The sequence below is a fragment of the Streptomyces sp. NBC_00878 genome, from assembly GCF_026341515.1.
In the GTDB taxonomy this organism is placed as follows: domain Bacteria; phylum Actinomycetota; class Actinomycetes; order Streptomycetales; family Streptomycetaceae; genus Streptomyces.
On record NZ_JAPEOK010000001.1, the window covers coordinates 10,145,710 to 10,202,853 of the forward strand.

General features: G+C 70.2%; 49 protein-coding genes, 1 pseudogene and 1 riboswitch (2 of these 51 cut by a window edge). Of the genes and pseudogenes, 26 read left to right on the forward strand and 24 right to left on the reverse strand.

Features of this window, described 5'->3' with window-relative positions; genetic code table 11:
- The 3 genes from OHA11_RS44240 to OHA11_RS44250 form a co-directional block, all read left to right on the forward strand.
- Positions 1-443: the 3' portion of an ABC transporter ATP-binding protein gene (locus OHA11_RS44240; protein WP_266506720.1), read on the forward strand. Its footprint begins 421 nt before the window's first position; the window shows 443 of its 864 coding nt (coding positions 422-864); its start codon lies beyond the left edge, outside the window; its stop codon occupies positions 441-443.
- The gene (locus tag OHA11_RS44245; RefSeq protein WP_266506722.1) at positions 440-1,648 is read left to right on the forward strand and encodes an ABC transporter permease; all 1,209 of its coding nucleotides are present in this window, start codon (positions 440-442) and stop codon (positions 1,646-1,648) included. The genes OHA11_RS44240 and OHA11_RS44245 overlap by 4 nt, the downstream gene beginning before the upstream one ends.
- Positions 1,649-1,749: 101 nt before the next feature.
- Entirely contained in the window at positions 1,750-2,661 is a 912-nt protein-coding gene (locus tag OHA11_RS44250) for a S9 family peptidase (protein ID WP_266506724.1), read from the forward strand.
- A 311-nt stretch (positions 2,662-2,972) separates the two neighbouring features.
- Here OHA11_RS44250 and OHA11_RS44255 read toward each other — a convergent pair whose 3' ends face one another.
- The 3 genes from OHA11_RS44255 to OHA11_RS44265 are packed head-to-tail and all read right to left on the reverse strand — an operon-like array spanning position 2,973 to position 4,723.
- The gene (locus OHA11_RS44255; protein WP_266507864.1) at positions 2,973-3,419 is read right to left on the reverse strand and encodes a DUF6069 family protein; all 447 of its coding nucleotides are present in this window, start codon (positions 3,417-3,419) and stop codon (positions 2,973-2,975) included.
- Between the two features lie 21 nt (positions 3,420-3,440).
- The gene (locus OHA11_RS44260; RefSeq protein ID WP_266506726.1) at positions 3,441-3,719 is read right to left on the reverse strand and encodes a hypothetical protein; all 279 of its coding nucleotides are present in this window, start codon (positions 3,717-3,719) and stop codon (positions 3,441-3,443) included.
- Positions 3,720-3,724: 5 nt separating this feature from the next.
- On the reverse strand, positions 3,725-4,723 hold the full coding sequence (locus tag OHA11_RS44265) for an RNA polymerase subunit sigma-70 (RefSeq protein WP_266506728.1): 999 nt from the start codon (positions 4,721-4,723) through the stop codon (positions 3,725-3,727).
- Between the two features lie 225 nt (positions 4,724-4,948).
- Between OHA11_RS44265 and OHA11_RS44270 the strand changes: the two genes are divergently transcribed.
- Together OHA11_RS44270 and OHA11_RS44275 are read left to right on the forward strand one after the other, a co-directional pair.
- On the forward strand, positions 4,949-7,129 hold the full coding sequence (locus tag OHA11_RS44270) for a protein kinase (protein WP_266506730.1): 2,181 nt from the start codon (positions 4,949-4,951) through the stop codon (positions 7,127-7,129).
- A 141-nt stretch (positions 7,130-7,270) separates the two neighbouring features.
- Positions 7,271-9,502 (forward strand): protein kinase, encoded by a 2,232-nt coding sequence (locus OHA11_RS44275; RefSeq protein WP_266506732.1) that lies wholly within the window; start codon positions 7,271-7,273, stop codon positions 9,500-9,502.
- Positions 9,503-9,536: 34 nt separating this feature from the next.
- Here OHA11_RS44275 and OHA11_RS44280 read toward each other — a convergent pair whose 3' ends face one another.
- Together OHA11_RS44280 and OHA11_RS44285 are read right to left on the reverse strand one after the other, a co-directional pair.
- On the reverse strand, positions 9,537-10,874 hold the full coding sequence (locus OHA11_RS44280) for an AbfB domain-containing protein (RefSeq protein WP_266507865.1): 1,338 nt from the start codon (positions 10,872-10,874) through the stop codon (positions 9,537-9,539).
- A 360-nt stretch (positions 10,875-11,234) separates the two neighbouring features.
- Entirely contained in the window at positions 11,235-11,888 is a 654-nt protein-coding gene (locus tag OHA11_RS44285) for a histidine phosphatase family protein (protein ID WP_266506734.1), read from the reverse strand.
- Positions 11,889-11,998: 110 nt separating this feature from the next.
- Positions 11,999-12,136, forward strand: a riboswitch (cobalamin riboswitch).
- A gap of 61 nt (positions 12,137-12,197) precedes the next feature.
- On the opposite strand from OHA11_RS44285, the gene OHA11_RS44290 reads away from it, so the two are divergent.
- The 4 genes from OHA11_RS44290 (at position 12,198) to OHA11_RS44305 (ending at position 15,711) form a co-directional block, all read left to right on the forward strand.
- Positions 12,198-12,422 carry a CbtB-domain containing protein gene (locus tag OHA11_RS44290; protein ID WP_266506736.1) on the forward strand — a complete coding sequence of 75 codons (225 nt, stop codon included), beginning with the start codon at positions 12,198-12,200 and terminating at the stop codon, positions 12,420-12,422.
- Positions 12,423-12,451: 29 nt separating this feature from the next.
- Entirely contained in the window at positions 12,452-13,222 is a 771-nt protein-coding gene (locus tag OHA11_RS44295) for a CbtA family protein (RefSeq protein ID WP_266506738.1), read from the forward strand.
- A gap of 186 nt (positions 13,223-13,408) precedes the next feature.
- Positions 13,409-14,587: an acyl-CoA dehydrogenase family protein gene (locus tag OHA11_RS44300; protein WP_266507866.1), complete on the forward strand. Its 1,179-nt coding sequence runs from the start codon at positions 13,409-13,411 to the stop codon at positions 14,585-14,587.
- A gap of 206 nt (positions 14,588-14,793) precedes the next feature.
- Positions 14,794-15,711 carry an endo-beta-N-acetylglucosaminidase H gene (locus OHA11_RS44305; RefSeq protein ID WP_266506740.1) on the forward strand — a complete coding sequence of 306 codons (918 nt, stop codon included), beginning with the start codon at positions 14,794-14,796 and terminating at the stop codon, positions 15,709-15,711.
- A gap of 334 nt (positions 15,712-16,045) precedes the next feature.
- On the opposite strand, the gene OHA11_RS44310 is transcribed toward OHA11_RS44305, so the two are convergent.
- Both OHA11_RS44310 and OHA11_RS44315 read right to left on the reverse strand, forming a co-directional pair.
- Positions 16,046-17,455: a HAMP domain-containing sensor histidine kinase gene (locus OHA11_RS44310; RefSeq protein WP_266506742.1), complete on the reverse strand. Its 1,410-nt coding sequence runs from the start codon at positions 17,453-17,455 to the stop codon at positions 16,046-16,048.
- Positions 17,452-18,147 carry a response regulator transcription factor gene (locus OHA11_RS44315; RefSeq protein WP_266506744.1) on the reverse strand — a complete coding sequence of 232 codons (696 nt, stop codon included), beginning with the start codon at positions 18,145-18,147 and terminating at the stop codon, positions 17,452-17,454. The genes OHA11_RS44310 and OHA11_RS44315 overlap by 4 nt, the downstream gene beginning before the upstream one ends.
- A gap of 291 nt (positions 18,148-18,438) precedes the next feature.
- On the opposite strand from OHA11_RS44315, the gene OHA11_RS44320 reads away from it, so the two are divergent.
- Both OHA11_RS44320 and OHA11_RS44325 read left to right on the forward strand, forming a co-directional pair.
- A complete protein-coding gene (locus tag OHA11_RS44320) occupies positions 18,439-19,845 on the forward strand; it encodes a ferredoxin reductase family protein (RefSeq protein ID WP_266506746.1) in 1,407 nt (468 codons plus the stop codon).
- A 45-nt stretch (positions 19,846-19,890) separates the two neighbouring features.
- A complete protein-coding gene (locus tag OHA11_RS44325; RefSeq protein ID WP_266506748.1) occupies positions 19,891-20,115 on the forward strand; it encodes a hypothetical protein in 225 nt (74 codons plus the stop codon).
- A gap of 28 nt (positions 20,116-20,143) precedes the next feature.
- On the opposite strand, the gene OHA11_RS44330 is transcribed toward OHA11_RS44325, so the two are convergent.
- Positions 20,144-21,439 carry an MFS transporter gene (locus OHA11_RS44330; RefSeq protein ID WP_266506750.1) on the reverse strand — a complete coding sequence of 432 codons (1,296 nt, stop codon included), beginning with the start codon at positions 21,437-21,439 and terminating at the stop codon, positions 20,144-20,146.
- A 396-nt stretch (positions 21,440-21,835) separates the two neighbouring features.
- On the opposite strand from OHA11_RS44330, the gene OHA11_RS44335 reads away from it, so the two are divergent.
- The 3 genes from OHA11_RS44335 to OHA11_RS44345 all read left to right on the forward strand — a co-directional run bounded on the left by OHA11_RS44335 (position 21,836) and on the right by OHA11_RS44345 (position 24,065).
- Positions 21,836-22,525 carry a TetR/AcrR family transcriptional regulator gene (locus tag OHA11_RS44335; RefSeq protein WP_266506752.1) on the forward strand — a complete coding sequence of 230 codons (690 nt, stop codon included), beginning with the start codon at positions 21,836-21,838 and terminating at the stop codon, positions 22,523-22,525.
- Between the two features lie 206 nt (positions 22,526-22,731).
- Positions 22,732-23,403, forward strand: a complete 672-nt coding sequence (locus OHA11_RS44340; RefSeq protein WP_266506754.1) for a DUF998 domain-containing protein — start codon at positions 22,732-22,734, stop codon at positions 23,401-23,403.
- Entirely contained in the window at positions 23,400-24,065 is a 666-nt protein-coding gene (locus OHA11_RS44345) for a TetR/AcrR family transcriptional regulator (RefSeq protein ID WP_266506756.1), read from the forward strand. Before OHA11_RS44340 ends, OHA11_RS44345 begins: the two co-directional genes overlap by 4 nt.
- A gap of 91 nt (positions 24,066-24,156) precedes the next feature.
- Here OHA11_RS44345 and OHA11_RS44350 read toward each other — a convergent pair whose 3' ends face one another.
- A complete protein-coding gene (locus tag OHA11_RS44350) occupies positions 24,157-25,161 on the reverse strand; it encodes a LacI family DNA-binding transcriptional regulator (RefSeq protein WP_266506758.1) in 1,005 nt (334 codons plus the stop codon).
- A 63-nt stretch (positions 25,162-25,224) separates the two neighbouring features.
- Positions 25,225-26,568 (reverse strand): GH1 family beta-glucosidase, encoded by a 1,344-nt coding sequence (locus OHA11_RS44355; protein ID WP_266506760.1) that lies wholly within the window; start codon positions 26,566-26,568, stop codon positions 25,225-25,227.
- Positions 26,569-26,872: 304 nt separating this feature from the next.
- Between OHA11_RS44355 and OHA11_RS44360 the strand changes: the two genes are divergently transcribed.
- Entirely contained in the window at positions 26,873-29,086 is a 2,214-nt protein-coding gene (locus tag OHA11_RS44360; protein ID WP_266506762.1) for a glycoside hydrolase family 9 protein, read from the forward strand.
- A 110-nt stretch (positions 29,087-29,196) separates the two neighbouring features.
- Positions 29,197-30,189 carry a glycoside hydrolase family 6 protein gene (locus OHA11_RS44365; RefSeq protein WP_266506764.1) on the forward strand — a complete coding sequence of 331 codons (993 nt, stop codon included), beginning with the start codon at positions 29,197-29,199 and terminating at the stop codon, positions 30,187-30,189.
- Between the two features lie 90 nt (positions 30,190-30,279).
- Here the strand turns inward: OHA11_RS44365 and OHA11_RS44370 are convergent, their stop codons facing one another.
- Both OHA11_RS44370 and OHA11_RS44375 read right to left on the reverse strand, forming a co-directional pair.
- Positions 30,280-32,241 (reverse strand): DUF2264 domain-containing protein, encoded by a 1,962-nt coding sequence (locus OHA11_RS44370; RefSeq protein WP_266506766.1) that lies wholly within the window; start codon positions 32,239-32,241, stop codon positions 30,280-30,282.
- Complete coding sequence (locus OHA11_RS44375; RefSeq protein ID WP_266506768.1) at positions 32,238-33,272, reverse strand: LacI family DNA-binding transcriptional regulator; 1,035 nt, start codon at positions 33,270-33,272, stop codon at positions 32,238-32,240. Before OHA11_RS44375 ends, OHA11_RS44370 begins: the two co-directional genes overlap by 4 nt.
- A gap of 306 nt (positions 33,273-33,578) precedes the next feature.
- On the opposite strand from OHA11_RS44375, the gene OHA11_RS44380 reads away from it, so the two are divergent.
- From OHA11_RS44380 to OHA11_RS44390, 3 genes are read left to right on the forward strand one after another with little or no spacing between them, the layout of a single operon-like run.
- A complete protein-coding gene (locus OHA11_RS44380; RefSeq protein ID WP_266506770.1) occupies positions 33,579-35,066 on the forward strand; it encodes an ABC transporter substrate-binding protein in 1,488 nt (495 codons plus the stop codon).
- A 9-nt stretch (positions 35,067-35,075) separates the two neighbouring features.
- Positions 35,076-36,071, forward strand: coding sequence for a carbohydrate ABC transporter permease (locus OHA11_RS44385; protein ID WP_266506772.1), 996 nt, complete (start codon positions 35,076-35,078; stop codon positions 36,069-36,071).
- A gap of 10 nt (positions 36,072-36,081) precedes the next feature.
- Positions 36,082-36,933 (forward strand): carbohydrate ABC transporter permease, encoded by an 852-nt coding sequence (locus OHA11_RS44390; RefSeq protein ID WP_266506774.1) that lies wholly within the window; start codon positions 36,082-36,084, stop codon positions 36,931-36,933.
- 77 nt (positions 36,934-37,010) lie between these two features.
- On the opposite strand, the gene OHA11_RS44395 is transcribed toward OHA11_RS44390, so the two are convergent.
- Positions 37,011-38,807: a HAMP domain-containing sensor histidine kinase gene (locus tag OHA11_RS44395; protein ID WP_266506776.1), complete on the reverse strand. Its 1,797-nt coding sequence runs from the start codon at positions 38,805-38,807 to the stop codon at positions 37,011-37,013.
- A complete protein-coding gene (locus OHA11_RS44400; RefSeq protein ID WP_266506778.1) occupies positions 38,797-39,495 on the reverse strand; it encodes a response regulator transcription factor in 699 nt (232 codons plus the stop codon). Before OHA11_RS44400 ends, OHA11_RS44395 begins: the two co-directional genes overlap by 11 nt.
- Positions 39,496-39,661: 166 nt before the next feature.
- On the opposite strand from OHA11_RS44400, the gene OHA11_RS44405 reads away from it, so the two are divergent.
- From OHA11_RS44405 to OHA11_RS44420, 4 genes are read left to right on the forward strand one after another with little or no spacing between them, the layout of a single operon-like run.
- Entirely contained in the window at positions 39,662-40,330 is a 669-nt protein-coding gene (locus OHA11_RS44405; RefSeq protein WP_266506780.1) for a hypothetical protein, read from the forward strand.
- Positions 40,317-41,606, forward strand: coding sequence for a peptidoglycan-binding protein (locus OHA11_RS44410; protein ID WP_266506782.1), 1,290 nt, complete (start codon positions 40,317-40,319; stop codon positions 41,604-41,606). Before OHA11_RS44405 ends, OHA11_RS44410 begins: the two co-directional genes overlap by 14 nt.
- Positions 41,603-42,361, forward strand: a complete 759-nt coding sequence (locus OHA11_RS44415; protein WP_266506784.1) for an ABC transporter ATP-binding protein — start codon at positions 41,603-41,605, stop codon at positions 42,359-42,361. The genes OHA11_RS44410 and OHA11_RS44415 overlap by 4 nt, the downstream gene beginning before the upstream one ends.
- Positions 42,361-43,650 (forward strand): ABC transporter permease, encoded by a 1,290-nt coding sequence (locus OHA11_RS44420; protein WP_266507868.1) that lies wholly within the window; start codon positions 42,361-42,363, stop codon positions 43,648-43,650. Before OHA11_RS44415 ends, OHA11_RS44420 begins: the two co-directional genes overlap by 1 nt.
- 187 nt (positions 43,651-43,837) lie before the next feature.
- On the opposite strand, the pseudogene OHA11_RS44425 reads toward OHA11_RS44420, so the two are convergent.
- The 5 genes and pseudogenes from OHA11_RS44425 to OHA11_RS44445 all read right to left on the reverse strand — a co-directional run.
- Positions 43,838-44,074, reverse strand: a pseudogene (locus OHA11_RS44425) (ABC transporter ATP-binding protein); the annotation flags it as partial.
- Between the two features lie 25 nt (positions 44,075-44,099).
- Positions 44,100-44,771: a response regulator transcription factor gene (locus OHA11_RS44430; RefSeq protein ID WP_266506786.1), complete on the reverse strand. Its 672-nt coding sequence runs from the start codon at positions 44,769-44,771 to the stop codon at positions 44,100-44,102.
- Positions 44,768-45,961, reverse strand: coding sequence for a sensor histidine kinase (locus OHA11_RS44435; protein ID WP_266506788.1), 1,194 nt, complete (start codon positions 45,959-45,961; stop codon positions 44,768-44,770). Before OHA11_RS44435 ends, OHA11_RS44430 begins: the two co-directional genes overlap by 4 nt.
- A 135-nt stretch (positions 45,962-46,096) precedes the next feature.
- Positions 46,097-47,260 carry an ABC transporter substrate-binding protein gene (locus OHA11_RS44440; RefSeq protein ID WP_266506790.1) on the reverse strand — a complete coding sequence of 388 codons (1,164 nt, stop codon included), beginning with the start codon at positions 47,258-47,260 and terminating at the stop codon, positions 46,097-46,099.
- A gap of 141 nt (positions 47,261-47,401) precedes the next feature.
- Complete coding sequence (locus tag OHA11_RS44445) at positions 47,402-48,688, reverse strand: MFS transporter (RefSeq protein ID WP_266506792.1); 1,287 nt, start codon at positions 48,686-48,688, stop codon at positions 47,402-47,404.
- A gap of 142 nt (positions 48,689-48,830) precedes the next feature.
- Here OHA11_RS44445 and OHA11_RS44450 point away from each other — a divergent pair, with 142 nt between their 5' ends.
- Entirely contained in the window at positions 48,831-49,922 is a 1,092-nt protein-coding gene (locus OHA11_RS44450; protein WP_266506794.1) for an AraC family transcriptional regulator, read from the forward strand.
- Between the two features lie 85 nt (positions 49,923-50,007).
- On the opposite strand, the gene OHA11_RS44455 is transcribed toward OHA11_RS44450, so the two are convergent.
- From OHA11_RS44455 to OHA11_RS44465, 3 genes are read right to left on the reverse strand one after another with little or no spacing between them, the layout of a single operon-like run.
- Positions 50,008-51,450, reverse strand: coding sequence for an aldehyde dehydrogenase family protein (locus OHA11_RS44455; RefSeq protein WP_266506796.1), 1,443 nt, complete (start codon positions 51,448-51,450; stop codon positions 50,008-50,010).
- Between the two features lie 26 nt (positions 51,451-51,476).
- Positions 51,477-52,355, reverse strand: a complete 879-nt coding sequence (locus tag OHA11_RS44460; RefSeq protein ID WP_266506798.1) for an SDR family oxidoreductase — start codon at positions 52,353-52,355, stop codon at positions 51,477-51,479.
- The gene (locus OHA11_RS44465; RefSeq protein WP_266506800.1) at positions 52,352-53,725 is read right to left on the reverse strand and encodes an NAD(P)/FAD-dependent oxidoreductase; all 1,374 of its coding nucleotides are present in this window, start codon (positions 53,723-53,725) and stop codon (positions 52,352-52,354) included. Before OHA11_RS44465 ends, OHA11_RS44460 begins: the two co-directional genes overlap by 4 nt.
- Before the next feature lie 200 nt (positions 53,726-53,925).
- Here OHA11_RS44465 and OHA11_RS44470 point away from each other — a divergent pair, with 200 nt between their 5' ends.
- Complete coding sequence (locus OHA11_RS44470; protein ID WP_266506802.1) at positions 53,926-54,549, forward strand: TetR/AcrR family transcriptional regulator; 624 nt, start codon at positions 53,926-53,928, stop codon at positions 54,547-54,549.
- Between the two features lie 78 nt (positions 54,550-54,627).
- Here the strand turns inward: OHA11_RS44470 and OHA11_RS44475 are convergent, their stop codons facing one another.
- Together OHA11_RS44475 and OHA11_RS44480 are read right to left on the reverse strand one after the other, a co-directional pair.
- On the reverse strand, positions 54,628-55,161 hold the full coding sequence (locus tag OHA11_RS44475; protein ID WP_266506804.1) for an SRPBCC family protein: 534 nt from the start codon (positions 55,159-55,161) through the stop codon (positions 54,628-54,630).
- Positions 55,162-55,216: 55 nt separating this feature from the next.
- Positions 55,217-56,623, reverse strand: coding sequence for an FAD-dependent oxidoreductase (locus OHA11_RS44480; protein WP_266506806.1), 1,407 nt, complete (start codon positions 56,621-56,623; stop codon positions 55,217-55,219).
- Positions 56,624-56,834: 211 nt separating this feature from the next.
- On the opposite strand from OHA11_RS44480, the gene OHA11_RS44485 reads away from it, so the two are divergent.
- Positions 56,835-57,144, forward strand: partial view of an MMPL family transporter gene (locus OHA11_RS44485; protein ID WP_266506808.1) — the start only. The gene runs 1,973 nt beyond the window's last position; only the first 310 of its 2,283 coding nucleotides appear in the window; it begins with the start codon at positions 56,835-56,837; the stop codon falls past the right edge of the window.

The window sequence follows — 57,144 nt, forward strand, 5'->3', positions numbered from 1 at the left end:
AGAACGTGGCGACCGGTCTGCTCTACGCGGGCGTCCCGCGCCGTCGGCGCCGCCCGCTGGCGCTGGAGGCGCTCAGCAGGGTCGGCCTCGGGCACCGTGCCGGGCATCGGCCGCATGAGCTGTCCGGCGGGGAGAAGCAGCGGGTCGCCATCGCGCGGGCACTGGTGAACCGGCCCTCGCTGCTCCTCGCCGACGAACCGACGGGCGCTCTGGACACCGCCAACGGACAGGTCGTACTGGACCTGCTGACCGCCCTCAACGCGGACGGCACCACCATCGCGGTCATCACCCACGACCGGGACATCGCCGTCCTGCTGCCGCGACGGGTGGAGATCCGTGACGGCCGCATTGTCGCCGACAGCGGAACCCCCGCGCGCCCACGAGGCATCGGTGACTCCGACTCCGCCACCCTCGCCCTCCCGACGATGAGGCCCAACCCATGACGCGCCGCCGCTCCATTGCCCCGGTCCGGCTCGCCCCCGGTGACATCCTGCGACTCGGGCTGATCGGGATCCGGACCCACAAGCTGCGCGCCGCGCTCTCCGCACTCGGTATCTCCATCGGCATTGCCACGCTCGTCCTGGTCATCGGCATCCCGGCGTCCAGCCAGCGGGCCTTGATGGAGGAGCTGAGCGCGCTCGGTCCCAACCTGCTGCGCGCCGAACCGGTGCGCGACCGAGATCCGCCCGTACTACTGGAGCCCGGGGCGGTCGGCGCGGTGCGCCGCATCGGCCCGGTCACCGACGTCAGCGCGGTCGCCAACACCCACGTCCGGATCCGGCGTTCGGACCGCGTACCGGAGAGCGACGGGGCCGGACTGTCCGTCCTCGCGGCCCGCACCGACCTGCTGCCGACCGTCCACGCGCGCGTGGCGTCCGGACGGTTCCTGGACCGGGGCACCGCCCGGTTCCCGACCGTGGTGCTCGGCCACCGGGCGGCGCAGCGGCTGGGCGTCTCGGAGATACGGGCCGACCGGCCGGTCCAAGTGGCCGTCGGCGACACGTGGTTCACGGTCATCGGCATACTCGCGCCAGTCCCCCTCGCCACCGACCTGGACAGCACCGCGCTGGTCGGCTGGGACGCGGCCCGCGACCGGCTCGGCTTCGACGGCCGCCCCACGGCGATCTACGTGAAAGCGGACGAGAACCGCCTGGAGGCCGTACGGAACGTACTCGCCCCCACCCTGTACCCGCAGGCGCCCGGGCTGGTGAACGTCAGCCGCCCCTCCGACGCGCTGGCCGCCAAGCGCGCCACCGAGAGCACCTTCTCCGCGCTCTTTCTGGGGCTCGGCGCGGTGGCCCTGCTGGTCGGCGGGATCGGGGTCGCCAACACCATGGTCATCTCGGTGCTGGAACGCCGCCGGGAGATCGGGCTGCGCCAGGCCCTGGGCGCCAGCCGGGGACAGATCCGCGCCCAGTTCCTCACCGAGTCGGTGGTGCTCAGCGGGCTCGGCGGAGTCGCGGGGGGAGTGATCGGCACGACGGCGACTCTGGGATATGCCCTGTGGCGCGGCTGGCCGCCGGTGATCCCACTCGACGCGACGGGCGCCGGCTTCGGCAGCGCGCTGCTCGTCGGTATGGCGGCAGGCGTCTACCCGTCGATCCGCGCCGCCCGGCTGCCCCCAACCGAGGCGCTGGCCACACCCTGACCACGGGGCTCCGGACAGGCGGCGTCATCGCCCCTCTTTCGCCTTCATCCTGGCGCTCTGCCAAGCCATCGAACCGCCAACACTCAATAGGGAGGAACTCCTTGCGTCGGAACCATCAGCACCGTTCCCGCGTCGCATTGCTGCCCCTGGCCACGGCTTTCGCGATGCTCAGCGCTTGTTCGGCTGCCGAAAGCCGAGCCACCACGATCCCGAGCCAGTCGCCGCAAACCGCGAGCCGCGCAGTAGAGCAACAGCCGGAAGGCGGCTACACAACCTCCGGTGAGAAGCCTGCCGTCTATAAGCCTGCCGCCCCCGAGTACACCGTGCGAACTCCAGCGGGACACCTGGTCAACGACTGCGTTCCCAAGCGCCTGTGGAAAAGCGTCACCACTCTCACCACCAAGGACCAAAAGCACCTCTCCACACTGATTCTCGGCAAAGGGCCGAACGCCATCTACTTCGGGCATCAGTACGGCGGCCAGATCTGTAACCTCCTGGATCTGGCCGAAGGGTTCGTCAAGCGCGGGTACCGGGTGATCATGCCGGAATTCCGCGGCCACGTGGCCTCCGAAGAGTCGGAGACATCCAGCCCGCTGGACGCGAAGGCCGCCTTCGACAAGCTCAAGAAACTCGGCACGAAGCGCGTTTTCCTGACGGGCGCGTCCTGCGGCGGCACCACCGCCGCCACAGAAGGTGTCAAGAGCGGTATTCCCCTTGTCGGCCTGACTCTGCTGTCCTCACCGGCCCGCTGTGACGGTGACGCTGTCGCAGCGGTGAAGAAGATCAAGCAGCCTTCCCTTTTCATGGTGGCGCACGACGACATGCAAGGTTTGCACGAGCGGGATATCCGCGAAATGTTCGAGGCGTCCGCGGCACGGGACAAGCGCCTCATCGCCATTGATGGAGAAGCACATGGCACGTTGATGCTCTACGGCTCGAAGGAGGCCGACAAACTGCGCGCCAAAGTCATCGACTTCATAGCGGACACCTACGCGGCCAGCCTCGACAGGTAAGCCTCGCACGCACGGGCGCGGGCGGGTGGGTCGCCCCTACTGGAGGCAATCCCCTCGCCCTTATCGAGGCAGCCCGGGAACTGAGTACCGGTCATCTCAGTGATGAGGCGCCGCAGGAGGACCGCGGGTGCTCCGTCCTCGCGTAGATGAGTGAGGCCGCGGCGACCACTGGTTCACCGCCGGAATGCTCGCCGAGCGCTTCGGCGCCCTTGTGACGAAAAGGAACCTGTAATAGGAGGGCGGCAGCACCGGCGGCCGTGTTGGTGCGCTCGCATACGCCCTTGCGCCGCGCGTTGGTCCGTTGCGGATCGTCAATCGGTCCGGGTGCGGAGGCTCCGCGCCAGGGTCGGGATCATCACCGTCGCGGGGACGAGGTGTAGCCCGAGGAGGGCGGTGATGGTGGCGGCGGCTGCCCCGGAGAGGAGGGGCGGGACCAATGAGGTCGCGGTCAGCGACACTGCCGTCCACACGAATCGCTCGGCGGGGCGAGCGCTCCAACGAAGAAGAGCGACGGCAATGACGATGCCCACGACCGAGAAGAAGCCGGTCACCACGGCGAACCCGGCCAACGGAATCGTCTCGCCACCATCGGGGACCTCGAAGTCGACGCCAACGGCCTGGGCAAGCGCCGCGGCGAGGGTGGTGGCCACCATCGCCGCGAGCGTGGCAATGAAGCCGGTGCCGGCGAGCCCTCGGAATCGGTGGGTGTGGCTGGTCCGGCCCGATGCCGGGCCTGCGACGGCCCCGGTGTCATTCATGCTCTTCACGTGGTACCTCCATCATTCGGTAACTGGCGTACGGGGTGTTGACTTGCATGCGACGTTCCTGGCCCTGGGGGTGACGATGAGCACCCTCGCCGTGCGACGGCCGGGGTTCCGCAGGGCGCGGACGCCGGTGCCGCGGAGCCAGAACCCGGCGTCGCGTCCGAGGACCGGCCCGGGCTCGCCGTCGCGCAGCTCCAGCTGCACCCGCCCACGGGTGACGACGCCGAACGCGTCGTACCACTCCGCCGCGACCACCGCGACACGCGCGCCACCGCGCAGCGTGAGCGTCCGCACCGGGACTACTCCGTGCCGTCCGCCGACAGGCGCTCCGGCAGCCCGAGCCGCGGGAACCGGTCGTCGTGGAACGTGATGATCTCGGTGATCGCTCCGCCGGTGACGCGCAGGACGTCGATCGTCAGCGGCAGGTACGCGCCCTCCCGCTTCCGCCAGTGGTAGTAGGCAATGGCGGGCTGCCGGTTCACGGCGGTGGGGACGGCGCGCAGGCCCTTCATGCCCTCGAAGCCGCTCTCGATCCAGTAGTTCACTACCGCGTCGCGACCGACATACAGGCCCGGCGTGGGCGGCATCGAGGTGCGGACGTCGTCCCGCAGCATTGCGGCGAGCGTGTCGACGTCCGTGGCCACGCTGGCCTCGGTGTAGCGGCGCACCAGCTCGCGCGTCCCGGCGTCCTGCTCGCCGCCGGTCCAGTCCTGCCGCTCGGCGGGCAGGTGCTCCCGCATGCCCGCGCGGGCCCGCTGCAGCGCGCTGTTCACGGAGTTGACGGAGTCCCCGAGGAGCTCCGCGACCTCCTTCGCCGGCCGGCCGAGCACGTCCCGCAGGATCAGCACGGCCCGCGGGCGCGGCGCGAGGTGCTGGACCGCGACCAGGTACGCCAGCTCGATCGTCTCCCGCGCGACGGCGACGGTCTCCGGCTCGTCCGCTTCGCCCGCGGGCAGCTCGTCGAGCAGCCGGTCCGGGTAGGGCTGCAGCCACAGCACCTCGCCGCCGGTCGCGGGCTCCGGGCGGCACTTGGCGAGCAGGTCCAGGCAGGCGTTGGTGGCGATCCCGTACAGCCAGGCCCGGAACGTCGACCGCCCCTCGAAGGTCTCCCGCCGCCGCCAGGCACGGAGGAACGTCTCCTGCACGGTGTCCTCGGCGTCCTCGAACGACCCGAGCATCCGGTAGCAGTGCACGTGCAGCTCCCGCCGGTGCCGTTCCGCCAGCCCCGAGAACGTCGGCTCGTCGACCTCGCCCAGACTGCTCACGCCCAGCTCCTCCAGCCGTGTGTCCGCACTCATCACGTCATCCTTCCGCCTTGTCGTGTCCCGTCGTAGGTGTGACGGGCGCGGGCGCGAAAACTCATCACTACGGCCGGTCGGTCGGCATGGCTGAGCGTTTCTCATCCTTGGCAGGTCGGGTATCCGGATCCGTCCGTTGAGCGGTTCGGGTTCCCGGGAACCTCTGGCGCCCGTACAGGCGTCGCATGGATCATCGGCGCGCGGGGCGTACAGGCAGGGGGGCCGATGGGCCGGTTCGAGTTCGGGGAGTACCGGACGCTCGCGCTGCTCGGGGCGGGTGGCATGGGCCGTGCGTATCTGGCCCGTTCGGGGTCGGGGCGGCTCGTCGTGGTCAAGGTGATGCATGCGCACCTCGCCGCCGAGCCGCTGTTCCGGGAGCGGCTGCGGCGTGAGGTGCGGGCGGCGCGCGCCGTGACCGGCCCGTTCACGGCGGCCGTGCTCGACGCGGAGCCGCAGGCCCCGCTGCCGTGGCTGGCCATCGAGTACTGCGCGGGCCCCACCCTGTCGGAGGCCGTGGCCGGGTGCGGGCCACTGGCAGCCGGCGACCTCGCCTCGCTCGGTGCCGCTCTCGCCGAGGCGCTCAGCGCGATCCACACGGCGGGCCTGGTGCACCGCGACCTGAAGCCGGCGAATGTTCTGGTCACCGGTCAGGGCCCACGCGTCATCGACTTCGGTATCGCGAAGGCGCTCGGTGACGGACCGGCGTCAGGACCGTCGGGGGAGGACCTGACGGGGAGCGGTGAGATGCTCGGCTCTGTCGGCTTCATGGCACCCGAGCAGATCACGTACGACACCGAACCCGCGGCCCCCTGCGACGTGTTCGCGCTCGGGGCGCTGCTCGCGCTGGCGGCGACGGGCCGCAATCCGCACGGCGGGAGTACGGCCCCGCAGATCGTGTACCGGACGCTGCACGAGAAGCCGGACCTCGCCGGTGTGCCGGACGGGGAGTGGGCCGCCTTTTTGATCCGCTGTCTGTCGAAGGGGCCGGACGGACGCCCCACCGCGGCGGAGGTCCTGGACTGGTGCGCCGCCCGCGCGGCCGAACGGCCGTGGTGGGAGCGGCCGGAGGTGACCGCCCTGATCGACGGCCACGAGGAGACCGTCGCGCGCAGGATCGCCGTATCGGCCGACGCCGACGAGTTAGGCGCCACCCGCACCGACCCGCCGCCGGCCTCCGTGGGTCCGTCGCGCAGACGCGTGTTCGCGTGGGCGGGCGCCGCCGTCACGACCGCCGCAGCGGTGACGGCGACGATCGCCCTCCTGGACGACGAGCCCGGTGCGCGGCGGCAGCCGGTCACCCCGTCCTGGCGCTCCGGCACCCCGCTGTGGACCCGCGAGGTGGGCGCCCTCGAATACGGCGGCACGCTGACCCGTACGGCCGACGCCCTGTACGTGTACTTCGACGGCACAGCCCGTCGGCTCGACCCGCACACCGGCGCCGTGGCCTGGGAGTTCGAGGACGCGGCCGCCGTCCTGCCTTACGGCGACACGGTGTACGTCACCCACCGCCCGACGGATCTCGCCTCCCCCGTGATCGTGGCGATCGACGCGGCGGGCGGCGCGGAGCGGTGGCGCACAGGCGCCCTGGAATCAAACCCGTACCGCCCCTTCGGCTTCAGCTCGTTCGACGGCAGCTCGACGCTGCTCGCCGTCACGCACCGCACGGCATGCCTGGCCACGTTCGCCAAGTACGACTCGATCTGGGCACGGCGCACGAACCAGAAGCGGCGCTGGCGGGCGTACGGCTTCGACCTGCCGACGGGCGCCCCGCTGTGGTTCAGGGGCGGTACGGCGGCACAGGTGACGGCGCTGAACGCGGCGGGCGGCCGGTTCGCCCTGGCCTCGGCGACCGCGACACCCGGTCCCCTGTACGTGCTCCATGAGCGCTCGGGCGAGGAGGAGTCCAGCATCCCCGACGGCTCGGCCACACCCGAGGTACATCCGGGAGCCCGGGGAACCCGCTACTACGCGACGTCGACGTCCGTGCGCCGGGTGAACCTGGCCACGGGGAAGGCGAGGTGGACACAGCGCCTGGCGGGCGCGAGGGTGGCACCACTGGCCGGCGACGAACTCGTCGTAGCCGCCACGGCCCATGGCCTGGGCGCACTGGACGCGGCCGGCGGCGGCGAGCGCTGGTGGCGCGACGACCTCCGCGCGCTCACCACCACCGACGGCCGCCCCCTGGCGGACGGCACCGTGGTCTACGCGGCAGGCCCCCGACCGGGCGCCTCCGACACCTCCGCGGGCACGTCCGCATGGGGCATCCACGCCCTGGCGGCCGCCACGGGCAGACCGCGCTGGGCGGTCCCGGTGGACGGCCTGACCACGGAGTCGTACGGGGCGGCGGGCGACGGCCTGATCCACGTGTGCACCGGCACGACGCTGCAGACGTTCCGCGGCCCGTGAGCCAGGCTGGTCCGCGCGAGCATGCACAACGGGAGGAGTACCCGCCCACCGACGACCATCCCCGACGGCGAAGGAAAGGCTCACAGGAGGCCCGCGCATGACGAGCACCCCACTGGTGCCCGCAACAGAAAGGGTCCACCAGTGACCACCGCCCTTCACCCCGAGGACCCCAGGCAGCTGGGTCGGCACCACCTGATCGGTCGGCTCGGTGCCGGAGGCATGGGCCAGGTCTACCTCGCCCGCTCTCCGGGCGGTCGTCTCACCGCCATCAAGACGATTCACGAGCACCTGGCCGCGGACCCCCACTACAGGGAACGGTTCCGCCGCGAGGCCACCGCAGCCCGCAAGGTCACCGGCGTCTACACGGCCGCGGTCCTGGACGCCGACCCCGATGCCCGGCTTCCCTGGCTGGCCACCGTCTTTCTGCCCGGAGTGACTTTGCGCCGCGCCGTCGCCGCGACCGTCCCCCTGCCCGCACCGGCCGTACGCGCCCTCGCCGCCGCCCTCGCCGAGGCGCTGCGCGACATCCACGCGGCCGGCCTCGTCCATCGTGACCTGAAGCCGTCGAACATCCTGCTCACCCGGGATGGCCCCCGCGTCATCGACTTCGGCATCGCCCGCGCCCAGGACGACCGGGCCCTGACGGAGACCGGCGGGATGATCGGCACCCCCGGATACATGTCCCCGGAGCAGATTCTCGACGGCCCGGCGGTGACCGCGGCGACGGACATCTTCGCGCTGGGCGCGGTGCTCGCGTTCGCGGCGACGGGCCGGGACGCGTTCGGGGCGGCCTCCGTGCCCGCGCTGCTCTACCGAATCGTCCACGAGGAGCCCCAACTCGACGACGTACCCGCGGAATCGGGCTTGAAGGACCTGATCGACGCCTGCCTCGACAAGTCCCCCGGCAACCGCCCCGATGCCGCCGCGATACTCCACCGCACTGTCACACCCACCCCGTCGGCCTGGTGGCGTGACGAACCGCTGCGTTCCCTGGTGGCCGACGCCGAGCCGACGCCGCCCCCCGGCCCGGAGCCGATGCCGGCTCCCACCGCCGTCCTGCCGAGCCCGGCCCCCTCCCGGCGGGGCGAGTTGTCCCGCCGCGCCGCTCTCGCAGCCGGCAGCGCCGCCCTCGTCGGCCTGTTCGGCTATGCGGTGGCGCGGGGCGGCGGCGCCGACGCCCAGGACGACGATCCGGACGACTGGAAGGTGACCGGGGGAACGGCCGCCCCCGGCGCGATCCGCTGGCGGCTGAGCGCCGGCGCCGGCCGGGTGGACGCCCTGCTCGCCACGCCGGCCGGGCTCGTCCTGCACGGGCTCGAACGAGCATTCACCAGTACCGGGTCGACCCAACTGCGTACCGCCTCGACGGGCCGTCGGCGCTGGGCGGCGGAGACCTCTGCCGACGTCCCGGACGACTGGGGCGTCACCGACGACGGGCTGCTCCTCGCGGGCGGCATCCGCCTCACCCCCACGGCCATCAGCACCGGCAAGACCCTCCCCGGGGCGGCGGCGCCGGAGTCCACCCAGCAGTGGTATGCGCTCGCCGGCACCGTCATGGTCATCCGTGACACGGACGTGCTGCGCGCCGTCTCGCTCACCTCCGGTACCGAACTGTGGAGCCGCGAACAGCTCACCGAGTGGCGCCGACCCGCCGTCGTCGGCGACGCCCTCCTGCTCACCGACGAGCTCGCCCATCCGACCTGCGTGGACGCGAAGGAGGGCGAAGAGCTGTGGGCCTACCGGGAGTTGGGCGAGGACGACACGGTGACGGCCGTGGGCGCACTGCCGCCGGACCGGTTCGCACTGCTCACCGAGAAGGGCATGCTGCATATCGTCGACGCCCGCAGCGGAGACCGGATGGCCGCCCGCACTCTGAAAACCGGGATCGCGCGTGGTGCCACGGCTCTCGCCCGCACCGGCAGCGCAGGCCTCCTCCTGACCGGCTCCACCCTGCACGGCTTCGGCCTCGACGACGCACGCCTGAACTGGAGCACACCCGCGCTCGGCCTCGATGCCTGCTGGACCCGGCGCCCCGGCGGCGTCCACGTCCCCGTCGTCGCGGGCGGACTGCTGCTGCACTGGAAAGACGGCCGTACGCTCACCGCTCTCGATCCGCGCACCGGCCAATCCCGTGGCCGGACAAAGCAGTTCGAGGACACCGGCCCCGCCCAGTGCCCGCCCGCCGTCGCACCGGACGGCGCCACGGTGTACGCGGCAGCGGGCCGCGCCTGCGCGGCACTACGGACGACCGCGCGGGACCTGACCGAAACACACACCCGCACAGCCCCCGCTCCCGTCACCGCCCTCACGGCCGACACCCGCGGCTGGTATGCCTGCGCAGGCCGCAAGACCGTGATGGCGGTCAACGGATAACCCGTACCAGGTTCAGCCGTCGCTGGACGGAAGGTCAGAAGGGTGTCACCGCCACGAACGAACTGTCCTGGCGGAACAGGTCCGTGCCGTCCGACGGGTCGACGCGGAGTTGGTAGTTGTAGTGGCGCAGGTAGTAGCCGGGGTAGTTGTACGACTCCAGGCGCACGGAACCGCTAGCCGATCCCGTACGGGCGATGAAGGTCGCGTCTCTGGCGAACGTCGACGAGCCGTTGTTCGCGTCGAAGCGGGCCCGGAAGTCCCAGTGCCGCAGGTAGTTGCCGGCCGCGTTGCGGAACGAGTAGCCGTTGCCGTCCGCGAGACCCGCCACGATGGTGAACGTGGACGCCTGCTTCTCCGCGGCCGTGCTGGAACTGGTCAGCACGGGGAGGTTGAGCAGGGCGGACTGCTCCTGCCAGTAGCGGGTGGTGAAGTTGCCGGACCGCAAGAAGCGGGTGACTCCGGTCGGCAGGGTCACGCCGCCGGACACCGTCTCCTTGAGCACGGTGAAGTGGCGTGCCGTACCGGAGATGCCCGGCAGAGTCCTGGGTGCGCTCCAGGTGACGAAGGTGTCGTAACTGTCGCTGTAGTAGTAGCTGCCGTCGCCGTATCCGTCGAAGAAGATCCGCCACGCGCCGTTGTCGAGCTGCACCAGCGCGGTGCCCTCGCGCGTGCCGCCCCAGCCCGCCCAGTTCCCGGTCCTGCTGATCGTGTACGGGCCCGCGAGCGCGGTGCTCGTGGCGTACTCGATGTACTTCGACGTCTCGTTCTTCGTGAGGGCGTGGTACGTCGAGCCGATCTTCACGATGAACGTGTCGATGTGGTTGGCGCCGATGCCGGACAGCGCCACCGGTGAACTCCAGGCGGTGAGCGCGGAGTTGGTGGCCTTGAGCAGATACGGCGTGAAGATCCACTCGTTGCTGGTCACCGAGCAGGACACGATGACGTTCACGCTGCCGTCGCTGTCGACGAACCACTCCGGCGCCCAGGCGCGCGACAGGTTCGCGATGGGGACGGTGTAGTCGTACAGGAACGTCCAGTTGCTGCGGTCCGAACTGCGGGCGAAGCCGATGGTGGTGCTGGTGTCCTGCCAGGTGTGCGTGGTGTAGGTGATGTAGTAGTAGCCGTCGGTGTGCTTGAAAACGCTGGCGTCGCGGATGCGGCCCGCGGGCGGTGTGTACGCGGACGCCTTGAGGAGCCGGAAGTCCGTCGCGTCGTCGGACTGGTAGACGTTCACCGTGCCGTCGTTGCTGTTGAGGAACGGCACGATCGTGTAGCGGGTGGCCGATCCGGGAGGCGGCGCGGCCGCGGAGGCCGTGCCGAACAGGCCGGGCACACCGCCCATGACGAGCGCCGAGGCCGGCAGCGCGGCCATCGCCCGCAGCAGGCTTCGACGTGACGGCGCGAAGGGGTGGACGGCGCCGGTCGCGTCCGGGGAGACGACGGGTCTGTGGGAGTTGTCTGGCGTGATCATGTGCGGCTCTCCTCGTTCGGACTGTGCTGCTGGTGCTGCCGAGCGGAGTCCCAAGTGCGCACGAATTCACTGAGGTTGGGGCGTGCGCACACGCTCTGACGGGTCGACATATCGAACGTAGTTCGGCAAACCGGTCAGAACGTAGAGTGCGGCCGTGAGCACGTCAATAACTTCGACACACTCAGCCCCTTCTTGGCCGAGGCGGGGATGCGGGCTCGGGCGGAGTGGTGCCGTGCCGTCAGGCGGGCGTCCGCCGAGGCCTCACTCGCCGAGCGCCCGTCCGACCCGCACATTCCAGCGCCCGGCCCGCCCGCTGAACTCCGTCACGGTCAACGGCGGCACATCGACGCGCCAGAACGCCGATTCCGGTGCCCCGAGTGCCCGCACCACCCCGGCCCGTACGATCTCCGGCTCGACGACGGCGACGATCCGCACCGAGCCCGCTCCCGAACCCGGTGCTGAGCCCGAAGCCGAGCCTGGGCCCGAGCCGAGGGCCGGATCCGCCGCCGTCTCCAGCCACTTCGCCACTCGCTCGCACAACCCGCTCACCGACTCGCCGCCGTGCGGGGCGGACGACGGGTCCGCCAGCCAGCGCCCCACGGCCTCCGGTTCGTCGGCGCTCACCTCGGCGAGGGTCGCCCCGCGCCAGCGGCCCACGTCCAGGCCGGCCAGTTCCGGCTCGATGACGGCGGCGGCCACGGAGGCGATGGTGTCGGTGTCGAGCCCGAGCGCCGCGGCCGTCTCCCGGCAGCGAACCGTGGGTGAGACCAGAACCCGGTCGGCGGTGGGCAACGAGCCCGCGGCGGCCCCGGCGAGCCGCAGCCCGGCCGCGTCGACGGAACATCCGTCGTCGAAGCGCGCCTCCCGCAACGCCGAGTTCATCGCTGGTGAGATCAACATCACTCGGCTGGTCATCGGCCCGCCCTCGCGTTCCCCACGTGCTCAACACCCCTGTCCGTACCGGGAATTGGGGGCGTGACCAGGACACCGGCGCGCGCTCCGGGGCCCATGCGCCCTTGGCCGCGCCTCCGCTTCGCGGTACCTTCTCGTCGATATTGACGACGGTACGACGGAAGCCGGTGAGAATCCGGCACGGTCGCGCCACTGTAAGCCCCGCACCAGCCGCCTCCCGCCCGGGAGGTGAAGGTCGAGCGAAGTCAGACCCGTGGCCGTCGTCCTGTGCACCACCGAGATGGGACGCGAGTTCCCCCAGGAGGTCCTGCCATGGCGCAGTCCGCCGTCGCTCAGCCGACCGTAACCACCCCCGACGTACCCGCAAAGCTGCCGATCGGCGCCATCGCCCCCTGGGCGGTCTTCCTCGGCATCCTGATGCTGGTGCTGCTGTACTTCGTCGGCGCCGAACAGGGCGCCACCTCCGTGGTCTCCGGCGAAGGCGTGCACGAGTGGGTGCACGACGCCCGCCACCTGCTCGGCTTCCCCTGCCACTGACGGCGACAAAGAACCGACAGGACAACTCAATGAACTCCGTCACCGTCAGAAATCTCCTGGTGCGCGGCATGCTCGCGGGTCTCGCCGCGGGTGTGCTCGCCCTGGTCGTCGCCTACTTCCTGGGCGAACCGCGTGTGGACGAGGCCATCGCCTTCGAGGAAGCCCACGCCCACGGACACGGCGGGGAGGAACTCGTCACCCGTGGGATGCAGTCCACCGGCGGCCTGTCCACCGGCGTCCTCGTCTACGGGGTCGCGTTCGGCGGCATCGCCGCCCTCGCCTACTGCTTCGCCCTCGGCAGGATCGGCCGCTTCGGGCCGCGCGCCAGCGCGCTGCTGCTGGCAGCCGCCGGTCTGGTCGCGGTCTACCTGGTGCCGTTCCTCAAGTACCCGGCGAACCCGCCCGCCGTCGGCGACCCCGACACCCTCAACCAGCGCACCGCGCTGTTCCTCCTCATGATCGTGCTCAGCGTGCTGCTGGCCGTCGCCGCGGTGATCCTCGGCCAACGCCTCGCACCGCGCCTGGGCAACTGGAACGCCACCCTCGCGGCGGGCGCGTTCTTCGTCCTGGTCATCGGCCTGGCGTACGCGTTCCTGCCGTCCTTCAACGAGGCGCCGGAGGGCTTCCCCGCCACCCTGCTGTGGCAGTACCGGCTGGCGACCCTGGCCATCCAGGTGGCCCTGTGGACCGCGTACGGCCTGGTCTTCGGGCTGCTCGCGGAGCGCCTGCTGGCTCCCGAGCCGGCCGGGGCCGACAAGGAGAAGGCGCCCGAGAGCCGGGCAACTCCCGTCGCGCACTGATCCGTCGCGCACTGCCCGTTGGCACGCGAAGGGGCCCCTGGAGAACCATCCCGGGGCCCCTTCGTATGTGTGCGTGCGGCAGGTGCGTACGTCGTCGGCATTCCCTATTTCTGGAACACGTTCTACGGTGTGCGCCGTCAGGTCCGGGTGGCCGAACGCGTGGGTCAGTGGGAGCCAGGAGGCGCCGTGCATCTCGAATACACGCCGGAGCAGCAGCGGTCGCGCACCGAACTGCGCGCCTACTTCGCCGAGTTGGTCCCAAACGACATGCACGCTCGCTATGGCGCCCCGGCGGCGCAGAAGCGCTTCTACCGCGACACCATCCGCCGGCTCGGCCGCGACGGGTGGCTCGGCGTGGGCTGGCCGAAGGAGTACGGCGGACGCGGTCTGACCCCGATGGAACAGTTCATCTTCTTCGACGAGGCCGCCCAGGCCGGCGTACCGCTGCCGCTGATGGCGCTCAACACGGTCGGGCCGACCATCATGCAGTTCGGCACGGACGAGCAGAAGAGGTACTTCCTGCCGAAGATCCTCTCCGGCGAGATCGACTTCGCGATCGGCTACAGCGAGCCCGACGCGGGCACGGACCTGGCCGCCCTGAAGACGAAGGCCGTCAGGGAGGGCGACGAGTACGTCGTGAACGGCCAGAAGATCTGGACGACGAACGGCGACACGGCCGACTGGGTCTGGCTCGCCGTGCGCACCGACCCCGACGCCCCGCCGCACAAGGGCATCACCATGCTCCTCGTGCCGACCTCCGACCCCGGCTACTCCTGCACGATCATCAACACCCTCGCCTCGCACGACACCACCGCGAGCTATTACGAGGACATCCGCGTCCCCGTGTCCCGGCGGGTCGGCGAGGAGAACAAGGGCTGGCGGCTGATCACCAACCAGCTCAACCACGAGCGGGTCACCCTCGCCGCGCACGGCACCATGGCCATCCGCGCCCTGCACGACGTCCAGCGCTGGGCCATGGAGACAAAGCTCGCCGACGGCCGCCGCGTCGTCGACCTGCCCTGGGTGCGCCGCCGCCTCGCCCAGACCCACACGAAGCTCGACGCGATGAAACTCCTCAACTGGCAGATGGTGAACGCCGTCCAGGAGGGCACGCTCACCCCGCAGGACGCCTCCGCTGTCAAGGTGTACGGCTCCGAGGCCCGCCGGGACGCGTACGCCTGGCTCATGGAGGTCGTCGCCGTGCCCGGTGTCCTCAAGGAGGGCTCCGCGGGCGCGGTGCTCCACGGCGAACTGGAGCGCGGCTACCGTTCGGCCGTGATCTTCACCTTCGGCGGCGGCAACAACGAGATCCAGCGGGAGATCATCTCGTGGATCGGCCTGGGCATGCCGCGGGTGCGGCGGTAGCCGGGTGTGACGAGGATTCTTGGTTGGCGAAAAAGAGGGATGGCTGACACCGGTCAGACGTTCGATCCGCGAGGAGCGGAACCTGAGGTTGAAGAGTTCTCGCATGGTTCTGGGAATTCGGTCACGGGAACGGAAAGATCGGGGGGCTCACTCGGCGCTCGCGAACAGGTCGGGCGCCGCTCCATGCGATGGGAGACCGATCAACGATGTCCACTCCGGTGCGGAGCAGAATACTGACGGCCGCGCTCGCGCTCTCGGCCATGACGGCCCTCGCCTTAGGCGCGACCGCCACGACCGGCGCGGCAGCGGCCCCCGCTCCCGCGAAACAGGGACCAACCTCGGTGGCGTACGTCGAGGTGAACAACAACAGCATGCTGAACGTCGGCAAGTACACCCTCGCCAACGACGGCGCCAACGTCTTCGACGTCGCCGTGATCTTCGCCGCGAACATCAACTACGACACGGGCACGAAGGCGGCGACCCTGTACTTCAACGACAACGTGAAACGCGTCCTCGACAACGCCGCCACGCAGATACGGCCGTTGCAGCAGAAGGGCATCAAGGTCGTCCTCTCGGTGCTCGGCAACCACCAGGGCGCGGGCTTCGCCAACTTCCCGTCCCAACAGGCGGCTTCGACGTTCGCGAAACAACTGTCGGACACCGTGGCCAAATACGGCCTCGACGGCATCGACTTCGACGACGAGTACGCCGACTACGGCAACAACGGCACCGGCCAGCCCAACGCCAGCTCGTTCGTGTACCTGGTGTCGGCACTGCGCGCCAACATGCCGAACAAGATCATCAGCCTCTACAACATCGGCCCGGCCGCGTCGCGCCTGTCCTACGGCGGCGTCAACATCTCGTCCAAGTTCGACTACGCCTGGAACCCGTACTACGGCACCTGGCAGGTCCCCGGCATCGCACTGCCCAAGTCGAAACTGTCGCCGGCGGCCGTCCAGATCGGCGGGACCTCGCAAAGCACGGCCGCCAACCTCGCCCGCCGCACGGTCAGTGAGGGGTACGGCGTCTATCTGACGTACAACCTCGACGGCGCCAATCGCAGCGCCGATGTCTCCGCGTTCACCAGGGAGCTGTACGGCAGTGACGCCCGCTACACGCCGTAGGCCGACCACACTCCCCGGCGTCCGGTGCCCCCGCGGGGCTCGCTGCGTCCCGTAGGGCCGCGCCTCGGGCAGGCCGCGCTTTCGACAACGATGTCGGAGGCGCGGTCGCCTTCGCGGCGGGAAGCGCCGGGGAGAACTCGACGGCATCGGCGGCCAGTACGGCGACAGGCAGGACCACCACCGCGGCACGCGCCCGGTAGGCGACGCGACGCCCTTGCCGCTCGGCGTGGATCACGACTCCGCCGGGCGTATGCTCGGCCATCGCGCAAGGCGGCCCGTGCACCCCGCCCTCCCGCACGCCGCACCCCGCACGACCGACGGAACCGTGCGCAGGTCATCCCACCGGAGCCCCGGTCGGCCCGGAGTCGTCGACGTCGAGGCCGGGATCGGGCGCCGAGGGAAGGCTGACGATCGCCTGGAGTCCTCCGCTGGGGCTCTGTCCGAGGTGGAGTGTCCCGTGGTGGAGTTGGGCCTGCTGCTCGACCAGGGCGAGGCCGAGACCGGAGCCAGGGGCGTGGGTGCGTGCCCCGCGCGTGAAGCGCTCCTTCATGGCCTGGCGCTGGTCGGGCGCGATGCCGGGGCCGTCGTCGCTGACGGCGATCCGGAGCGTGGCGCCTTGGCGGGACAGCCCGATGTCGACGTTTCCCTCGGCGCGGCCGTGGAGAGCGGCGTTGTCCAGGAGGTTGTCGACGGCGAGCCGAAGCCCGGCCGGCCAACCCTGGATCGTCACCGGGGCCGCGGGTCCCAGGCGGTACGTGATGGTGGGGTGCCGTCGGGCGGCATGCTGGACGGCCTCGGCCAGCAGCGCGGTCAGGTCGACCGGAGTGCGGCCGGGAAGCGCGTGGGCGTCGCCGCGGGCCAGGGACTGGAGCCCGGTGAGGAGAGTGGTGATCCGGCGGTGTTCGGCACGCATGGCTTCCAGGGCCCGGGTGCGCTGGGGTTCGGGGAGGTCCGGGTTGCGCTGAAGGGTCTCCAGGGTCATCCCGAGTGTGGTCAGAGGGGTACGCAGTTCGTGTCCCGCGTCCGCGGTGAAGCGACGGGTGGCTTCCATGCTGGTGCGCAGTTGGTCGAGCATGGCGTTCAGGGCGTGCGAGAGGTCGGCGACCTCCCGGGGCCGGTCGACAGCGGGCAGAGCGGGCCCGGTGACATCGGCACTGATGGCCAGAGCACCCGCGCGCAACCGCTGCAGAGGGTGGAGAAGAAGCCGGGTGATGAGCCAGGTACCGATGGCGGTGACCGCGGCGGCGAGCAGTGTGACCGCGGCGACGAGGGCGATGTTGTCGGCGAGGCGGCGTTCGATCGGGTGGATGTCCTGGAGCAGTTCGACCCGGTCGCCGGTGTTGTTCAGGGGCTCGGTGAGGGAGCGCCAGGTCTGGCCGTCGCTCTGGAGGGTGGCGTAGCCGTCCCGTTCGGGCACGGGCAGGGCAGACCGCGGGGTCTCGCCGCGCTGAGCGATCACCTGTCTGCCTGAGATGACGCGGACCAGACTCTGACTGCCGGTCAGCAGGCCCCCGTAGTCGTCCTGGCCCTCATCGCCGCTGTGGTGGTCGCCCTCCTCCAGAAGTTTGTCGGCGTCCTGCTGAACCTTCTCGGCGCGGGCCGTGAGCTGGCGGTCGACGTCGGTGCGGTCGCGGTGGTCGATGCGGGTGACGATGGCCAGTCCCGCGAGCGCGACCACCACCGTCACAAGGAGCGCGACCGAGACGGTGATCCGGGCGCGCAGACCGCGCGGTACGAGCCTCACGATCCGGTCCGCAGGGCGAAGCCGATCCCGCGCACCGTCCGCAGGACGCGGGGGCTGCCGTCGGCTTCGAGCTTCTTGCGCAGATAGCCGATGAAGACGTCCACCACGTTGGTGTCCACGTCCCAGGTGTACCCCCACACCTGCTCAAGGAGCTGGGTGCGGGAGAGGACCTGCCCGGGCCGGTGCGCGAGCGCGAGCAGCAGATCGAACTCGCGGGCCGTCAGCTTCAGATCCCGCCCGGCACGGGAGGCGGTGCGGCGGGCGGGTTCGATCGTCACGTCGCCTATGACCAGGGGCCGCTCGGCGGTGGACTCGTGCAGGCGGACCATGGCGTGCAGGCGGGCGGCGAGCTCGGCGATCGAGAACGGCTTGACGACGTAGTCGTCCGCGCCCGCCGCGAGTCCGGCGACCCGGTCGTCGACCTCGTCGCGGGCGGAGAGCATGCACACCGGCAGCGTCCGGCCGTCGGCCCGCAGCCTGCGCACCACGTCGACACCGGACAGGCCCGGCATGGTCACGTCCAGCACGATCACCGACGGCAGCCGCACGGCAACCTGCTCCAGTGCCGTCTCGCCGTCCTCGGCGAGCCGCAGGGCGAAGCCCTCGAGCCCCAGCCCCAGATCCAGGGCCTGGCGCACGCCCGGGTCGTCGTCCACGACCAGCACCTCAGGGGTCCGGCCCGCTTCTGCCATCTGCTGAACCTCAGTCCTTCGCCGGCGCCCCATGCGTCAGGGGCCGTCCAAGGTCAAGGATCGGCCGCAAAGGACAAGGAAGTCTAAGAACCACGCGGCTCGCCCCCTCAGCCGGTACTCCCGCCCGATGCGTTGTCGGCGCAGGTCACCGCCGCTTCCCCGGCTCCGTGAAGTCCTCGGGCGCGGGCAGCTGACGGGCGGCTTCTTAGAGCTGCCACAAAGAGCCCGACCAGGGTGAACCCACACGCCGCGCACCGCGGCGCATCGTGACCCGTGCCGAAGGAATCCCTGATGACCCTCTCCACCGAACTGCCCCGCGGGCACCGTGAGTCGCCCGCCCGAGGCCGCAGGCGGGGCTTCACCCTGGCCGACCCGCTCGGCGCCCTGGCGATCCTGTCCGCGGTCGCGGTCCTCGCCCTGTGGGTGATGAACCAGGGCGGCCCCCTCAGCCTCACCACCACCGACCGGGCCATCGGCTCCCTCGGCCTGCTCACCGGTCTCCTGGCCTCCGACCTGATGATCCTTCAGGTCGTTCTGCTCGCCCGGATCCCCTGGGTCGAACGCTCCTGGGGCCACGACCTGCTCACCCGACGGCACCGCTGGATCGGCTTCGCCTCGTTCTGGCTGATGATCGCCCATGTCGTCCTGTTCGCCGTCGAACGCGCGGTACGTGAACCCGCCGCGGTGCTCGACGCGCTGGTGCGGGTGTTCATCACCGACTCGTGGATGCTGTTCGCCACCGTCGGCACCATCCTGCTGATCATGGTGGTGGTCACCTCGATCCGCGCCGCCCGCCGCCGACTGCGCTACGAGTCCTGGCACCTGCTGCACCTGTACTCGTACGCGGGGATCGCCGCGACCTTCCCCCATACGTTCGTCGACGGCGCCGACTTCCACGAGACCTGGATCCGCGTCTACTGGTGGTGCTTGTACGGCTTTGCGTTCGCCGTCACTCTCCTCTACCGCATCGCCCTGCCCGTCTGGCGCTCCTTCCACCACCGCCTGCGCGTCGAATCCGTCGTCACCGAGGCGCCCGGCACCGTGTCCGTCACGCTCACGGGCCACCGCCTGGACAGGATGAGGACCGCCTCCGGCCAGTTCTTCGTCTGGCGCTTCCTCGACGGCCCCGGCTGGAGCCGCGGCAACCCCTACACCCTCTCCGCCGCCCCGACCCGCGACCGACTGCGTATCACCATCAAGGCGGCCGGTGACGGCAGCGCCCGCGCGGCCCAACTCCGCCCCGGCACCAGGGCGTTGATCGAGGGCCCCTACGGAACCCTCACCGCCCGTCGGCGCACCCGGCCCCGCATGCTCCTGATCGCCGCCGGTATCGGCATCACCCCCATGCGCGCCCTGATCGAGGACACCGCCTACGCCCCCGGCGAGACCACCCTCATCTACCGCTACGGCGAAGACCAGCACGCCGTCTTCGCCGACGAACTCCGGGCGATCGCCGCCCGCCGCGGCGTCGAGCTGATCTTCCTGCCGGGGCCGCGCCGCGCCGACACCTCCTGGCAGGCCGCGGGGCCGGCCCACTTCGACGACGACACCCAAGTCCTCAGGAACCTCGTACCCGACATCGCCCGCTGCGACATCTACGTCTGCGGCCCGCCCGCCTGGATCACCGCCGTCCGTAAGGCCGCACGCGGCGCCGGCGCGCACCGCGACCAGGTCCACACCGAGGAGTTCGCCTGGTAACCGCGCACGCCACCCGCCGATCCACCCCGTCAACAGGAGACCCACATGCGACGCATCACCATCTGGATCACCGCCACCCTCGCCGTGGCCGCCTTTCTCCTCGCCTTCCAGCTCAACCTCTCCGGCACCACCGGCAAGTCCCGCGGCGACGGCGACCACACCGAACCAGGCTCCACCGCCCCCGCCGACCCCGCCCAGGACCAGGCCAAGCCCGGCGACGACACGCCTGGCGACGGCGAACACGTCGGCAAGCCCGGCGAGAACAAGTAGGAGACCAGGCCGATCCGATGGGGGAGCATCAGCCCGTCCGGCGGGTGACCACCCACACGCAGCCGAGGCTGATCAGGGTCACCCCTGTGAGATACAGGCTGATGGGTACGGTCGATCCCCAGCTCGTGTAGAGACCCGTCGCCACGGTCGGGGCGATGCCGCCGCCCAGGATCGATCCCAGCTGGTAGCCGAGCGAAGCCCCGCTGTAGCGCACTTCGGCCTTGAAGAGTTCCGAGAACAGCGCCGCTATCGGCCCGTAGACAATGCCCATGAACACAGCCGTTATGAGGAGGGAGATCAGGATCAGGGCGGAGTCGGCGGTATTGATCATGGGGAACAGCAGGATCGTGGAAACGACGAGTCCTACGGAACCCACCGTGAGTATCTTCCGTCGGCCGTGCCGGTCCGAGAGGGCGGAAGCCCAGGGGATGACCGCGAGCCACACCAGGGACGCGATGAGGGTGAAGGTGAGGATGAGATTCCTGCTCAGCCCCAGCACGGCCGTGGTGTAGGACAACAGGTAGGCCATGAAGATATAGCCGACCGCGTTGATACCGATGAAGGCCCCGGCGGACAGGAGTACTTCCTTCCAGCTCTCTCGCAACACGGTGACGAGCGGCATCCGTTGCTCGGAGTCCGACTTCTTCACCGCCTGGAATTCGGGGCTTTCGGAGATGGTGAGACGAATCACCAGTCCGGCCACGACCATGACGGCGCTCGCCAGGAACGGGATACGCCAACCCCAGGCGAGGAACGCCTCGTTGCTGAGACTGTTCGTGAGGGACAGGAATGCCAGGTTGGCGATGATGAGCCCGCCAGGCACGCCCATCTGCGGAAAGCTTCCGTAGAACGCCTTCTTGCGGTCCGGGGCATGCTCGACGGCCATGAGTACGGCCCCGCCCCATTCTCCGCCGACCCCGAGTCCCTGGATGAACCGCAGGGTCACCAGCAGAACCGGCGCCCAGACGCCGACGGTCTCGTAGGTCGGAAGCAGCCCGATCCCCACGGTGGCGATCCCCATGGTGAGCAGGGAGATCACCAGCATGGACTTACGGCCGACCCGGTCGCCGAAGTGACCCATGATGATCCCGCCGATGGGGCGGGCCGCGAATCCGACCGAATACGTGGCGAACGCCGCCAGCGTTCCCGCGGCCGGGGAGACGGAAGGGAAGAACAGCGGCCCGAACGCGAGGGCCGCGGCCATGCCGTAGATGAAGTAGTCGTACCACTCGATTGCGGTTCCGATGAAGCTGGCTGTGGCCACCCGCATCGGGCGGACCCGCTTCTGTGTGTTCGCCGCGGAGAGATTTCGATCGATGGTCACTGCTGTCTCCTGACAGGGTGGAGGATCGCGGTCGCAGCCCTCATCGAGGCATGGCGACATGCCGGAGGGAACTGCGGGACGACCGCGCTCAATTGACGTACGGATCGAGGCAGTTCTTCCTTGTCTTCCTTGCCTCGGCTCACGATGGGGCCCTGTCGGCGGGCATGGTGAGGACGGCCTTTGGACGGGCATTCGTACAGGCGGAATGAGCTCGTCGACCAAGCCGTACATCGCGTCGGCACAGGCCCCTCGGATCGCACGGCTGTTGTCGCCCCAGAGGTACCGACCGAACGATTGGTCGTTAGATGGTTGGTAAGTAAAGGCAGCCCCGCAACCCCTGTCAAGAGAGCGGAACGGTGGAAGTTGGCAGGTGATCAACGGGACTACCCTGGGGCCATGAATGACGGTTCCCGGTCCGCGAGTGCGAAGGACGGCGGCCGTCCCCTGCGGCGCGATGCCGCTCTCAACCGGGAGAGGATCCTGCGTGCCGCACGCGAGATCTTCGGCCGGCGCGGACTGGGAGTCACGCTCGACGACGTGGCCCATGAAGCCGGAGTCGGCGTCGGTACGGTGTATCGCCGCTTCCCTACCAAGGAAGCCCTCGTACGGGCATTGTTCGAGCAGGATCTCGAGCTGCGGCAGCTCTCCGCGAAGAAGGCCCTCGCGCATCCCGATCCATGGCAGGGGTTCGTCGACTTCCTGACGGATATGACCGCTGACCTGGCCGGGAATCGCGGCCTCAATGAAGTGATCATGCTGGGCAGTCACAGTTCCGGGCCCATCGAGGCGGCGCGGGGTGGGATGCTCCCCTTCCTGGAGGCCTTGATCCACCGCGCCCAGGAGAGCGGAGACCTCCGTGCGGAGGTGACCGCTTCCGACATCCCCGTCATCCAGCAGATGCTCAGTGCCGCCGCCCAGTTCACGCAGGGCAAGCGGCCCGAAATCTGGCGCCGCTACATCGAGATCCTGCTGGACGGCCTCCGGCAGCGCCCCGGCAATCGGCCGCTGACGACGGAGAGTCTGGGCAACGAGACGGTGGAGGAGCTGATGGGCCTGGCGGCCAGGCCCACCCCGGCCCAGGAGTAGCGAGCGGCGGACTCGCCATGCCCACCCACCAGGGCATTGCCATCACTCCTATGTGGAGATACTTTCTCCGCATCGGGCTCGCACGGCTGCGTCCACGACGTTCGGCGCAATCGCAGGGAGGGAGGAGTAAGTGGATAGATTCATCCACTTACTGGTACGCTGACTTCCGTCGACGTCGTCCCATGACGTCGTGAGAGGAGTTCCCGATGCCTCGCACAAAGTGGCTACCGCTGGGAGCGGTGGTCCTCGTGGTGAACGCGGTGCAATGGGTGGTCGCCGAAGCGATCACCGCGGCCGCCTGGACCAGTCCCCCCTACAGCTACGCCCGGAACTACATCAGCGACCTCGGCGTAGCCGACTGCGGCACCCGGTTCCAGGGCCGCGAACTCTGCTCCCCGGACCATGCGTTGATGAATACGTCGTTCATGCTCGAAGGGATCCTGTTCGCGACCGGTGTGCTGCTGCTGGCCGGGCTGGTCGAGGGGCGTGCGCGTCGAGTGATCATCGCCCTGGCGCTCGCCCACGGGGTGGGCATGGTGCTGATCGGCCTGTTCCACGGCACCGCGGACGGACCCGCCTTCGGAACGGCTCTCCACGTCGGCGGAGCCGGGATCGGCATCCTGTGCGCCAACACGCTGGCGATCCTGGCGGGGGCACTGCGAGGCCTCGGCCTGCCGACGGCGTACCGGATCTTCAGCGTGACGGTTGGCGCCCTGGGCCTGGTGAGCGTGGCGCTCGTGGGCGTCTCGGTGAGTACCGCCGGGGCGTTCGAGCGCGGCAGTGTCTACTCCTGGCTGCTGTGGAGCGTCGTGACCGGCGCCCTGCTCCTGGCCAGGCACCAGCACCGCCCCGCCGTGGTGGAGAATGTCTTGGCGTGACCCGGGAAACGCAACGCCCGCTGCGAGCGGACGCCGAACGAAACCGTCGGCTGATCATGGAAACGGCCGACCGGATGTTCGCGCAGCGCGGGTCCGCCGTCACCCTCAATGAGATCGCCCGCGAGGCCGGAGTCGGCGTCGCCACGGTCTATCGGCGCTTCCCCGACCTGCAGACGTTGATCGACGCCCTGTTCACCGAGCGGTTCACCACGTTCCTGGAGCTCGCGGCAGAGGCCGAGGGGCAACCGCGCCCGGGACAGGCGCTGCGCCACTACCTGCTCGCGGCGGCCCAGTGGCGGGCCGGGGACCGGGCCCTCGATGTCATCCTCGCCAACGCGAGCATGGACGCGAGGCCCATCGCCCAGATGCGCGACGACCTCGGCCGCCACGTGGACGGCCTGGTGGAAGCCGCGGTGGCCGCGGGCGCCGTCCGCGAGGACTTCGCCAGCTCCGACGTGTACGCCTTCCTGCACATGATCGGCGCCATCGCGGACCGTACCGAGGACATCGCCCCCGAGGCCTGGCGACGCTACGCAGAGGCGCTGTTGATGGGCTTCGGCCTGGAGCGGGGCCCCGCGGCGCATACGTCCGCGATGACCGACGCCCAGATTCTCCGGACCTGGCCCACGGCTCCCGCGCAGTCGCAGGGCGACGCGGGGTAGGGGCAGGAGCGGGGGCGGGGGCAAGCAAGGGTAGGCGGCAGGCGGTAAGGCCGGGCGCTAGCCGCTCCGTCGCTCGGACCAGCTGCGCGGGCTATGCGGATTCCCTGATCACCAGGTCCGTCGGCAGGATGAGGGGCGTCGGCTCTTCGCCGCCCAGCACGCGCACCAGCATGCGGGTCATCTCGCTGCCGAGGGCCACGATGGGCTGGTGGATCGTCGTCAGGGCGGGCTGGGTGTGCCGGGCGGTGAGGATGTCGTTGAACCCGACGACCGCGACGTCCTCGGGGACGGTACGGCCGCGCTCGCGCAGGACGCGCAGGGCACCGGCCGCCATGGCGTCCGAGGCGACGAACACCGCGTCCAGGTCCGGGTGTTCGTCGAGGAGGCGGGCAGTCGCCGCGGCGCCCCCCGCCTCGCTGAAGTCGGCGTGGACCACCCGGTGGTCCTTCAGTCCGGCCAGGGCGACCGCCTCGCGGAAGCCCAGATAGCGGGAGACACCCGCATGCATGTCCTGCGGGCCGGTGACGGTGGCGATGGCGCGGCGACCTGTGGAGATCAGGTACTCCACGGCCTGGCGGGCCCCGCCCCGGTTGTCGGCGTCCACGTACCAGCGCGGGGCCCGGTCCAGGGGGCGGCCTCCGTGCACGACGGGGACGCCCCCGGCCTCGGCCACCTTCGCCAGCGGGTCGTTCTCGCGCAGGGCCAGCAGCATGACGCCGTCCGCGCCCCGGGACTTGAGGATGCGGGCGAGCCGGGCCCGGCCCCGCTCGGAGGCGGCCAGGACCAGCAGCAGTTCGAGGTCCGTCTCCTCGATGACCGCGTTGACCCCGGTGATCACCTCGGCGAAGAAGAGGTTGGCGAACAGCGCGGGGTCGTCGCTGGAGATCGCCAGCACCACCGCGCCGCGCCGCTGCGAGGCGAGCGAACGGGCCGCCACGTTGGGCACGTAGCCCAGCTCCGCCACGGCACTCTCCACCGCCTGCCGCGCCTTCTTGCTGACGTGCTGACGGTTGTTGATCACCCGCGAGACGGTTCCGACGGACACCCCGGCGCGCAGCGCCACCTCGTCGAGCGTCGGTGGCCGTCTGGTCGTCATGAGTGGCTGCTCCTGTTTGTACGGATGGGGTGGGCAGTAGCAGCACTGTAAGCGCGAACAGAGTCACAGGCCGCCGCGCCGGATGACCTCCGCGTACCAGCGGGCGCTGTCCTTTGGCGTGCGGTGCTGGGTCGCGTAGTCGACGTGAACGATGCCGAAGCGGGGCGTGTAGCCGAAAGACCACTCGAAGTTGTCCAGCAACGACCACACGAAGTAGCCCTTGAGCGGCACGCCACGGTCGATCGCCTGTGCGCAGGAGCGGAGATGGCCGTTCAGGTAGGCGATCCGGTCCGCGTCATGCACCTCGCCCTGTTGCACCAGGTCGTCGAAGGCGGCGCCGTTCTCCGTGATGTACAGGGGAGGTGCGGCCGGGTAGTCGTCCCTGAGTCGCAGGAGGAGATCGAGGAGTCCCTTCTCGTCGATCTCCCAGCCCATCGCGGTCCTCGGTCGGCCGCCGTCGGCGATACGGACCAACGGCGAGCCCACATAGGCGGATTCGGTCGGCGTCGAGCCGCCGGCGACCAGCATCGGTGAGTAGTAGTTGACGCCGAGGTAGTCCATCGGAGCCCCGATCCTCTTCAGGTCACCGTCGTGGATGTGCCCGAAGCCGGTGACCTCGTGGAGGTCGTCGAGGACGTCGTCGGGGTAGGCGCCGAGCAGCAGCGGGTCCAGGAAGAGGCGGTTCTGCATGCCGTCGATGCGGCGGGCCGCATCCAGGTCGGCGGGGGTGTCGTGGAGCGGCGAGACGTGGGTGAGGTTGAGCGTGATGCCGACCTGGGCAGCGCCCCGTATCGCCTCCGAGGCCAGGCCGTGCCCGAGCAGCAGGTGGTGGGCGGCGCGTACGGCGGCGGCGGGTTCGCGGCGGCCGGGGGCGTGGCGGCCCGTGGCGTAGCCGAGGAAGGCCGAGCACCACGGCTCGTTGAGGGTGGTCCAGTGGGCGATGCGATCGCCCAGCGCCTCGTGGACGAGGGCGGCGTATTCGGCGAACCGCACGGCGGTGTCCCGGGCGGGCCAGCCGCCGCTGTCCTCCAGTGGCTGGGGCAGGTCCCAGTGGTAGAGGGTGGGCCAGGGCTGGATGCCCTGGTCGAGGAGGGTGTCGGTGAGGCGGCGGTAGAAGTCGAGGCCGCGCTGGTTGACCGGCCCGGAGCCGGTGGGCTGGATCCGGGGCCAGGCGAGGGAGAAGCGGTAGGCGCGCAGGCCGAGTCCGGCCATCAGCGCCACGTCTCCGGGGAAGCGGTGGTAGTGGTCGGCCGCGACGGCTCCGGTGTCACCGTTCTGGATGGCGCCCGGAGTGGCCGCGAACGTGTCCCAGATGGAGGGACCCCGGCCGTCCTCGGCGACCGCGCCCTCGATCTGGTAGCTCGAAGTGGCGGCGCCCCACAGGAAGCCGGGATCGAACGTGCTCACTGAGTTGAACCTCCACCTGTGGGATTTCCGAGAGCGATAACAATCGGAGTGCCCTCGTCCTTGACGCGAATATCGCTGCTGACCTGGGTTGACGCCACAGCTCGGCCGGTTTCTGCGTGATGCCTCCAGCCAAGACTGGAAGCGCTTACAGTCGCAGAGTAGGAGCGGGATGTTCAGTCTGTGAAGGGTTCGGACACAGAAAAACTCCCGTGCTTGAAGGCTTGACAGCCTCCGGCGCCCCCACCCACCATCTGGCACTGACGCCGCACCGAGCCGGGAACCCTGCCACCGAGAAGGGCCCGGTATGTCCCACAGAGCCAGATGGGGTGCAGTCTTCCTCGCGCCCGTCCTGACCGTCGCCCTTGCCGCGACACCCGCACACGCGGCGGAGTACGAACGCGTGCTCAACGGCACGTTCGACAGCGGGAAAAGCCCCTGGTGGAGCAGCGGCAACACGCCGTCCGCCGTCAGTCTGGGCCGCCTGTGCGCCGACGTCCCCGCGGGGACCGTCAACCCATGGGACTCGATGATCGGCCAGAACGACATCCCACTGGAGGCGGGCCAGCCCTACACGCTGCGCTTCACCGCCTCCGCCACCCGGGACGTGTCCCTCCGCGCCGTGGTGCAGCTGCCCGCCGCTCCGGCCACCCTGAACAAGACCGCCACCGTCACCACCACACCCAAGTCCTTCCAGTTCACCGGCACGTCCACGACCGCCGGCCTGCACGCCCAGCTGCAGTTCCAACAGGGCGGCGCCGCCCAGCCGTTCACGCTGTGCCTCGACGACGTCTCCCTCACCGGCGGCGCGGTTCCCCCCGGCGGCGGGCGAGACTTCGGCTCCCCGGTGCGGACGAACCAGTACGGCTACGCCGTCCACGGCCCCAAGAAGGCGTCCATCGTCGACGCCTCGGCGACGCCCGTGCAATGGCGCCTGCTCGACTCCTCGGGCGCCGTCGTCAAGAACGGACTCACCCGCGTCCAGGGCACGGACACCGCCTCCGGCGACCATGTACACATCGCCGACTTCGGCTCGGTCCACAAGGCCGGCACGGGATACACGCTCGCGGTCGGCACGGCGACCAGCTATCCGTTCGCCATCGCGGACAACCCCTACAAGACCCTGCGCAAGGACTCCCTGGGCTACTTCTACGCCGTCCGCAGTGGCACGCCCATCGAGGCCCAGTACGCCGGCGACGCCTACGCCCGGCCCGCCGGACACCTCGGCGTGGCACCCAACAAGGGCGACACGGACGTGCCCTGCCAGCCCGGCACCTGCGGCTACTCGCTGGATGTCCGGGGCGGCTGGTACGACGCGGGCGACCAGGGCAAGTACGTCGTCAACGGCGCGCTCGCCGCCTGGCAGTTGATGGATTCGTACGAGCGCTCCCGTGCGCAGGATGACACCGCCGGGCTACGCGACGGACTGCTGAGCATCCCCGAGAACGACAACGGCGTTCCCGACGTACTCGACGAGTCGCGCTGGGAGACGGAGTTCCTGCTGAAGATGCAGGTGCCCGCGGGTGAGCCGCTGGCCGGCATGGTCCACCACAAGATCCACGACCTGGCCTGGACCGCCCTGCCCACCCAGCCCGACAAGGACTCCCAGCCCCGCTACCTGCACGCGCCGTCCACCGCCGCCACCCTCAACCTGGCCGCCGCGGCCGCCCAGTGCGCCCGGGTGTGGGAACGCTACGACGAGGCCTTCGCACGCAGGTGCCTGACAGCGGCCAAGACCGCCTGGAAGGCCGCGCTGGCCAGCCCCGACGTGTACGCCCCGGGCAGCGACAGCGTCGGCGGGGGAGCGTACGCCGACACGGACGTGACCGACGAGTTCTCGTGGGCCGCCACCGAGCTCTACGCCACCACACGCGACCGCGCCTACCTGTCCCGGATCGACACGAAGATCACCCCGGCCGGGTTCTCCTGGCGGGACACCGGCGCGCTGGCCGACCTCACCGTCGTCCGGCTGCCGAGCCGCTTCCCCGCCCCCATGGTCGCCGCCGCGCGCAAGCGGGTCCTCGCCGTCGCCGACGGGTTCGTACAGGACGCGCGGTCGCAGGGCTATCCGAACCTCAACCTGCCCGCGGACGGCGTGTACGTCTGGGGCTCCAACAGCGTCACCGTGAACAACGCCATGGTCATCGCGACCGCGTACGACATCACCGACCGCGGCGTCTACCGCGATGCCGTGCTGGAGTCGCTGGACTACCTCTTCGGCCGCAACGCCCTGAACCAGTCCTTCGTCACCGGATACGGCACTCAGGACAGCCACAACCAGCACAACCGAATCTGGGCCCACCAGATCGACCCCAAGCTGCCCAGCCCGCCGCCCGGTTCGCTGGCCGGCGGCCCCGACTCCGCCCTCCAGGACCCGGTCGCGCGACAGAACCTGGTCGGCTGCGCCCCCGCCACCTGCTACATCGACGACATCTACTCGTACTCGACCAACGAGATCGCCATCAACTGGAACTCCGCACTCGCCTGGGTGGCGACCTTCGCCGCCGACTCCGCGCGCTGAGCGCCAGTGTCCGAACCACCGCCGTGGCCCCGCCCGCGCAGGACGCGCGCGGGCGGGAGCCGAGCCGAGGGGCCCACGGCAGCCCCGCCCCGAGAGAAACGGGACTCACCATGCGCTGGAACGCCCTGCTCAAAACCGCCCCGCTCAAGACCGCCTTGCTCCGAACCGCTCTGATCGGTCTGCTCGTTCTACCGTTGCCGCTCGTGGCGGCCGGTCCGGCGGCCGCCGCCAGCCCGATCTCGCTGACCAGTGGTTTCTACTCCAACCCCGACTCCGGCCCGGCCACCTGGGTCCGCAACAACCCCTCCGACGCGCGGGCCGCGCGCATTCAGTCGGCCATCGCGTCCCAGGCGATCGCCCGTTGGTACACCGGCGGTGAGAGCGGAGGGATCGGAGCGGCCGTGGCCAACTACGTCGGCGCCGCCGACAGCCACGACAAGCTGCCGGTCCTCGTCGCGTACAACATCCCTCTCCGGGACGCGTGCGGCGGCCACTCGTCCGGCGGCGCGGGCAGCGTGGCCGAGTACCGCACCTGGATCTCGACCTTCGCGGCCGCGGTGGGCACCCGCCCCGCCGTGGTCGTCATCGAGCCGGACGCGCTGTCGGACTTCAGCTGTCTGACCAGCGCGCAGATCAGCGACCGGCTCGCGATGCTCGCGTACGCCTCCCAGATGTTCCAGCAGAAGGCACCCAACACCTGGGCCTATCTGGACGCCGGACACACCAACTGGGTCGCCCCGGCGACCATGGCGAGCCGGCTGAACTCCGCGGGCGTGCACAACATCCGCGGCTACGCCCTCAACGTCTCGAACTTCTACACCACCGGGTCCTCGGAGACCTACGGCAACTCGATCAACGCGTCCCTGGGCGGCGGCTCCCACTTCGTCGTGGACACCAGCCGCAACGGCAACGGCTCCAACGGCGAGTGGTGCAACCCGGCCGGACGCAAACTCGGCGTCACGGCGCGCGTGGGTGGCGGCGAGGACCTGCTGCTGTGGGTCAAGACACCGGGCAACTCCGACGGTGCGTGCGGCATAGCACCGACCGTCCCCGCCGGACAGTTCAGCCCCGACCTCGCGGTCCGGCTGATCGACGGCACGTGATCCCGGCGGCGTCCGGCACCACCTGATCCCGGCGTGGGGCGCGGGCCCCTGACAGCCCGCACCCCACGCCGTACCCGCTCGTCAAGCTCGTCAACTCGGCGGCTCCAGGCGGACGGTGTCCTCCGTGCCGTCGGGCCACGTGACCGAGGCGAGCGCGGTGCCGTCGCGGTCGTAGGAGACCTCCAGGCGTACGGCTTCGGCGGCGCCCGGCCCCTCGACCACTCCCGAGAGACAGACCAACGCGGCGTACACCGTGCCCGGTTCGACCTCTGCCGCCGTGGCGAGCCAGGGCGTTGCCGAGTACGGGCCGAAAGCGTTGGCGTCCCGCGCGGTGGCGATGCCTGCCTGGTCGAAGCCGCGCAACCCAACCACCGTGCTGGACAAGGCGGTTGAACGACGAACCCATGCGGCCGGCCCGGTTGCTTCGTGCGTTAACGGCGGCTCCGCGTCGGCCAGGCAGTAGCCGCCGAGCCGCAGCCGCAACGGCTCCCGCACCGGGCCGTCGACCCGGACGAGCCGGACCTCCAGCGGTCCGTTCAGCACGGACGCCGTCGTGACCCACGGACCTGGGCGGAAGCCGGGTGCGGGGTCGTGGGCGTACGGAGCGGGTACGGGGCCCAACGGCCAGTGGGCGCGGTGGCGGGAGACGGCGGTGCGCACACCGAGGTACAGCCGGGTCAGCGGGCGGCGGTGGGACGGGCGCCCCTCGGCGTCGAGCAGGGCGATGTGCGAGTCGAGCGGGTCGTTCAGGCTCGCCTCCGTGCTGTCGGGGGCGGCGTGGGAGGCGTACGCGAGGCGGCTGTAGACCGGGTCGTCCGCCTCGGCGTCGACGCCGTCACCGAACGCGTGGTCGCTGCCGTGGTTGACGACGCGTACGATCCCGTCCGCGGCCGTGCCGGAGACGAGCCAGCCCGGGGCGGTCAGCGTCCGCCGCACGTCACGGGTCTCGATCGGCAGCGGCTCCTCTTTCTCGGCCCACACCGGGTGCTCGGCCGGCAGCACCAGTCCGGCGAAGCCCTTGCTCGACCAGTACGGCGAGCCGGGCCCCGAGTACGGCTGCCGGATGGCCGTGAACTCCCCGTGCCAGCCCAGCGGTTGGAGCCCGCGCCCGTCGAAGCAGCCGGCCTCGGTGAAGTGCCGCAGCACGCCGCTGGCCAGTCGGCGGGTGCGGCCCGCAGGCAGGGGAGTGGCGTCGAAGACCGCGCCGGTCCACAGGGCGCAGAGCATCGCGTAGCGGTACGTGAGGGAGCGGCCCTGGTACAGCGGGGCGCCGTCGGCCGCCACCAGGTGCTGGGCGTCTTCGAGGTAGCGGCGCAGCCGGGCGCGGTAGCGGGGGAGGAGGGCGGGGTCGGCGGCGGCGCCGGAGATGCGGCAGTACCACAGCGGGTAGTACTGCATGGCCCAGCCCGAGTAGTGGTCGAAGTGCCGCAACGGGCCGTCCGTGCCGCCCCCGTCGGCGTACCAGCCGTCGCCCGCGTACCACTCCTCCGTCCGCGCGATCGCGTGGTAGATGTCGGACGCGCTCCACGGCGCGCCGACCGAGCGCAGGAACGCCGACGTGATTGCCCGGAACCAGACCCAGTTGTTGTCGGGGACGTCGCTGCAGAGCATGTCCGTCATCCAGGCGACGATCCGCTGCCGTACGCCGTCGGTCAGCCGGTCCCAGATCCACGGCCGTGTCTCGTGCAGCGCGATCGCCACCGACGCGCACTCCACCTTGGCCTGCCCGCACTCACGCAGGCTCGGCCAGTGCTCCGGCGAGCGCGGGTCGGTGCCGGCGGCCAGGCCCTCGGCGTACCACGCGGCATGGCCGCCCGGATCGGTGTCCCCGGAGTGTGCCAGGCGGAAGCCGGCGAGGAGGAAGGTGCGGGCGAACCCTTCGAGTCCGTCGCTGTGCCGGCCCGAGCGGCTGGCGGGGCCGGGCAGGTGCAGCAGGGCGTGCCGGTCGGTGGCGTACGGGCGGACGGCGGCCAGCTGCGCGTCGGCCAGCCCCTCCCAGTGCGTACGCGTCCAGCCGGTGTACGGGGAGAGGAGCCGGTCTTCCGGTGTCAACTGTCCGCCTTTCGGACGGTGTTGAGGCGGGCGGGGGGTGCCACCGACTGGCGTACGACGATGTGCGAGCCAAGCACCACATGGCGGCTCTGCGGATCGGTGGGGCGGCGGTGCAGGGCGAGGCGGGTGGCGGAGCGGCCGAGTTCCTGCTGGGGGACATGCACGGTGGTCAGCCGTGGGTAGAGGTCCTGGGCGAGCGGGATGTCGTCGAAGCCGACCACGGATACGTCGTCGGGGACCGAGCGGCCCAGGTCGCGGGCGGCGGCGATGGTGCCGGCGGCGCTCATGTCGTTGGCGCAGAAGATCGCGGTGGCGTCGGTGTCGGTCAGGAGTCGGCAGGCCGCTTCGTAGCCGGACTCGCGTGTCATGTCGCTCTCGGCGACGAGCGCCGGGTCGGGCTTGATGCCGTGGGCGCGCAACGCCCGTTCGTACCCTTCGAGGCGCTGGCCCGCCACGCTGAACTCGTGCGGGCCCGCCAGGTGGGCGACCCGGGTGTGACCGGCGGAGATCAGGTGACTGGTGGCGGCGAAGGCGCCGCTCTCCATGTCGCACTCCACCACGTCCACCGGCGCCTTCGCGCCCTTCCAGGTCCGGCCGCACAGCACCAGGCGGGCACCGGCCCGGTCCATCCCCTCGGCAGCGGCGGCGAGTTGGGCGAGGTGCTCCTCGGTCTCGGCCATGCCGCCGACCAGGATGATCGCCTCCGCGCCCCGCTGGCGCATCAGGTTGATCACCGACAGCTCGCGCTCCGGGACGCCCTGGGTGGAACAGACGAGGCAGACCCGGCCGTCGGCGACGGCCTGCTCCTCCACTCCGGAGGCGACGTTCATGAAGAACGGCGAGGTGATGTCGTTGACCACCATCGCCACCATCCCCGAGGCCGTGGAGATGGAGCGGGCGTTGGCGTTGACCACGTAGTCGAGTTCGTGCACGGCCTGCATGACCCGCTCGTGCGTCGCGGTGGGCGCTGTGTACGCCCCGCTGAGTATCCGCGAGACGGTGGCGACGGACACGCCCGCGCGCGACGCCACGTCACGAATTGTCGCCCGACCTGCGGAACCCCGACCACGAGCCATGCTCTGCTTCTCCTTGCCCCGGTGAACAGCCGACGTGAGTAACGCCGATGAAAAAGTTACACAACCTTCCGGAGTTTCTCTATGCCCTGGCGGAGGTTCGAATGCCCGGGCTTCCCGGCGTCGTGAGGATGGGCTCGTAAAGCCTCGTCGAACCCCTTGACGACCGCGACACGCACCCTTAACGTCCCGGTTACTGTAAACGGTTCAGTGAACGTTACACGCCGTTCAGCATCCCTCTTCTCCGCCTCGGAGGAACACCAGATGACTTCGTCGAACGTCTCCAGACGCAGCCTCCTGCGCACCGCCGCACTCGGCGCCGGGACCATGGCATTGGGCGGCGGCCTGAGCGCATGCGGCTCCGGCTCCCCCTCCTCGTCGGCGGACACGCTCACCTACTGGGACTGGTACGTCACCCAAGCACCCTGGGTCGACAAGGAGATAGAACTCTTCGAGAAGGCCCACAGCGGGGTCGGCGTCAAGAAGACCACCCAGCAGAACGCGAAGTACCCGGACTTGGTCGCGCTCGCCAACCGCAGCGGCAACCCGCCGGACGTCTTCATGATCCCGCAGGTGCCCAGCGTCGCCGAGCAGGTCGCCAAGGGCTGGCTGCACCCACTCGACGAGTGGGCGACGCCCAAGTGGCAGTCGCGCTTCCCCGAGGGCACCTTCCTGGAAGGCGCCAACGTCTTCGACGGCAAGGTCTACTCGGCCCCGCTGAAGGGCTCGGGCGCACAGCTCCAGCTCTACATCCACCACGGCGTCTTCACGTCCGTCGGGCTGACCAACCCTGACGGCAGCGTCAAAATCCCCAGGACCTGGGACGAAGTCACCAGCGCCGCCCAGACGATCACCAAGAAGAGCGGCGGCAAGTCGTACGGCTTCGGCTTCGGCAACGCCGACGGCATCGGCGTCCTCGCTTGGTGGCTCGACCTGTTCGTCCGCGGCGCCGGTGCACCCGGCGGCGCTCCCACAGCGCCCGGCACCGGCATGGACTACCGCGTCGGCAAGTGGACGTTCGGCACCGACCGGGCGTACGCCGACTTCCTTGAGCTGTTCGTCGAATGGAAGAAGCGCGGTTTCTTCCACCCCAACTCCGTCAGTCTCTCGGACGAAGCGGCCCGCGCGTTCTTCGAGCGCGGCAAGTTCGGTATGACCGTCGGCGGCGTGTGGAACCAGCCCGAGTGGACCCAGCACAAGTTCACCGACTACAGCCTGGTCACGCTGCCCTCGCCCACCGCGACCCCCAAGGGTTACTGGTACGCGGACCCGGTCGGCAACGGCGCCTTCGCCGCGGTCTCCGCCAAGAGCAAGAAGGCACACGAGGCATTCCAGTGGCTGGACGCGCTGACGTCCCCCGCCGCCGGCCGCCGCTGGGTGCAGGACCTCAACGGTGTCTCCGTGTACCCCGAGGGCAACGACCCTGACGGCATCGACTCCAAGCCGTTCGCCGCCTTCGTCGGCATGACCGAGCAGGTGCTGCGCGGACCGGTGCCCCTCGTACGCAATCCGGAGCTGGCCGGCGTCGCGCCCAGTGTCCCCAAGCCGGACATCAGCGATGTGGTGGCCGGCGTCTATACCGGCCAGATCAAGGACGTTCAGGGCGCGTTGAGCAGCCTCGCCGACAAGAAGTTCCAGCTCCTCTCCGACGCGGTCGCCGCGGTGGCCAAGAAGGGCAAGAAGGTCAGCACGTCCGACTACGTCTTTACCGACTGGGATCCCACGAAGCCGTACACCACGAAGAAGGCGTGAGCAGGAACCATGTCACTCCTCGACACCCGCGAGCGTCGACGAACGCCCGCGACCGCGCCGCCGGTCGCCGCCCGGAACGGCCTCTGGCAGCGCATTCGCGCCGCCAAGTGGTCGTACGTCTATCTGGCCCCGATGGCCGTGCTGCTGCTGGCCTTCGTGATCTACCCGATCTTCGCCTCGTTCGGCTACACCTTCTACCGGTGGAACGGCATCGGCTCACCCGGCGAATACGTGGGCCTGGACAACTTCCGGCAGATCCTGCACGACGGCATCTTCTGGGGCGCCGTCAAGCACACCTTCCTCTACGCGTTCGTGCTCGTCCCGGTGCAACTGCTGCTGGCTCTGGCGCTCGCACTGGTTCTCAACAACCCGAAGCTCAAGTTCGCACTGTTCTTCCGCACCGTCTACTTCATACCCGTCGTCACCTCGGCCGCGGTCGTCGGCGTGGTCATCCAGCTCATGCTCGCCAACTTCGGTGACTCGGCGGGCAGTCTGCTCGCCAAGACCGGGGTGACCAACGGGCACATCGACTGGCTCGGCGACCCGAACACCGCCCTGGCCGTGATCATCGCGATCGGCATCTGGCACACCCTCGGCTACAACCTCGTCTACTTCCTCGCCGGACTGCAGACCATCCCGGCGGAGCTGTACGAGGCGGCGAAGCTCGACGGCTGCGGCCCTGTCCAGTCCTTCTTCCGCATCACCATCCCGATGCTGCGCCAAGTCGGCGTCGTCATCGTGGTGCTCGCCTTCATCGGCAGCTTCCAGGTCTTCGACCTGGTGCAGGTCCTCACCGGCGGCGGCCCGTACTTCGCCACCGAGGTCGTCAACACGTACATCTACCACCTGGCCTTCGGCGGTGCCGCCGGCGCCGCCGCCCAGCCCGACATCGGCCTGGCCTCCGCGGCCTCGTTCCTCTACGGCCTCCTGCTCATCCTCTTCTCCGCGCTGCAGGTCCTCGCCCTGCGCCGAATCAGCCGACGGCGCACGGCCGCCAACCAGTGAAGGAGCCCTCATGGCGATGCCCACCCTGTCCCCGCGCCTGCGCCAGGGCCGACGCGGTCTGCTCTATCTCGCGTTGCTCGGCGGCGGCCTCATCTGGCTCTACCCGTTCCTGTGGGCGCTGGGCAGCTCGCTCAAGAGCACCGACGGCTTCTTCTCCGGCGGACTGAACCCGATCCCGTCCGAGTTCCACTGGTCCAACTACAGCGAGGCCTGGACACAGGCGGACTTCAGCCGGTTCTTCGTCAACACGGTCCTGTTCGCCATGGGCACGGTCGTCGTCACGCTGCTCGCCACCTCCATGGCGGGCTATGTCCTGGCCCGCACCGACTTCCCCGGCAAGAAGATCTGGCTGGGCCTGGTCGGTGTGACGCTCTTCCTGCCGCACGGTTACACGATCATCCCGGTCTTCGACCTGATCCAGCGGCTGCATCTCCTCAACACCCTCTGGTCGGTGGTCATCGTCCAGTCGGCGGGCGGGATGGTCTTCGGCACCTTTCTCTTCATGGGCTACTTCACGACGATCGACCGGGGGTTGGAGGACGCGGCCCGCGTGGACGGGGCGAACTTCCACCAGATCTTCTGGCGGATCATGCTGCCGCTGTCCGGGCCGATGCTGGCGACCGTGGGCCTGTTCGCCTGCATCACGGCCTGGAACAGCTTCTTCATCCCGCTGGTCTTCACCCTCTCCCGCCCCGAACTGCACACGCTGTCGGTGGGCATGTTCAACTTCATCGGCCAGAACTCCACCGCCTGGACCCTGGTGTGCGCGGGGTCGGTCATCACCCTGCTGCCCATCGTGCTGATCTTCGTCGTGCTACAGCGGTTCTTCATCAACGGGCTGGCGGGCGCGGTCAAGCAGTAGCGAGGTGCGGCTGTCGGTCAGTAGCGAGGAGTGGCTGTTGTCGGTCGGTTCGCCGTGCCCGTGGTGGTGCCGCCCGGCTACGAACCGGCGGGCAACCGCAGCGTGAAGACCGTTTCCGTACCGGGCACGCTGGTAGCCGTGACCGTTCCCCTGTGGGCGTCGATCAGCTGCCTGACGATCGACAGGCCAAGGCCGCTGCCTCCACCGCGCCTGCTGCGGGACTTCTCCGCACGCCAGAAACGGTCGAACACCTGGGGCAGTTCCTCGGGTTCGATGCCGCTGCCGGTGTCGGCGACCTCGATCATGACGTCGTCCCCGGCACGATGGGCGGAGAGTGTGACCCTGCCGCCGGGCGGGGTGTGCCGTACCGCGTTGGACATCAGATTGCCCAGGGCCTGGCGCAGCCGCAGCGGGTCGGCGTCCACCGCCGGATCATCTGTGACGTGGGTGAGTACCGTGACGCCCGCGGCCTCGGCTCCGGCCCGGTGCGCGCCGGAGACCTGCTCGACCACGTCGCGCAGGAGCAGCCGCTCGGGATGCAGCCGCAGCGTCCCGGCGTCGGCCGCGGCGAGGATCTGCAGGTCGTCGATGATGTGCTGGAGCAGGACCGCCTCCTCCTGGAGCGAGGACAGCAGGGCGGAATCGGGCACGGCGATGCCGTCCTGTGCCGCCTCCAGCCAGCCGCGGATATTGGTCAGCGGTGTGCGCAGCTCGTGGGCGATGTCGCTGACCATGGCCTTGCGCTGCTCCTCAGTGCGTTCCCGGCGCTCCGACAGGTCGTTGAAGGCGGCGGCCAGGTAGCCGGTCTCGTCCTTGGAGGTGACCCGGACGCGGACGTGCCGCTCGCTCGGGTTCTGGGCCGCGTCGGCCAGCGCGCGCAGCGGCCGCACCAGCCGGATCGCGATGAAGATGGTCACTGCGAAGGTCGCCGCCAGGACCAGGCCGGTGACGCCCGCGATCCGGGCGGTGCCGGCCGGGGACAGATCGACGACGGGAGTGGCCGGGCCGGAGGATGTGCTGATGAAGAGGAGGGCCGGCGGGGCCACATAGGGAGCCAGCTGGTCGCGCAGCCCCTCCACGCCGCAGGCCTCGACGATCGCGGACTCCTTAGCAGTCCCCTTGTATCCTGCCTCGAAGTCCAGGCCGATCGCCACGTCCTGCGTGTTCGGCACACCGCGGCTCGCCGCACAGGCCTCCACGAGTTCTTGCAGGTCCGCCAGGGCGTCGGCTTCCGTCCTGGTGGGGGTCGCGAGCCGCTCGGGAAGGCACAGATCGTCGACAGACGGCAGGGCCGGCTGGGTGAGCCGGACGTCGGGCCGACCGCTCGACCTGACGACCACCTGGGCGCGGTATCCCGAGTCGGCCAGGCACGTGACCTGCTCGCGGGCAAGAAGCCCGAGTTTCTCCCGTTCCTGGACGGGGAGTTCGTACGGTCCTACGGCACGAGCGTCGATGCGTGAGGTATCCGTACCGGTGCCCTGACCCGGGGCGGCAGGCGTGCGCAAGGGATCGATCACCGCCGAAGCCCGCGTCGGCAGCCGGGAACCATCCTCGCTCGAACTGGCGATCACTCGGCGCCCCGCTGTCGTCAACGTGATGTCACGACCGGTCTTCTTCGCAAGCTCCCGAACGGTCCCGGTCACACCCGCCCAGTTCCGGTGGCGGGCCGCATAGCCGGTCAGCGTGTCCTGAACGCTGGTGTCGTCCGCCAGGACCTGGCCGCGTTCCTGCTCGATGGACAGGGTGGTGCTGCGGACCACGAGCCAGGCGGTGGAGCCGATGGACAGCAGGGCGATCAGCAGGGAGGTGCCCAGCAGGCGTGTCAGCAGGCTGTTGCGCAGCAGGATTTTGCGCGCCGGGGCTCTACGTGCCACGGCGGCCGCCTGTCAGCTTGTATCCGACGCCGAACACGGTCAACAGGATCTCCGGGGCACGGGGGTCGGTCTCGATCTTCCTTCGCAGGTTCACGATGTGCACGTCGATGGCGCGTTCGGTGGAGGCCCGGTCGTACCCCTGGGTGCACTCCAGCAACTCCCGCCGGGAGAACACCCGGCCCGGTGCGGCGGCCATGGCCTCAAGGATCCGGAACTCGCCCGGCGTACAGGGCACCGGCCGGTCACGACAGGCCACTTCATGCCTGTCCGGATCCACGAGGAGCGGCCCGGCGCGCAGCACCCGCGGGTCATCGGGGACCGATGGCTGGGTGCGCCGTAGGAGGGTACGGACCCTGGCCATCAGCTCGCGCGGACTGTAGGGCTTGGTCATGTAGTCGTCCGCGCCCAGGTCCAGGCCACGCAGCAGATCGTCCTCGGTGGAGCGGGCGGTGAGCATCAGCACCGGCAGGCCGCCCTCGTCGCGCACCCGGCGGCACACCTCCAGCCCATCGACGCCGGGCAGCATCCAGTCGAGCACCAGCAGGTCCGGGGGCTCCCTGAGAGCCTGGTCCATCGCTGACTGACCGTCGTAGACGACGGTCACGGTGTGACCGTCGTGTTCGAGATAGCCGCGGATCAACGCGGCCTGCTTCTCGTCGTCCTCGGCCACTAGAACATGCGCGCACATGCCCCTGATGGTAGAGGCGAAAGGGCGCCACCAACGGGCGGTGAGAGCTTTCTCCCACCCTTGCAATTCCCTAATACCCGCATGCCGTTCGGGTTCCACGGAAAATTCGCCGACGCATTGTCGCCGTGCTCACCAGGTCCTAACACGGGTGGGTCATGGTCGTCGTATGACGAATTCAGCAATCCGATCGTCGGCCACCGTACGGGCACCGCGTCGGTTCATCATGGCCGCGATATGCGCCGTGGCAGTAAGCGCGCTGGCTACTGGCTGTTCCTCGGACTCGGCCGCCAAGGACAAGAGCAGCGGCAAAGGCGATGGTGTGGCCTCCGTGTCCGATCCGAGCGGAAAGGGAAAGGAAAAGGGGACATCGTCGGGCAGCGGTGCTGCCGGGAAGGACGCTCCGCAGATCCGGCTCGACACCACGGAGCCGGAGAAGCTGGCCATGTACCAGCCCTACCTGTCGTGTCTGAAGAGCAACGGGGTGCCGGTGGAAAAGGCCGGCATCGGCGGGCCGAACGCCAATGGCAAATTCTCCGGAGACCCCTCACAGCTGTGGTATCCGAGTGCGGATGTGTCCGACTATCCCAAGGCTGTTCAGGCGTGCACCGGAAAAGAACCCCTCTACCCGCCTGAGCTCGACCCGAAGAAGAACCCCCACTTCATGGACGACTTCCGCAAGCAGATCGAGTGCATGGACGGCCGGGGACTCAAGGTCGACCCGTTGCCCGACGGCAGTGGCTGGAACTATGGCGAGGGTGGTTCGTCCCTGTCCACCGCCGAAACCACTCGGATCGAGCACGAGTGCCAGATGGAGGCCTTCGGTGGCCAGGACTGAGCGGACCGGTCCCGGCGCACGACGCCCCAGAACCACGGTCCTGGTCGTCACCCTCGCCGTGCTCATGGCAGGGGGCGTCGGCGCGGGACTGGTGTGGGCCGGCGGCGGCAAGGAACAGGACACCGAGGCGAAGGACACGCCGCGGGTCAAGAGCGTCGCCGTGACCCGGACCGACCTGTCGGACACCAGGGAGATGGAGGGCACCCTCGGCTACGGCGTCTCCCGGACCGTCAAGGGCGCCGACGGCGGAAGGGTCACCTGGCTGCCCACGGCCGGCGCCACGGTGAAGCGCGGCGAACAGCTGTACCGGGTCGACGACCGTCCCGCCGTGGTCCTCTACGGCAGTACGCCGATGTACCGCAGGCTCGACACCAGCGGGGCGGTCGGGCGGGATGTGCGGGTGATCGCCGACAACCTCAAGGCGCTCGGCTACGACATCGGGAACCAGCCCGCTCCGGGCACCTCCGTCCAGCCACAGGCGCCCAGGGAGACCCCGTCACCCGAGACCTCCGCGCCCAAGGAGCCAGGGGAGACGGGGAAAGACCCCGCTGAAGGCTCCTCCGGTTCCCCGGGGGCGAGCGAGGGCGCCGACAAGCCGGCCGGCCCGACGAGTACGCCACCCTCGCCCGTCACGGTCAAGGCGGGCGACGGGGTGCTCACCGCTTCCCTGATCGAGGCGATCAAGCGCTGGCAGCCAACCGCCGGCATGGAACCGACCGGCGTACTCGACATCAGCGATGTCGTGGTGACGACGGGTGCGGTGCGGGTCGGCAACCTCAGCGCCCGGCTCGGCGACGAGGCGTCGGCGGAACTGATGACGGTCACCGCCACCACCAAGACGGTGACCATACCGGTGGACGCGCTCGACATCGGCTCGATCAAGCGGAACCAACGGGTCGGCGTGACCCTCCCCGACCAGTCCACGACCTCCGGCAAGGTCGCGCAGATCAGCACGATCATCAACGGCGCCGGCAGTGACGAAGGCGGCGCCGACGGGAGTCCGGCCCAGCTCAACGTCACCGTCTCCCTCAAGGACGCGAAGGCCGTACGGGACGTCGACGCCGCGAAGGTCCAGGTACGGTTCGAGGCCGGGACCCGGAAGAACGTCCTGGTCGTCCCGGTCGGCGCGCTGCTCGCCCTGAGCGAGGGCGGCTACGGCGTCCAGACCTCGGGAGGCAAGCTTGTCGCCGTCGAGACAGGGCTGTTCGCCAAAGGGCTGGTGGAGGTCAGCGGCAGTGGAATCGCCGAGGGAACGAAGGTGGAAACCACCTCATGACCCCGGTTCTCACCGTCCGCGACGCGACCATGGCCTACCCCGGTGGCGTACGAGCCCTCGACGCGGTCTCGTTGACCATCGAGGAAGGCGAACTGCTCGCCATCGTGGGCCCGTCCGGATCCGGCAAATCCACGCTGCTCAACATCATGGGCACCCTGGACCGGCCCACCTGCGGCAGTGTGACGATCGGCGGCCAGGACGCCGCCGGGCTGTCCGACCGTCAGCTGTCCGCCCTGCGCGGGCGGTGGCTCGGTTTCGTCTTCCAGCAGTTCCACCTGACCGACGGGCTCACCGCCGCGGAGAACGTCGCCACCGGACTGCTCTACGCCGGGGTGCCGAGACGTCGTAGGCGCTCCCTGGCCGTCGAGGCCTTGGGGCGAGTCGGCCTGGCGCGCCGGACCGGCCATCTGCCGCACCAGCTGTCCGGCGGCGAGCGGCAGCGGGTCGCCATCGCCCGTGCTCTGGTCAACGAGCCGGCGCTGGTACTGGCCGACGAGCCCACCGGGGCGCTCGACACCGCCAACGGCGCCGCCGTCCTGTCCCTGTTGACCACGCTGAACGAAGAAGGCACCACCATCGCGATCATCACGCACGACCGGGACATCGCCGCGCAACTGCCCCGCCGGATCGAGATCCTCGACGGCCGCCTCGTCGCGGACACCGCCACCACCGCGACGGCCGCTACCACTGTGCCCACGACGGCCGCCGCCTCGGCGATTACCACGGCCACCGCCACGGCGACGGGAAGCCCATGATGACCGGCCTCTCGTCCCCGTCCCGCCCCCGTGAGCGCCGCGGGAGGAACAGGACCGAGCCTTCCGGGGGAACCGGCGGCGGAAATACGCGCAGTGTCAGGCCGGTACGCCTGGCGCCCCTCGATCTCCTCGGCCTCGGTCTGCTGGGCATCCGTACGCGCAAGCTGCGGGCGGCCCTGTCGGCGCTCGGGATCTCCATCGGCATCGCCACGATGATCGTGGTGACCGGCATCCCGGCCTCCAGCCAGCAGGCGTTGATGGCCGAACTGTCCGCGCTCGGCACCAACATGCTGCGCGCGGAACCGGTCCCCAACGAGCAGTCCCCCGTGCTGCTGCCCGAGGAGTCGATCGACATGGTGCGCCGCGTCGGCCCGGTGACGAAGGTGAGCGCGGTCGCGAACACCCATGCCACCGTGCGCCGTTCCGACCGCATCGCTGCCAACGACTTCTCCGGCCTGACCGTCCTCGCGGCCAAACTCGACCTGCTGGGCGCGGTGAGCGCCGACGTGGCTTCGGGCCGGTTCTTCAGCCGGGCCGACGAACGGTTCCCCACCGCGGTACTCGGCTCCCGGGCGGCCACCCGCCTCGGCTTCGGCAGGCTCGCGCCAGGGGAACCCGCTCCGCAGATCTACATCGACAAACGCTGGTTCAGCGTGATCGGAATCCTCGAACCGGTCCCGCTGGCAGCCGACCTCGACCAGACCGTCCTCGTGGGCTGGCCCGCGGCCAAGGAACTGCTGAGGTTCAAGGGGAACCCCACGGTGATCTACGTCCGGGCAACGGAGTCCCGGCTCGAAGACGTCCGGGGAGTGCTCGCGGCCACGGTCTTCCCCGAATTGCCGGGTCAGGTCACGGTCAGCCGCCCCTCCGACGCGCTGGCCGCCAAACGCGCCACCCAGAACTCGTTCTCCTCGCTGTTCATCGGCCTGGCCGGGGTCGCCCTGCTGGTCGGCGGGATCGGCGTCGCCAACACGATGTTCATCTCGGTGCTGGAACGCCGCCGGGAGATCGGACTGCGCCGCGCGCTGGGGGCGAGCCGGGGACAGATCAGAGGACAGTTCCTCACCGAGTCCGTGGCTCTGTCCGGCCTGGGCGGTCTGGTCGGGACCCTGCTGGGCGTGCTCGCCACGGTCGGCTACGCCACCTACCAGGGCTGGCCCCCCGTCGTCCCCCTCGTCTCCGTGGCGGGCGGCTGCCTCGGCGCCCTCGTGGTCGGCGTGGCGGCGGGTGTCTACCCTTCCGTCCGCGCGTCCCGACTGACTCCGACCGAGGCCCTGTCGGCGACATGACGCCGGCGGAACACGACGACAACCCGTGACGTGTGCGCGGGCTCCGCTCCGCTCGGGGCCCGCGCGCACCGCCGTCGACGGGCTCAGTGCAGCCGCTCGCGGCCCCACCAGAAGATGAACGCCGTCATGGCCGCCGTGAGGGCGAGCAGAATCGCGGACCCGGTCCACAGCATGGGGGACAACTCAAAGCGAGGGCGAACGCCACCCGGGTGCGCTGACCGCCGGAGAGCGTGCCGATCCGCGCGTCGAGGGGCACATTGCCGGCCCGGACGATGTTCTCGGCGGCCTTGTGGTCCCAGCGGGCGTTGAGCTCCCGGCCCATGCGCAAGGTCTCGGCGACGGTGAAATGCCGGAACTGCGGCTTCTCCTGCGCGAGGAAGGCGGTACGCCGGTTGGCCTCTGCGGAACCCGGGGCCGCGCCGAAAGTGTTACTCAGGTGGCCGGCTGCCTCAGCCGCCGATTTCCAGCAGTCCGCGCCGGACCGCCTCGGACACCGTGCTGGCCCTGTTCTCGGTGCCGAGCTTGCGGTAGATGCGTACGAGGTGTGTCTTGACCGTGGCCTCGGAGAGGTGCAGGGCCGTCGCGATGGCCCGGTTGCTGTGGCCCTGGGCCAGGAACCTGACGACCTGGAGCTCGCGCTCGCTCAGTGCCGGGCCGGCCCCCATGGTCCCGCCGACCAGGTGGGCGGTGGCCTCGGGAGCCAGGCCCATGCCTCCGGCCGCCGCGGCGCGTACCGCGCGGAAGAGTTCCTCGGGCGGACCCGCCTTGAGGACATAGCCGCGCGCACCGGCGTCCATGGCGCGGACGACGTCTCCTCTGGTGCCGTAGCTGGTCAGGACGACGACGTTGACGCCTGGAACGCCGGCCGTGATCCGACGTGTCGCGGCGATGCCGCCCACCTCGGCGTCGGACGTCGTGCCGCCGTTCGTCAGCCGCAGGTCCATCAGGACCACGTCGGGTCGGTGTTTGCCCGCGAGCAGCACGGCCTGTTCACCGTCGCCGGTCTCGTCGATCACGTCGAAACCGGGCTCGCCTTCCAGCAGGGCCCGCAGACCGGCTCGTACCACGACATGGTCGTCCACGATCAGGATCCGCACCGTGCTCGCGGGGGTGTCGTTCACGCCGCGCCCGCGGGGACACGCGTCCGTACGGGGACGGTGGCTCTGGCCCGCGTTCCGAGTCCAGGAACTCCGTCGACGGTGAGGGTGCCTTCCAGCTCGGCCAGCCGGTCGCGTGCCGCGGTCAGCCCGAAGCCGCGCCCCTCCTTCCCGGGGAGCGCGGTCGCGGGGTCGAACCCCGTTCCGTCGTCGCACACTTCGACCGCCACGGCCCCGTCCGCGTGCTGAAGGGTGACCCGGACATGCGTGGCGCGCGCGTGCTCGCACGCGTTCGCGACCAGGCCCCGGGTCACGCGCAGGAGGGCGACGGCCCGGTCGGCGGGGACGGGAGCGGGCTCACCCCGTGTGGAGACGGAGACCGAGGGAGCTCCTGGTGCCGCGTCCGCACGAGCGCAGAGGTCGTGCAGTGCCGTCTCCAGCCCGTCACGTTCCAGGGTGGGCGGGGTGAGGTCGTGGATGATGCCGCGGGTCTCCGCGAGGTGTGTGCCGAGCGCGTCGACCACGGCCCGTACCTGTCGCCGTGCCGCATCCGGCCTGCGTTCCCAGTCCCGTTCGGCGGCCTGGAGCAGCATGCGGCTCCCCGCGATCTCCTGGGCCAGGGTGTCGTGCAGATCCCGGGCGAGGCGGGCCCGCTCGGACAGCCGCCCGGCCTCGCGTTGGCGTACCGCCAACTCGCCTCTCGTGGCTCTCAGTTCACGCATCAGCCGGTCCTGGGCGCGGTGCAGCGCCACGGTCGCCCAGACGGCTGCGGTCGGGGGCGCGACGAGTTCGAGATCGAACCCGCCGCTGATCCGGGCGAGCGCCGCCACGAGCAGCGCGGTCGTCACCCAGACCGCCGCGAGAGGCATACGGCGTCCGGGCATCCGCTGCGCCACGACGGCCAGCGGAACGGCCAGCCAGACGTACCCCGTGGTGAGATCGGCCGGAAGGACCCAGCAGACACACCCCCACAGCAGCAGGAGCAGTCCCAGCCAGCCGGGCCTGCCCCGGGTGCCGATCCGGTCCCACCACACCAGCCCGCCCACGTACGCCAGGGCCAGCACCACGATGGGCGGCGCGACGACCCAGCACAGCCATGTGTGCACCGCGAAGAGCCGGGCGAGGGTGCCGACGACGACGGTCAGGAAGACCAGGTGGGGCAGCTGCGACGCCGACAAGGACAGTCTGCGCGGGGTGAGTGGGGAGGGGGGCACGGGAGCGGCTCCCTGCTGGGCGACGGTCAGGACAGGGCGGCAGACTTTAACCCGAACCTGCGTGTGACCGGCGTAAGCCCGCACCTGTGTGTGACCGGCGTGACTCGGCCGGGAGCCGCCGTAAAGCACCCTGGGTCAGCGGCCCGGGTGCAGGCCGAGGACTCCGGGGGAGGGGGCGCCCTGGACCTCGCCGAAGTACAGCGCGAAGGTCTGCTTGAGCTGTTCGACCCTGGCACGGTCCTCCATGAACACCGGGAACCCGTCCAGGTTGGCGTCCTTGTACTCCCAGATCGGCTTGAGGCCGCCCTTCAGGGGGATGTCCGTACGGACCGACCAGCCGCTGTACGACGCCCCCTGGACCTCGGGGGACAGCATCCAGTTCAGGTACAGCTTGGCGGCCGTCGGGTGGGCACCCTGCTTCAGGATCGCGGCACGCTGGCCCCAGGCCATGAACGGGTGACCCTCGGTGGGAAGCGCCCACCTCGACGCCCCTCCGGTGGCGAGCAGGCTGCCCGAGGAACCGACGCCGACGCTCTTCTGGCCGGCACCGACCGCGACGCCCGCCTTGTGGGAGCCGCGGGCGAACTGCGGCTGCTGCTGAGCGAACTTCTCGACCCACTCCCAGCCGTACTTCCGCACATAGAGCGAGAACAGGTAGAGCACCGCGTCGTCGTCATGCGGGTAGGACGAGGCGATGGCGTCCTTCCAGCGAGGGTCGACGAAGTCGAGCGGTGTGCGGGGCACATGGGCGCCGACCGCCGCCACGTTGTAGACGAAGCTGAAGGCGACCGCCATGACCGCCGTCCAGGCGCCCGCCGGGTCCTTGAACTTCGGGTGGACGGCGGCGAACCCGGCGGGCTTGTAGGACAGCAGCTCGCCCTGCCGGGACCAGCGGGTGAAGTCCTGCAGGGTCTGGAGCTGGACGACGTCCGGGACCAGGGTGCCGGTGGCGAGCTGGTTGTCGATGCGGACGTCGTGGAACTTGCTGTAGTCGACGATGATCGTCAGATCGATGTCGGGGAACCTGCTCCTGAACCCGGCCCTGACGCCCGCCAGTTGGTCGTCGACGTCACCGCCCGCGTACACGACGAGCTTTCCGCCCTCCGCGAGAGCGGCCGCGTACAGCTGGTCGAGCGACCGGGTCTCCTCGTCGCCGGAGACGCGGGAGGACGATCCGGCGCCGCCCCTGGTGTCGCGCGCGGTCTCCGCGGCGCTCGCGGTGGCGGCCCCGGTCGCCGCGGCCAGTGTCGCTCCGGCACCGACCGCGAGAACGCTGCGCCTGCTGATGTTGCTGGACATGAGTGGGGTGGGTCCTTTCTCCGCCTGCTGAGCCTCGGTCCCGCACGTCGCGGCCCCGGGTGTGAACCGGGTCGACCGCGGGCGTCACGAGTCTCCGGCTGCGGCAGGCTTTTGCGCGTCGCCCAAAGGAACGCACCCCGTTCAACTCTTCGGTGGAACGGTGCTCTGCGTCACCTGCGGAGATTCGGTACGGGCCGGGCTCGGCGGCGGGGCGAAATGGCGGGCGCCCGCCAGGAGAAGGAGCGCCAGGGCGGCCGGTACCGCGTAGGCGAGACGGAACTGGCCGGTGGAGCCGAGGACTCCGCTCACCGCGCCACCGGTGACGACGCCCGCGTAGTTGAACAGGTTCAGGCGGGCCAGGATCGCCGCCGAGGCGGCGGGGCGCAGCCGCGCGGCGGAGGCCAGACACAGCGGGGCCAGGACGGACGCCCCCAGACCCACCGCCCCGGCCGCGAGAACGGCGAGCGGCCAGCTCGGCGCGGCGGCCATGCCCGCGAGGGCGCCCGCGATCAGCAGGGCGGCGGTGCGGACGACGGCGACCGCTCCGAACCTCCGCACAAGCCGGTCGGTGGCGGCGCGGCCGACGACCGTGCCGCCCTGATAGGCCGCGTACGCCATCGGCGCCACCGTGAGCGACGCGGCGAGGGTCTGGCGCAGGTAGACCGCCGACCAGGCGGAGACGGTGGAGTCCACGACGTAGACGACGAGGAGGACCAGGCCGAAGGGGAGGAGCCGGATCCACACGCGGCGCCCCAGCGGCGGCTGCGCCGAAGCGTCCGGCGGCTCCGACACCTGCGGCGGCTCCGACACCTCCGACGGCTTGGACGGCACTTCAGAGGTGGGAAGGGCGTGCGTGCGGATACAGGCAGCGACGATCGCGAGGATGCCTGCCTGCACGTCCAGGCCGTCGGCCACGGGCCACTCCAGCCGGGCCACCGCGGCGGTGAGCAGGGCCGCGACGACGCCACCCACGCTCCATGCCGCGTAGAAGGAGCCGAAGATGCTGCGGCCGTAGACGTGCTCGATCGCGGCTGCCCGGGTGTTGACCCCGACATCGAGGGCACCGACAGCGATCCCGAAGAGGAGATACGCGCAGACGACGGTCGCCTTGCCGGGAGCCCACCCGATGAGCGTCAGCGCGGCGGCGGCCGTCAGCAGGGCCCCGCGCATCGTGGAGACGGGACCGGCGCGGCGGATCGCGGCCAGCCCCACGAAGCTCCCGGCCCCTGCCATCAGGGCCACCGCGACCATCGTGCCGGTCGTCAGGAGCGGAGCCAGTTTCAGGTGTTCGGTGACGGCGGGGACGGTCGTGTACACGGCGGCGACGGCCATACCCTGCGCGGCGAACGCGAGGGTCGCGACCCTTCGGGCGCCGGCCTCGGCGGCGGGATGCCCGGTCCTCGCCCCGCCTGGAGCGCTAACGGTCATGCGCAAAACCTAGCCAGCAGCAGAAGGGCGAACGCAGGACGTCGGGGGCCGTACAGGGGACTTCGGAGGCCACTCCCCATGACCGGGTGCGCCCGGTGATGCCGGCGTGTTTAGGGTGGCCGCCCAGGAGAAGGTGAGTGCGATGTCCGTTGCCCCCGGTCCCGGCCACGACCCGGCAGACCCCCAGGGGACCAGCCGCAGCACGTCGGCGACGATCCAGCCGAACATCCTGCGCTATCTCGTCGTGGTCGCCGACGAGCGCGGCGTCGATCTGCGGCCTCTGCTGAGCCAGGTCGGGCTGGACGACATCGTCATGCGGTCCGCCGCGCTGAGAGTGTCTTACCGGCAGGGCAGCGCGGTGATCCGGCGCGCGTTGGAGCTCACCGGGGACCCGCGTCTGGGGCTGAAGGTCGGCGCGGCGCAGCACCTGACCTCCTGGGGCCTGGTCGGCTTCGCCCTGATGGCCGACGACACACTGCGACACGCCATCGAGACCGGGGTGAAGTACCAGAACCTGTCGGGGGCGATGACGGTGTGGTCGACCGGTGTGGGCGAGCACGGTGCCTTCGTGTTGCACGCCGACCTCCCCGATCCCGCCATCGACCCGGGCGTGGCTTCTTTTCTGATCGAGGAGGGGTTCGCCTCCGTGGTCACCCTGTCCCGGCTGGCCGTCGGTCCGGGCTTCGTGCCGAGGGCGGTGGAGTTCTCCTCTCCGTTGCCCCGTCAAGTGGACCTGTACGGCGCCTTGTTCGGCTGCCCGGTCCGCTTCGGCGCCCCGGCCAACAGCATCGTCATCGACCCCGCGTGGGCCGACGCCCGGATGCCCGGCCGGGATCCGGTGACCTACGCGTCGACCCTGGAGATGCTCGACGCGCAACTGGCCGCCCGCCACGACCAGCAGGACCTGCTGGAGGTGCTGGAGGTCTCCGTCGCGCAGAGCCTCCCGGTGATCCCCTCGTTCGGCGAGCAGGCACGGCGGCACGCGACGAGCGAGCGGACGCTGCGCCGTCGGCTGGCCGACTGCGGCACGACGTACGAGGCACTTGCCGAGGGAGTGCGCCGGGAACGTGTCGAACAGCTCCTGCTCCGCCCGGAACTGACGCTGCGTGATATCGCCCGCCGGGCGGGATTCTCCGACGAACGGGCCCTGCGCCGCGCCGTACGCCGCTGGCACGGCACCTCCCCGGTCCACCTGCGGGAGCGGATGCTCCGAGGGGCGGGGCACACGGAATGACGTGGCCGGTGCCGGGCGGTGGCGACGGGTCGCGAGTCGCTGTCGGAGCCGCCGGCCGGTAGCTGTCGGCCGGCGGCGGCGCGGGTCAGCGGGTGCGGATCCAGACCGTCTTCTCCCGGGTCCATTGGTCGAAGGCGTTGGTGGACTTCTCCACGCCACCGAATCCGGACTGCTTCCAGCCGCCGAAGGGCGTGGTGATGTCGCCCTCGCTGTAGGAGTTGACGGAGACCACACCCGCCTCGATACGACGTGCCAGTCGCAGCGCGGTGTCGAGATCGCGCGTCCAGACGGAGGCGGCGAGCCCGTACTCGGTGGCGTTCGCCATGCGTACCGCCTCGTCCTCCGAGGTGAAGGTCTCGACGGTGACCACGGGACCGAACAACTCCTTGGTGAGGACATCGCTGCCGTCAGGGGCGTGGGTGATCACGGTGGGCGGGTAGTAGGCGCCGCGCGCAGGCAGCCCGTGGGGCAGGCCTCCGGTGTGGATCTGGGCTCCGCCGGTCCGGGCGGCCTCCACGGCGCCCGCGACCCGGTCGAAGGCGGCGTGGTCGATGAGCGGCCCCATCTGCGTGCGCGGGTCGGCCGGATCGCTGATGACGAGTTCCCTCGCCGCGGCCGTGAACCGCTCCACGACCTCCTTGGCGATACTGCGGTGCACCAACACCCGTGATCCGGCGGTGCAGTTCTGGCCCATCGTCAGGAACGCGGCCTCGATCATGTCGCCGATGAGCTCGTCGCCGTAGGAGAGCGCGTCGGCCATCAGCACCTGGGGGCTCTTGCCGCCCATCTCCAGCGAGACGCGCTTGAAGTTGCTGTCGGCGGCGGCATGGAGAATGCGGCGGCCGGTCGCGGTGGAGCCCGTGAAGGAGAGCGCCTGTACGAGGGGGTCGCGGGCGAGGGCGGCTCCGGCTTCCCCGCCGTACCCGGGCAGCACCGTGAGCACCCCGTCGGGCAGACCGGCCTCGGTGGCGAGCGCGGCCAGGTGCAGGGCCGAACGCGGGGTCGCCTCCGCGGGCTTGACCAGCAGACAGTTGCCCGCGGCCAGGGCGGGGCCGACCTTCCAGGCGGTCATGGCGAGCGGGTAGTTCCACGGCAGGATCGCCGCGCCGACGCCGACCGGTTCGCGGCTGATGAGACCGAGACCGTCGGGCCCGCTGGGAGCGACCCGGCCGAAGATCTTGTCGGCCGCCTCGGCGAACCAGCGGATGGACTCGATCGCGCCCGGTACGTCGCCCGTACGGCACTCGGTGATCGGCTTGCCCGCGTCCTCGCTGTCCAGCCGGGCGAGGATCTCGGCGTCGCGTTCCATGAGGTCGGTCAGCCGCAGCAGCACGGCGCTCCGCTCCCGGACCGGCAGCCGCGACCACACTCCGGTGTCGTAGACCCGCCGGGCCTGCTCGGCGGCCTTGGTGACATCGTCGGCGCTCGCGGCGGGCAGGGTGGCGATCGGCTCCCCGGTGGCGGGGTTGACGACGGTCAGCGTCTCGCTCGTGCCCAGCTCGCCAGTGGTCAGCTCGTTCGAGGTCATACCGCTTGTGTTTCTGTCACGGGTGGTCATGCTTCCTCCACCAATTCCCAGCGTCCGTCGGTCCGGCGGGCCAGTCCGCGTCGGCGGAGTTCCTCCAGATAGCGGGCCATGCCGCGATCACCGCGCTTGCGGAACAGCGGGAAGATCCGGGGCAGCAGGTTCGGTACGAGCATCGCGAACCGCACCAGACGGGATTCGCCGGCCCGCGGATAGGCCTCCAGGCGGGGCTTGTCCAGCAGGCTCACCACGGCGGCGACGACGTCGGCGGGCTGCTGCGGCGGGTCCTGGAACTGCATGGAGTTCCCGCCGTCCACGGCCTCCTGGCGCAGCATCCGGGTGTCGGTCGCCGACGGCATCACCGACCCGGCCAGGATGCCCTTGCTCCTGAGGTCGAGCCCGATGGCGAGCATCGCGCCGCGCAGCCCGAACTTGGAAGCCGTGTAGATCGGGGTCTCGCCCAGCGGGAAGATCCCGCCGAGGGAGACCGTGGTGACCACCCGGGCGTCCCGAGAGGCCTTCAGCAGGGGGATCGCGATCCGTGTCGCGACCAGCGGGGAGGTCAGGTTGAGGGTGATCTCCCGCTCGATGCTCTCGACGCTGCGGACGTCGAAGCGCTCCGCGCTCGTCATGCCCACGTTGTTGACCAGCACGTCGAGACGGCCGTACGAGTTGGCGACCAGCTCGAACAGCAGCTCCACCTGGGCGCGGTCCAGCAGGTCGCAGCCGATGCCCGTGTGCCCGGCGCCCGGCAGTTCCGCGGCCACCTTCTCGGCACGGAACCCGTCGAGGTCGACGACGACGCAGCGGGCGCCGCCGGAGGCGAATCGGTGGCACATCGCACTGCCGATGCCCCCGGCGCCACCGGTCACCAGCATGACCTTGTCGGTGAAGTCGAACCGGCTCATGCCACTGCCTCCGCCGTCTCGGCCGTCTCCGCCGCGTCCGCGCGTCGCGGAGACCGCACCTGCGGCGGCCGGCCCTCGGTACGCCAACCCATCTGGCCCGCGACCTTGCCGAGGTACTTCACGAAGGCACCGCTGTCGACGTAGCCGGTGTGGCGGGGCGAGGCGACGAACTTCAGCCCGCCGGTGAGATCCGGGCGGTCGGCGCGGATCCGTTGGGTGAACCGCTCCGCGTTCGGCAGCCGGTGCCGTGCGTCGTGCACATATCCGGCGATCAACTGCGCCTGGGCGTCGAAGAGTTGGTACGCACCGGAGTTGGTCTCGACGAACCCGATGCCGAACAGGCCCACGTGCTCGCGCGAGAACGACGACAGATACAGGTCGGGGTGCTGCTCGTCACCGAAGTACTTCTGCGCGACCGGCACTTTGTGGACGTAGCCCGTGGCCAGCAGGACGAGATCGAACTCGTCGCTCGTGCCGTCGGTGAAGTGCACGGTCCTGCCCTCGGCGCGGGCGATCCCGGGCCGGGCGGTGATGTCACCGTGCTGGAGGTGGTGGATCAGCATCGAGTTGATGGCCGGATGGGTCTCGAACAGCTTGTGGTCCGGCTTCTGCAGCCCCAGCCGCGTCGGATCGCCGTTGACGAGCCGCAGCAGTCCACCGAAGACCCGCTGCGCCAGCCACATCGGCAGGTGCGGGCCGCTGTTGGCGATGGTGTCCACCGGCCGCCCGAACAGGTGCTTCGGAATGAACCAGTACCCCCGCCGCATGCTGATCACCGCGTGATCGGCGGTCCGGGCCGCGTCGCACGCGATGTCGCAACCGGAGTTCCCGGCCCCCACGACCAGGACCCGTTTGCCCCGCAGTTCCTCCGCGCTGCGGTAGTCGACGGTGTGCCGGACCTCCCCGCTGAACTCCCCGGGAAGTTCAGGGATGTTGGGGTGCCACTGCGCACCCGTACACACCACGACCTGCCCGTGCACGCTCTCCCGGCCGTCGGCCCGGGTGACCGTCCAGGTGCTGTCCGCGTTCTTCTCGACGCCCTCGACCTCGACGCCGAACTCGATCCGGTCCGTCAGCCCGTAGGCGTCGGCGAACGACCGCAGGTACGACAGGACCTGCCGGTGCGGCGGATAGTCCGCGAAGTGGTCGGGCATCGGGAAACCGCCGAAGCCCGACAGGGTCTTGCTGGAGATGAAATGGGCCGACTCGTACATCGGGCCGCCGGGGTTCTCGATGTCCCAGATCCCGCCGGGCCCGGTGTGCCGCTCCAGATGCGTGTACGGCAGATTCCGCTCCGCCAGGGCCCTGGCGACCGCCAGCCCGGCAGGCCCCGCCCCGATCACACACGTATCAAACTGGCTTTCCTTCACGAGCCTGCCTCCTCGTTCATCCCGCTTCAACGGTGCTGTAAGGAACGTATTCATCCGCTGTTCAGCGGGAACTGACCCGTGCGGCCAGGGACCGGACCTCAGCGGCCGCGCCACCGCCCCGGCATCCATCCGTGAGCGCGAGACCATGCCCGACTGGATCGGCTGACTTGTTCATGGGACTGAGTCGCTATGATGGAGGCATGGCTCATGTCTCCGCGGCCGAGCGCCGCCCTCAGCTGATCAAAGCGGCCATCGACTTCATGACCAGGGAAGGAGTCGCGGCCGGCAGTACGCGTGCCATCGCCGCCGAGCTGGGGGTCGCCCAGGCCACGGTGCACTACACCTTCGGCACGAAGGAAGGGCTGTACCGCGCCGTCATGGAGCAGCTCACGCAGGATCTGGTGGCACAGGTCGAGCGGGCCGCGCCGGCCGAGGGCGGTTTCGAGGAGACGGTCGGTGCGCTGGCGGCCGCACTGTGGCGGACGGTGCGTGAGCAGCCTGCCAGCTATCAACTCCTTTCGGAACTGACCCTGTTCGCGCTCCGCGCACCCGCCCTGAGCGAGGCCCTCGAAACCCACTACCGGGGGGTGACCGAGGTGACGGCGAGGCTGGTGACCGAGGCGGCCGAGCGCACGGGGCAGCCCCTCGCCCAGCCCGTCGAAACGATCGCGCGGTTCTTCCTCGCCGGCTTCGACGGGCTCACGACGCAACACCTCTCGCTCCCCGACGAGGAGGCCGAGCGCACCTGCCTCCAGGCCTTCGTCTCGGCCGTGGTGGCCTTGGCCGGCGGTCGGCTGGACCTGGTCGCGGTACCTGAGAGCTGACGCGGCGGAGGGCGCACTCGTACGGTACGAGCGCGCCCTCGCCAGTTGCCCCCGGCGGTTGCCTCTGCCAGTGGTCGGTCAGCCGCGTGCGTCGAGGCGCTTGGAGCGGGTCTCCGAACGGGTCTCCGAACGGGTCTCGGAACGGGTCTCGGAACGGATCAAGGTGTTCAGGCCGGTCATCGAGGCGCGCATGTTCGCGCGCATGCCCGGCTGCTGTATCCGGTCGAGCAGGAGCCCGAGCGGGCCGAGACCGATGACGTACTCCACCTTGTACGTCATCCGCGTGGCCTCCCTCCCCTCCGCACTCCGGACCGGCTCGAACTCGAAGATGCTGGTCACCTCCTTCAGCGGGGCGAACCCGACCCCGGTGTCGACGCGGCGCCTCAGGGGATCGATCTCCACCACGGTCCACACCGAGTCGGTGCGCAGCGGGCCGAGGGTGCGGTTGCGTTCGGCGTAGGTCCTGCCGAGGGTGGCGATGCCGTGGTGGTCGGTGACCTCGATGGCGCCGGCGACCCACTCGGCGTACCGGTCGGTGCGGGCGACGACCTCCCAGACCCGCTCGACGGGAGCGTCGATGACGGCGCGTTCGGTGACGTGGAACTTGGTCATGAGTGGTTCTCCTTCTGCTGGTCTCGTACTTCGGTTCTCGTTCTTCGTTTCTCGTTCAGCTCTGGTGCAGGAGTTCGGTGGCGGCGTGCTCGCCGGAGCGGACCGCGCCGTCCATGAAGCCGTTCCAGTAGGGGGAGAACTCGGACCCCGCCCAGTGCACGCGCCCGAACGTCCGGCCCAGCCACTCCCCGTACTCGGTCAGCACTCCGGGGGCGGCGACTGAGGTGGGGCCGCCCCGGGTCCACTGCTCGGCGGTCCAGTCCTGCTCGACGTAGTCGACGGTGTCGTAGGCCCGCTCCCCGACGACCTGGGCGAAGGAGCGCAGCACCGCGCCGCGGCGCTCGCCCGCCGGGCGGTGTGCCCACTTGCGCCACTCCTTGCCGCCGAGGAATCCCATGAGCACGCCCGGGCCGCCGTCGGGCGGGGAGTTGTCGAACATCTCGCGGATCGGCGAGCCTCCCCGCAGCAGCCCCATGCCGGACAGACCCTCGGCCCGCCAGAACGGGGTGTCGTACACGGCCACGCACTTCATGAGCGTGCCGAAGGGCAGCCGCTGGAACAGCTGGTCTTGCTGCGGCGGCAGCAGCGGGTCCCAGACGATGCGCGAGGCCAGCAGCGGCGGCACGGCGACGATCACCCGGCCGGCCCGCCAGTCGCCCGCGTCGGAGACCACGGTGACCCCGCCGGCGTCCTGGCTGATACGGCGCACCGGGGCCGACAGCTGGACGCGCCCGTCGAGTTCCTCGGCCAGCCGGGTCGCCACCAGCTGTGAGCCGCCGACGAATCGGCTGTCCTGAGCGCCACCGGAGGTACCGGTGCCGCGCTCCATGGTGCCCGGATGTGTCTCGTCGCCGAACGTCGAGACGTACCAGAGGCTGAACAGCGCCGACGCGTCGCGCGCCTCGCCGCCGTACGCGGAGTTGAGGAAGATGTTGACCAGCTCGACGGCATCACCGGTGATCTCCGCCTTGCGCAGCCAGGTCTCGTACGTCATGCCGTCCAGGTCACGGGCGTTCGGAGCCCGCCACGGCGCCGCCGGGGGCACCTTGCCCGCCGCCTGGCCGATGCGGGCCAGGGCGATGCCCATGTCCGGCAGTGAGAGCAGGTCCGGGGGCGTGTGCCCGGCGAACCGCCTGGCCTTGCCGTCGCGTACGTAGACCCGCTCGCCCGGCACGGCGGCCTCGTACGTGGCCACGCCGACCTCCTTGGCCAGTGCCAGCACGCGGTCCTGGGTGGGGCCGACGAACTGCCCGCCGATCTCGGTCACTTGGCCGTCGCCGAGGTCGTGGTTGAGCAGCCGCCCGCCGACCCGGTCGCGGGCCTCCAGGACGGCCACGGACTTGCCTGCCGCGACGAGCTCGCGCGCCGCGGTGAGTCCGGCCAGCCCCGCGCCGATCACGACGACGTCGGCCTCTCGACTCCAGCGCTTCTCGACGGCTCGCGTGCCGTGCGTACGGGTCATGGTCACTCCTTGGCTCGCAGAGGTGAGGTGGTCGACGCACAACTTACAGGCGACATTGTCGCATGACAAGGTCGACTGAATTTGTCATCTGTAATGACCCTCTGACCTGCCCGTACGATGCAAGACGAGCGAGTGGCGATCGAGTGACTCGTTCATTCGACTTGAGCGAGTGATAAAGTCGGCCCATCGAAACCGTTCGAGGGAGTTCGTCATGGCCGTCCTGCTCCACCGGCTGGGCCGCAGCGCCTACCACCACCGCAAGCTCGTCCTGGGTATCTGGCTCTTCGTACTGGCCGCGCTCATCACGTGCGTCAGTGTCTTCAGTGGCAAGCTCGACGACCGCTTCTCGGTGCCGGGCACCGAGTCGCAGCGTGCGTTGGACAGCCTGAGCAAGACCCTTCCGGAAGCCTCGGGCGCCAGCGCCCAGATCGTCTTCACCGCGCCCGAAGGGCGCCGGGTCACCGAAGCCCCCTACACGGCGGCCATCGCCCGGACCGTGGCGGAGGCCGAGCGGGCGCCCC

What these genes read in the sequence shown, in the direction of transcription:
- OHA11_RS44255 (WP_266507864.1), bottom strand. Translation starts at nt 3,419, where the DNA reads ATGAATGACACCGGGGCCGTCGCAGGCCCGGCATCGGGCCGGACCAGC.
- OHA11_RS44475 (WP_266506804.1), bottom strand. Translation starts at nt 55,161, where the DNA reads ATGACCAAGTTCCACGTCACCGAACGCGCCGTCATCGACGCTCCCGTC.
- OHA11_RS44245 (WP_266506722.1), top strand. Translation starts at nt 440, where the DNA reads ATGACGCGCCGCCGCTCCATTGCCCCGGTCCGGCTCGCCCCCGGTGAC.
- OHA11_RS44350 (WP_266506758.1), bottom strand. Translation starts at nt 25,161, where the DNA reads ATGACGACCAGACGGCCACCGACGCTCGACGAGGTGGCGCTGCGCGCC.
- OHA11_RS44285 (WP_266506734.1), bottom strand. Translation starts at nt 11,888, where the DNA reads ATGACCAGCCGAGTGATGTTGATCTCACCAGCGATGAACTCGGCGTTG.
- OHA11_RS44440 (WP_266506790.1), bottom strand. Translation starts at nt 47,260, where the DNA reads ATGTCCAGCAACATCAGCAGGCGCAGCGTTCTCGCGGTCGGTGCCGGA.
- OHA11_RS44415 (WP_266506784.1), top strand. Translation starts at nt 41,603, where the DNA reads ATGACCCCGGTTCTCACCGTCCGCGACGCGACCATGGCCTACCCCGGT.
- OHA11_RS44360 (WP_266506762.1), top strand. Translation starts at nt 26,873, where the DNA reads ATGTCCCACAGAGCCAGATGGGGTGCAGTCTTCCTCGCGCCCGTCCTG.
- OHA11_RS44320 (WP_266506746.1), top strand. Translation starts at nt 18,439, where the DNA reads ATGACCCTCTCCACCGAACTGCCCCGCGGGCACCGTGAGTCGCCCGCC.
- OHA11_RS44325 (WP_266506748.1), top strand. Translation starts at nt 19,891, where the DNA reads ATGCGACGCATCACCATCTGGATCACCGCCACCCTCGCCGTGGCCGCC.
- OHA11_RS44295 (WP_266506738.1), top strand. Translation starts at nt 12,452, where the DNA reads ATGAACTCCGTCACCGTCAGAAATCTCCTGGTGCGCGGCATGCTCGCG.
- OHA11_RS44385 (WP_266506772.1), top strand. Translation starts at nt 35,076, where the DNA reads ATGTCACTCCTCGACACCCGCGAGCGTCGACGAACGCCCGCGACCGCG.
- OHA11_RS44270 (WP_266506730.1), top strand. Translation starts at nt 4,949, where the DNA reads ATGGGCCGGTTCGAGTTCGGGGAGTACCGGACGCTCGCGCTGCTCGGG.
- OHA11_RS44315 (WP_266506744.1), bottom strand. Translation starts at nt 18,147, where the DNA reads ATGGCAGAAGCGGGCCGGACCCCTGAGGTGCTGGTCGTGGACGACGAC.
- OHA11_RS44305 (WP_266506740.1), top strand. Translation starts at nt 14,794, where the DNA reads ATGTCCACTCCGGTGCGGAGCAGAATACTGACGGCCGCGCTCGCGCTC.
- OHA11_RS44280 (WP_266507865.1), bottom strand. Translation starts at nt 10,874, where the DNA reads ATGGCCGCGCTGCCGGCCTCGGCGCTCGTCATGGGCGGTGTGCCCGGC.
- OHA11_RS44390 (WP_266506774.1), top strand. Translation starts at nt 36,082, where the DNA reads ATGGCGATGCCCACCCTGTCCCCGCGCCTGCGCCAGGGCCGACGCGGT.
- OHA11_RS44335 (WP_266506752.1), top strand. Translation starts at nt 21,836, where the DNA reads ATGAATGACGGTTCCCGGTCCGCGAGTGCGAAGGACGGCGGCCGTCCC.
- OHA11_RS44470 (WP_266506802.1), top strand. Translation starts at nt 53,926, where the DNA reads ATGGCTCATGTCTCCGCGGCCGAGCGCCGCCCTCAGCTGATCAAAGCG.
- OHA11_RS44455 (WP_266506796.1), bottom strand. Translation starts at nt 51,450, where the DNA reads ATGACCTCGAACGAGCTGACCACTGGCGAGCTGGGCACGAGCGAGACG.
- OHA11_RS44340 (WP_266506754.1), top strand. Translation starts at nt 22,732, where the DNA reads ATGCCTCGCACAAAGTGGCTACCGCTGGGAGCGGTGGTCCTCGTGGTG.
- OHA11_RS44445 (WP_266506792.1), bottom strand. Translation starts at nt 48,688, where the DNA reads ATGACCGTTAGCGCTCCAGGCGGGGCGAGGACCGGGCATCCCGCCGCC.
- OHA11_RS44380 (WP_266506770.1), top strand. Translation starts at nt 33,579, where the DNA reads ATGACTTCGTCGAACGTCTCCAGACGCAGCCTCCTGCGCACCGCCGCA.
- OHA11_RS44365 (WP_266506764.1), top strand. Translation starts at nt 29,197, where the DNA reads ATGCGCTGGAACGCCCTGCTCAAAACCGCCCCGCTCAAGACCGCCTTG.
- OHA11_RS44290 (WP_266506736.1), top strand. Translation starts at nt 12,198, where the DNA reads ATGGCGCAGTCCGCCGTCGCTCAGCCGACCGTAACCACCCCCGACGTA.
- OHA11_RS44420 (WP_266507868.1), top strand. Translation starts at nt 42,361, where the DNA reads ATGACCGGCCTCTCGTCCCCGTCCCGCCCCCGTGAGCGCCGCGGGAGG.
- OHA11_RS44400 (WP_266506778.1), bottom strand. Translation starts at nt 39,495, where the DNA reads ATGTGCGCGCATGTTCTAGTGGCCGAGGACGACGAGAAGCAGGCCGCG.
- OHA11_RS44460 (WP_266506798.1), bottom strand. Translation starts at nt 52,355, where the DNA reads ATGAGCCGGTTCGACTTCACCGACAAGGTCATGCTGGTGACCGGTGGC.
- OHA11_RS44265 (WP_266506728.1), bottom strand. Translation starts at nt 4,723, where the DNA reads ATGAGTGCGGACACACGGCTGGAGGAGCTGGGCGTGAGCAGTCTGGGC.
- OHA11_RS44480 (WP_266506806.1), bottom strand. Translation starts at nt 56,623, where the DNA reads ATGACCCGTACGCACGGCACGCGAGCCGTCGAGAAGCGCTGGAGTCGA.
- OHA11_RS44450 (WP_266506794.1), top strand. Translation starts at nt 48,831, where the DNA reads ATGTCCGTTGCCCCCGGTCCCGGCCACGACCCGGCAGACCCCCAGGGG.
- OHA11_RS44405 (WP_266506780.1), top strand. Translation starts at nt 39,662, where the DNA reads ATGACGAATTCAGCAATCCGATCGTCGGCCACCGTACGGGCACCGCGT.